This is a genomic window from Nocardia sp. NBC_01327 (assembly GCF_035958815.1).
In the GTDB taxonomy this organism is placed as follows: domain Bacteria; phylum Actinomycetota; class Actinomycetes; order Mycobacteriales; family Mycobacteriaceae; genus Nocardia.
Map to the genome: position 1 here is coordinate 8,438,127 of NZ_CP108383.1, position 57,671 is coordinate 8,495,797.

A 57,671-nucleotide genomic window follows, 5' to 3' on the forward strand; every position below is an offset into this window, starting at 1 on the left:
TGAACACCCGAACACCCCGCCTGATCGGACAGATTCGTGAGCACGAGGACCTCTCCCGATACCGACCGCACCTCATCCCGCCCCGAACCGGACCGGGATCAGCTGGTGATGCGCCGGCCTGACCCCAGCCCGCTACGCCCGTGGTGGGACACCGTCATGGGCCCGGCGATGCCCGCCCCGCTCGCCGCCCAGCGGTCCCCTGCCCCGCGTCATCCGCGTGCGCGGAACCCGCATGTGCGCCGGCGCAGACACGTCGGTATGAGCACACCCCGCTGACCCCACCTCGGCCGCAAGAGACGTTCACGCAGCGCGGCCACGCGGTACGACGCGAACGTCGTATCTGGTTGCCGCACAACACCTCACGAAGAGTGGAACAACGTACGGGCCCCGGCGCGAATGCCGGATTCCCTTAGTGCCCCCGGTCGGACTCGAACCGACACTTGGCGGATTTTAAGTCCGCTGCCTCTGCCAATTGGGCTACGGGGGCGTCTGGGTCAGAGTACCGAGCAGTACGGTCGGAGTGGAATCAGGATGGGGTGGGTTAGCGGGGTTTGTGGGGGGAGCGGCGGATTTGGGCGTCTTCGGCGACTGTGAGGAGGAGGGTGATGGTGTCGGGGGTGTGGGCCCACCAGCGGTGACGGGTGTTGGCGGGGCAGTAGTAGGAGTCGCCGGTGGTGAGGGTGGTGGGGGTGGAGTGGGCTTCCAGGGTGATGGCGCCGGTGACTACGTAGATGAGTTCGTCGTTGGGGTGGGTGAATTCGCGGGCGCCGTGGTGGGTGCCGCCGGTGAATTCGAGGGCGCGGAGGTTGCGGGGGCCGCGGGTGAGGGAGCGGACTGTGCCGTCGGCGTCGCGGTCGGATTGGTCTAGGCGGGTGTTGTCCGTGGCGCGGACCAGGACCTCGTCGGGGGTGGGGTCGGCGGCGGCGAGCAGTTCGGTGGCGGTGGTGGCGAGGGCGTCCGAGATGCGTTGCAGGGAGCGCAGACTCGCGTTGGTGCGGCCGTTCTCGAGTTGACTCAGGAACGATTGCGATAAGCCCGTGTGCTCGGACAGCTGGGCCAGGGTCAGCTTCACCGCCAGCCGCCGATTGTGGATCACATGGCCGAGCTGTTGCCGGCGCGGGGATTCCGCGTCCTCACCTTCCGCCTGCACGCAACCCGCCTCTCGTTCGCCTGGACCATTGTCGACGCCGCGGCGTTTCGCGGGACCGTTGTGATCATGCTGATTCGAAGTGTTCCGGCACAACCCACTCTACTGAATATTCAGTATCGCTGAATATTCAGGAGGATCGATGGAACAGAACACGCTCAAACGGCGCGGCACCGGCCTGATCGGGGCCGACCCGGAGCTCGCCTCACCCGGATACACGCTGTACGCGCCGCTGGCGGGGCGCGGCGTGGTCGACCTGGTCGATCTCGAGGGTGCACTCGCGCACCGGTGGGAGTTGCCGTATCGGCCGGGGCGGCACGCCCGCATACTCCCGGGCGGCGTGCTCGCGTACAGCGGTGCGACGCTGGAGATTCCGCCGCTGTTCGCCATGTGGCGCAAGTACAGCGGCGGGTCCATGGGCAAATACGATCCGAATGGCGTGCTGCTCACGGAGTTCCGCGACAACCTGCAGCACCACGACGCGCACCACTACGACGACGGCCGCATCCTCTACACCGCGGTCGAGCCGCAGACCGGCGCGGCGGCGGCGCGGATCCAGGGCGGCGTGCCGGGCACCGAGGCCGACGGCATCGTGTGGACCGACGTCATCCGGGAGGTCGCGGCAGACGGGACGCCGCTGTGGGAATGGCAGACGTTCGAACACCTCGATCCCGCGGATTTCGGTCTGCAACCGCACTATTGGCGCGAGCACTGGCCGCTCATCAACAGCGTGCACCCGCTCGACGAGCACACGGTGGTGGCGAGTCTGCGCAGTGTGTCCGCGGTCATCACCATCGACCGCCGCACGGGGAAGTACACCATCCTCGCCGATCGCAACACCCTCGCACAGCAGCATCACGCCACCCCGCTGGACAACGGCAGAATTCTGATCTTCGACAACGGCACCTTCCGCACGGGCGAATCGGTGACCTTCAGCAGAGTCATCGAAATCGACCCTGCCACAGGCGAAATCGGCTGGAAGTACCAGGATTCCCCGCGCGAGGCGTTCTTCACGCCGTTCATGGGCGGCGCGCAGCGACTGCCCAATGGCAATACCCTCATCACCGAGGCCGCATTCGGCAGGATCTTCGAAGTTACTGCAGCACACCAGATCTGCTGGGAGTACGTGGTGCCATCGTTCACCGAATACCCGGATCCCGATACCGCGCAGGTCTTTCCGGGAATCTCCAATGCCATCTTCCGCGCCTACCGCTACCAGGCGCAGGACATCCCCTGGCTGGCAACACGATGACACGCGTCGACACCGAAGTTCATCCGGTGGACGAGGTCCCGCGCCCGGCGCGCGCCCTCGTCGCCGCCGTCCAGCACCTGGTGGTGATGATCGCAACGCCCATCACCTCGGTGCTGCTGATCAGCCACAGCCTGCACCTGGACGACGGCACCGCCCGCGCCCTGCTCAGCGCGACCCTGCTGTGCAGCGGTATCGGGACGATCCTGCAGTCCGGCGGCCGCTTCGGGCTAGGCGCCGGCCTGCCGTTCGTCATGCTGCCCGGTGGTGCGGCGGTCGTACTGTTCATTCAGATTGCGCAGCAGTCGAATCCGGCCACCGCGAGCGGCGCGGTCATTCTCACCGCGGTCGCGGGCATACTGCTGGTTCCGGTGGCGCGCAGGCTCGTCACCCGGCTGCCCGCCGTGGTGATCGCGAGCATGGTGGTGGTCATCGGCGTGAATCTGGTGAAGGTGGCCGGAAATCTGATCACCGCGCCGGACGGTCATCCGGCGATCTCCGCGGTGCTGCTGGCCGTGATCACCATTGCGGCCACGGTGCTCGCGCATCGCTTCCTGCCACCAGGCTGGCGCAGACTGTCGGTGCTGCTGGGACTGCTGCTCGGCACCGCGGTGGCCGCGGCCATCGGGCAGTTCCACCTGCAATCGGGTTCCGGCCTGATCCAGACTCCGCAGCTGTTCCCTTTCGGCACACCGACTTTCGATCTGCTCGCGGCGGTGCCGCTGCTGGTCTTCGGCATCGGTTCGATGGCGGAGGCCGCCGGGCAGACGACACTCAATGCCGAAGTCGTCGGCAAGAAGATCGATACCGCGGCGACGGTGGGCCGCACCATTCGCGGCGATGCCGTGACCTCGCTGCTGTCCGGCGCACTCGGCGGCGCGACCATGGTGACCAGCGGCGAGAATATCGGGCTCATCCAGCTCACCGGGGTGCGCAGCCGGTACGTCACGGCGCTGACCGGCGTACTGCTGGCGATCGCGGCCTTCTTCGCGCCGATCGGCCGGCTGGTGAACTCACTGCCCGGCCCGGTGATCGGCGGTACCGCCGCCATCGCCTTCGCCATGATCGTCGCCTCCGGCATCGGCATGTTCGAACGCGTCGATATGCGCAATGACGGTGTCCTGATCACCGCGACGGCCGCGCTGACGGCAGGGCTGCTGCCGATCCTCACACCCGGTCTCTACCAGAGCTTTCCGGCCGATCTGCGGCTATTGCTCGGCAGTGGCGTGACCATGTCCGCGGTGGTCGGTGTGGTCGTGCACCTGCTCTTCGCCCGAATCAGTGCACGCCCTCCATATGACGGGTCACCCACGGAGCGATAGCCAGCACCCCGAAGCCCACCAGGACCGCCACCAGCCCGGTGATACCGAAGTACGCCAGTTCCCGGGACGGGTCGTAGAACTTGGAGAGCACACCCGACATCGAGGTGCCGATACCGACCGAGAAGAAATACAGGGCCATCATCTGGGCGCGAAAAGCATTGGGCGCCAGCTTGGTCGTGACCGCCAGGCCGATCGGCGAGAGCAGCAGTTCCGAGATGGCGAAGCCGCCGAGCACCGCGAAGACGAACAGAATCGGCACGGACTTGCCCTCGGTGCCGGAGAAGATCGCGAAAAGCATGAAGGCCGCACCCATTCCGAGCACGCCGAGCGCGAACTTGTGCGGGGTGCTCGGCGCGCGATTGCCCAGCCGGGTCCACATGATCGCGAACAGCGGCGAGAGCGCGATGATCCACACCGGTTCCATGGAGCCGATCCAGTTGGACGGCGCGGTCCAGCCGAAGACGTTCCAGTCGATCCGCTCATCGGAGTACACGGCCAGCACGGTGAAGATCTGCTGGAACAGCGACCAGAACACCGCGTTCGCGATGAACAGCGGAATGAAGGCGCGCACCCGGACGCGCTCGGTGGGTTCGACTTTCGAGCTGGTCAGCATGATGGCGAAGTACGCGATCGAGGCCACCACGATCAAGCCGGTGGTCGCGTTCGGCAGATTCGACAGCGTCAGCAGACCGGTCAGCGCTGCCACGGCGACCAGCGCCGCGAACACCACGACGGCGGCGATGGACTTCGGAATCGCGGTGCGCGGCAACGGGTTCGGCACATCCCGGCCGTGGTCGCCGAGATTGCGGCGGAACACCACATACTGCGTCAGGCCCAGCGCCATGCCGATCGCCGCCGCGCCGAAGCCGTAGTGGAAGCCCACATGATCCTGCAGTAGACCGGTGAGCAGCGGTCCCGCGAACGCACCGAGGTTGATGCCCAGATAGAACAGCGTGAAACCGCCGTCGGCGCGCGCATCACCCTTGTCGTACAGGGTGCCCAGCAGCGACGAGGCATTGGCCTTCAGCGCACCGGAACCCAGCGCCACCAGCACCAGGCCGACACCGACACCGGTCAACCCGGGCAGGACCGCCAGCGCGATATGACCCGCCATGACGACCACGCCGCCGTAGAACACGGTGCGCTCGGAGCCCAGCACCCGGTCGGCGATCCAGCCACCGAGCACCGTGGAGAGATAGACGAGACCACCGTAGGCGCCGACAATGCCGGTGGCCGTGCTCTTCTCCAGGCCCAGACCGCCGTCGGCGGTCGTGTAGTAGAGGTAGTAGCCCAGGATGGTGACCATGCCGTAGAACGAGAACCGTTCCCACAGCTCGACGCCGAACAGATTCGCCAGACCGATGGGATGACCGAACAGGGTCCGTTCGGAGACCGGTTTCGCGTGGTGAGCTACCTCTGACATGAACCAGACCCTCCCATATTGGGCAATCTGACAGCAACCTCAACTGTTGACCCGCGTCACAAACTCCAGAGCAAATGCACAGGTCAAAGCACTCTTGGCAAGGGCCTTCAGTTTGCCAGCCAATGGCCCCACCACGAGCCCTGACCAGCGGCGAGTCGCTCTCGAACGGGATATGCCCGGTTTACCTGGTTCGAATCGGAAGCTCGCACGGAAATGCCGTCAGCCCGAATCCGGAAGCGGGCCGCGGTGATACGACCAGCCACTCGGTACCCGCCGAGATCGCGCGGCCGCATACGCCGGCTTCCGTCGGCCGGACCGCCCGAGCACCGCGACCGAGGTTGGATGCGGTTCAGGCGATGGAGAGGGCGATGCCGTCCAGGATGTCGTGCTCACTGATGATCAGCTCGGAGATTCCGGCTCGGCGGGCCAGCTCGTCGGCCAGCACCTCGGCGATCACCGCACCGCCGCCGATCACATCGACCCGGCCGGGATGCATGGGACCCAGTGCGGCGCGCTCATCGTGACTCATGCCGATCAGCAGATCGCTCACCCGGCGCACCTCGCTCAGCGGCAGGCGGGTGAGATGCACCTTCTCCGAATCGTATTCGGGCAGGTCGAGTGCGACCGCGGCCAGCGTGGTCATGGTTCCGGCCACGCCCACCCAGGTGCGCGCCCGCTCCACCGGCACCACGCCGAAGGCCTGCGCCAAACGCTCGGAGGCGAAGAAGCGCGCCGACGCGACCTCCTCGCGCGTGGGCGGATTGCCGAGCAGGCAGCGTTCGGTGATCCGCACACAGCCGATATCGGCCGAATACGCGGACTGCACGCCGTCACTGTCGCCCAGCACCACCTCGGTGGATCCGCCGCCCAGATCGACGACCACGAAAGGGCCGTCTTCGCTGGACAATTCGCCGACCGCACCGGCGAAGGACAGCCGCGCCTCCTCGTCGCCGGTAATGACCTCGGCCTGCGCGCCCTCCACGACCCGGCCGAGTTCGACGCCCGTCATGGTGAAGAAGTCCTCGCGATTGCTCGCGTCCCGGGTCGCGGAGGTGGCGGTCATCCGCACCCGCGCGACACCGTGCTCGATCATGAGATCCACATAGTCGTGCAGTGCGACCCGGGTGCGCTCGATGGCTTCGGGATTCAGCGCACCGGTGGCGTCCACGCCCTGGCCGAGCCGGACGATCCGCATTTCCCGATGCACATCGGTGAGATGCGCGCCGCGCGTCTCATCCCGGGTGGCATCGGCGATCAGTAGTCGAATGGAGTTGGTGCCGCAATCGACGGCGGCGATCCGTTCACTCATTACGCACCTTCTGAGTTCGCCTCGTGGTCCGCACCGGCCGGGTACTTCGGCCAGTCTGCCGGAATCGCCTTGCCGCGCAACCCGTGTTCGGCGGCGGCGGCTACCGCCTCGTCACCGAGCGGGTTCACCCCCGGACCCTTGGCCAGCGAATGGGCGATGAGGACATGCAGGCATTTGACCCGATCCGGCATACCGCCACCGGCGAAATCCGTGCCGAGATCCTCGATGGCATTGCGCTCGGCCAGGTAGCTCTCGTACGCGGCGCGGTACCCGGCGGCCAATTCGGTGTCGTGGGTGAGCCGTTCGGTCATATCGCGCATGAGACCCGTGGTCTCCAACCGGCTGGCCTCGGCGGTGAGCCGCGGATCGGTCAGGTAGTACAGGGTCGGAAAGGGCGTGCCGTCGGGCAGTTTCGGCGCGGTCTTCACGACCGCGGGCAGCCCGTCCGGGGTGTGGTACGCGATGGCGAGTACGCCGCGCGGCTCCCGGCCCAGCTGCTTGGCGACGATCTCGAGATCCCGCTCGCTGGGCTGACCGGGGTTCTCGGATGTGGTCACCTGGGTTGTCCTTCCTCGACTGGGGCAGGCGGATTCGGCGGTGGTGGCGCCGGATCCGCGGGTGGGGCGGCGGCGGGTTGCGGCGCGGAAATACTGCGCCACAGCTCCGTGTACCAGGGGTCCGGTTCCCGTGCCTTCGCGGGCTGGGTCGGAATGGCCGGCTGGTCTATGCCGGGAATCTGCACGATATAGGGGGTTTCGCCGGGCATGACCAGCCGCAGCCGGTCGCGCGCCTCGGACTTGATGTAGGCCGGATCCTGTTGCTGCGCACGGCGATCACGCAGGCGCGCCACATCGTCCTGCAATTGCTCACGCTGCGAGGCGAGTTCGGCGGCATCGGCGCGCTGGGTGAAATACGTGCGCAGCGGCACCGCCAGGGTGAGTGCGAGCCCGCACAGCACCGCGGCCAGCAGCACGGCGCGACCGGTGGACATGCCGAGGATCTGGCGTTCGTGCCGTTCGGATTTCGCCCGCGCGGTGCGCTTCGAGGTGGCCGCCTTCGCGGCCGAACGACGCTTGGGAGCGCCGCCGCCGGAAGCGGAAGCGGCGGGTTCGGCCCGCTTGGCACTGGTTCGAGGCTTGGCGGTGCGCGACGGGCGGCGGTCACCGCGTCCTGCCGGACTGGTTCCGCGCGCCCGTCGCTCCGTCATTTCACACCCCGAAACTCAGCCGATTGTCCCAACCTTCGGGGATCGATTATTCAGCCTTCGAACGCGAAACGCGGGAAGGCGACATCTCCGGCGTAGCGCGCCGAGTCGCCGAGCGCGTCTTCGATGCGCAGCAGCTGGTTGTACTTGGCAACCCGCTCCGAGCGCGCCGGGGCGCCGGTCTTGATCTGACCGGAACCGACGGCGACGGCCAGATCGGCGATGGTGGTGTCCTCGGTCTCGCCGGACCGGTGGCTCATCATCGTCTTGTAGCCGTTGCGGTGCGCGAGATCGACCGCGTCCAGCGTCTCGGTCAGCGTGCCGATCTGGTTGACCTTCACCAGCAGCGCGTTGGCGGCGCCCTTGGCGATGCCCTCTTCCAGGCGCTCCGGATTGGTGACGAACAGGTCGTCGCCGACCAGCTGCACCTTGTCGCCGATGGAATCGGTGAGCGCGACCCAGCCGTCCCAGTCGTCCTCCGACAGCGGATCCTCGATGGAGACGATCGGGAACTGGGTGATGAGCTCGGCGTAGAACTCGTTCATCTCGGCGGCGGTGCGGACCGAGCCCTCGAACTTGTAACCCTCACCGGCGGTGTAGAACTCGGTGGCGGCCACATCGAGCGCGAGCGCGATATCGGTGCCCAGCTTGTAGCCGGCCTTGTCGATGGCGATGGCGATCAGATCCAGTGCGGCGCGGGTGCCCGCGACGTCCGGCGCGAAGCCGCCCTCATCGCCCAGACCGGTGGACAGGCCCTGCGCCTTGAGCACCGACTTGAGCGAGTGGTAGACCTCGGTACCCCAGCGCAGCGCCTCCTTGAAGGTGGGCGCGCCGATCGGGGCGATCATGAACTCCTGGACGTCGACGCCGGTATCGGCGTGCGCACCACCATTGAGGATGTTCATCATGGGAACGGGCAGCACATGGGCGTTCGGTCCGCCGATGTAGCGGAACAGCTCCAGGCCCGAGGATTCGGCGGCAGCGCGCGCCACGGCGAGCGAAACACCCAGCAGGGCATTCGCGCCCAGGCGCGACTTGTCCGGGGTGCCGTCCAGATCCAGCAGGGTCTGGTCGACGGTGCGCTGCTCGACGGCGTCCAGGCCGATCACGGCCGGCGCGATCTCGTCCAGCACGGCCTCGACGGCCTTCTGCACACCCTTGCCGTTGTAACGGTCACCGCCGTCACGGAGCTCCACGGCCTCGTGCTCGCCGGTGGACGCGCCGGACGGCACGGCCGCGCGAGTGAGGGTGCCGTCGTCGAGAGCGATCTCGACCTCGACAGTGGGGTTGCCACGCGAATCCAGGATCTCGCGAGCTCCGACCTGTTCGATGATGGCCACGAAACGACACTCCTTTGGCTGCTTACCCGGCAGGTCGCACGGCAGTCCCGTGCGATCCCGAGCCTAACGTGTAGATGCTGATGGGACACATCCCCCCGTCAGCCTCGCACCCCCACACGCGGCCTCGCACTCCCGGTGACCGCGTGTCGCGGTGTGAGCGACCCTAATTCGAGGTCAGGCCCGGCGGCCGACGCTGTACGCGGCGGCGCGGTAGCGGACCGTGCTCATGTAGGTCGTGGACTGGTTGTAGGTGAGCAGCGCCTGCTGCCAGCCGGGGGCGCCGGTGAGGTCGCCGCCGCTGGCGCACAGGTAGCGCGCCGCGGTCAGCGCCGCATCGTCGATATTGTCCGGATCGGCGATACCGTCGCCGTTCGCGTCCATGCCCCAGCGCTGCCAGGTCTCCGGGATGAACTGGAACGGGCCCATGGCTCGCACGGGATTGCCGTCGGCGTCCAAGATCTTGGCGACGCCGGGCGAACCGTCCAGGGCGCGGCCCCGGATCGGCGGCGTCACCTTGCCGTCGTCGGCGACATGCGCCCCGCTGTGCGTGCCGTGCTGACTCTCGACGCTGGCGATGGCGGCCACGGTGGTCCATCCGATTCCGCATTCCGGGCGCGAGCGCGCCATGAGCGCGGCGGCATATCCGTAGGCCTCCAGCGCAACCACGCCGATGCCGAGCGTGCCGGATTGCTCCTGCGCCCACGAGTGCAGCTGAATCGCACTGCGCCCCGGCGCATCCAGATCGATGAGCGGCAGCGGCGCGCCGGCACCGGGCGGCATGCTGTCCGGGACAGGCGTGAGATTGACTGTGCCGCAACCTGCCAGCAGCACGAGAGCGGCCGCCGTGACCATCAGGCCGGCGCGGTTCAGAGTGGCGCCGACACCGGCCTGTTTGGAACGCACTCCATACATCATCCAGGTAGTTCGGTTTTCCCTCCACGAACGTGAACGGACGCTCGTTCGAGTCGCCCTGATCGATACGGGTCGGTTACCCTCCCGGCTAGTCTTTGATACTTATCAGCTATCGCTAGACACGCCCATTAGGTAAGCCTTGCCAAATTTCTCGTTGCCGGATACCTTCCCTCGGGAAGCTGAAACCCGCATGTCACCCCTGAAGCCAGGAAGGCATCCCCTTGGTGAAAAGCGTTCTCTCTGAACGTAAGACGTTTCACCCTTCGGAACTCGAACGACGCGAACTCCCGGCCTCCGCCGGACAGGCGGTACGCGCGCTAGCTGATGAGATCGCCATCACACTGGGCCCTAGCCCGGCGATAGCCACCACGCTCACCGACCCGGACCTGCTGCACCACATCGACGCCCGCTACCTGGAACTCCCCGAGGCCGTGCACCAGGCCATGCGCCCGCCCGCCACCGATGCGGGCGTCACAGTTGTCGGCCGGCTACCACTGCGCGACGACGAACTCGGGCACACGCCCCTGGACTGGCGGCAGGCCGCGGCCTGGGCCGGAGACGCCGGGCGCCGGTCCTCCTCCTACGCTCTCGACATCACCATGCTGCTGCTGGCGCGCTGCGCGGGTGAACCCTTCGGCTGGCAGGGGCAGCAGGGCGGACGGCTGGTCAACAACATCGTGCCCTCCCCCGGACACGAGCACGAGCAGTCCGGCGCGAGCAGTACCGCGCTGCTGAGCCCGCACTCCGAGGACGCCTTCCATCCGCGGCGCGCCAATCTGCTGATGCTCGGCTGCCTGCGCAATCCGGATGATGTCGGCACCACCGTCTCCTCGGTGCGGCGGGTGGAACTGGATGCGGCACAACGGGAACGGCTCAGCCGGCGCGAGCTGCCCATCCTGCCGGACGTCTCCTACGGCGCCGACTTCCCGGACGAGCCCGCGCCCCCCATCGCCACCCTCGGCGACGAGGACGGACGGCTGACGCTGCGCTTCGATCCCGCGTACACGCCGCTCGGCGATGCCGATCCCGAATTCCGTTCCGCCTACGACCATTTGGCGGCGGAACTCGAAAGGGTTTGCATCACCGCCGCTTTGGCCCCCGGAGAACTGCTGCTGGTGGACAATGACGTTGTGGTGCACGGCCGGGTGCCGTTCACCCCCCGCTACAACGGCACCGACCGCTGGCTCAAGCGCGTGAACATCCGGCTGCCGCAGCGTCGCCGCGCTGCGGCCGAGACCGCCGAGAGCGGCTACGGCCAGCGGGTGGTGGCGCCATTCCGGACGATCCGAGGTAACCGCAGGTGAATACCCGACCGACCCCGCTGCGTGTACTCAGTCGCAGCGATCTCGCGGATGTGCCGATCAGTCCCGCCGAGGTGGTGCGCGCCGTCGAGGACGCGTATCTCGCCTTCGCGGCGGGAGATTCGGATAATCCGCGCAAGCTCAGCGTCGCTCATCCGGACGGCTGGTCCGTGGCCTACGCCATGCTCGGCCGGGACGGTCGCCGCCGGGTGGTCGCCATGAAGACCTCGTACAAGTTCGATCCGCACCACGACCGCAGCACCAAGCGGTACTACACCACCATCACGCTCTACGACGATGCCACCGGTATGCCACTGGCCATGATGGATTGCGCGCGCGTCGGTGCGCTGCGCACGCCGGCGGTATCGGCGCTGCTGGTGCGCGAGACGGCCCGGCCCGGGGCGCGCAGTGTGCTGCTCATCGGCACCGGAACCCAGGGGCGGAATGCGCTGCCGCATCTGCTGGCCGCCAATCCGCAGCTGAATCGGCTGATGCTGTACGGCACCCATCCCGAGGGGCTGGAATCGGTGTATCAGCAACTGCGGCAACATCATCCACAGGCCGAGCTGGAGCTGGTCAGCGATCCGCACGCCGCCGCCCGCACCGCCGATGTCGTGCTGGCGACCGCCGGGCCCGGTACACAGGTCAGCATCGAGGCCAAGGATCTCGCACCCGGCGCGACCGTGGTGCTCGTCGGTTACGGCCTGGCGCCGTCCACACTCACCGAGGCGGATCGCGTCATCGCCACCAGCGCTGAGCAGATGACGCTGACGGGCACCGATATGGCGGGCCCGGACGGGCGGCTGCGACACGTCGACGCCGAGCTACCGCAGATCCTCAATCACCGCGCCGTCGGCCGAAGAACCGACGACGAGCGCATTTTCGTCTACAACAGCGGTCTGGTGCTCACCGATATCGCGGTCGCGCACGCCCTGGCCACCCGCGCCATTGCCGAAGGCCGTGGAACGGAGGTGCCGCTGTGGGACTGACCGGCCTGCAGCCCGGCCTCTCCACCATCACGGCGGCGCCCATGCCCGCCTATCGCGACGATTGGGAACAGCGTTTGCTGGCGCACCCGACACTGCTGCGCGATATAGCGGAAAGTGTCGGCGGACCGTTCCACCTCATGTATCCGGCCCGGGTCGCCGCGAATATCGCGGCCTTTCAACAGGTATTCGCCGGCAAAGGCGTGGTGGGCGCCATCTACTACGGCAAGAAGGCCAATAAGTCGCCCGCCGTGGTGCGAGTCTGCGCGGAAAACGGTGCGGGCGTGGATGTCTCCAGTGCGGGGGAATTCCGTGCGGCGCTGGCCGGTGGCGTACTCGGTCGCGATCTCATGGTCACGGGCCCGGCGAAATCGACGGAATTGCTGGTATTGGCCGTGCGGCATCGCGCCCTGGTCGCCATCGACGATCTCGACGAACTCGCCCGGCTGAGCGCCCTCGGCAGTGGTGATAGCGCCCGCGGCGGTGCCCATGCGGGCGCCCGCGCGCTGTTGCGGGTGCTGCCGCCCGGGTCCGCCAGTCGCTTCGGCATGACCGGCGACGAACTCGATCTGGCACTGACCCTGATCGATGCCGACTCGATTCGCCTGGAGGGCTTCAGCTTTCATCTCCGCGGCTACGAGGTCGCCGATCGCGCCGCACTCGCCTCGATGCTGATCACCCGCTGCCGGGAGGCCCGCGGCCTGGGCCACCCCGTCACCACGCTGTCCATCGGCGGCGGTTTCGGCGTGGACTATGTGCCCGCCGCCGCATGGGATGCCTTCCGGGACGGGGTGAATCCGTACTGGTTCCACAGTGATCGTGCACCGCAGTCGGATTCGTACTACCCGTATCACTGCCCGGTGCCGGGTCCGGAAATGCTGGCGGCCATTCTCGATTACGAAGATCTCGGAGATCGGCTGCGCGCGGCCGGAATTCGAATCGCGATCGAGCCCGGCCGGGCGCTGCTGGACCGCGCCGGAAGCACCGTCTTCCAGGTGCAGGGCACGAAAACCCGTACGGCGCACGGTCACCCGTACCACGTCCTGACCGTGAACGGCACCAGCCTCAGCCTCTCCGAGCAGTGGTTCGACAGCGAATACCTGCCGGATCCGGTGCTGTGGCCGCAGCTCCCGGGCAGCGTGAGTCCGACCTGCGTCGGCGGCTCCTCCTGCCTGGAGGAGGACATGCTCAGCTGGCGGCGCATTCCGCTCCCCCGGCCCGCAGCAACGGACGATCTGCTCATTTACCCCAATACGGCCGGTTATCAGATGGACAGCAATGAATCGGCCTTTCACGATCAGCCGATTCCCCCTAAAGTCGTCTTGCATAACGACACCGGGGAACGGAATTTCGAATGGGAGCTCGACTCCCCGACCTGAATAAGCAGTGCTTTTCGGACATCGCTCAGCCGACCCGGAATCGGGTGGACTAATGTTGCGCTGAGCTTCGATCGACTGCGTTGAACAGCACCTATCCGCATAACACCGATCGCGAGGAGATACTTTCATGCCGGTTGTCACGACGCGCGTGACAGACCTTATCGGCCGCACCCCACTCTTCGAGCTGGCGGCCACGGACACCGGCACCCGGCTGTTCCTGAAGCTCGAGAACATGAACCCCACCGGTGCCGCGAAAATCCGAATGGCCAAGGCCATGATCGACGATGCGGAAGCGCGCGGATTGCTGCGCCCCGGTGGGCACATCATCGAATCCACCTCCGGGAATACGGGTCTGGGGCTGGCGGTTATCGCCGCCGAACGCGGGTACAGCTTCACCGCGGTGGTGGACCATCACGCCTGCCGCGACAAACTTCGCACAATGAAGGCCATGGGCACGGAACTGATTTTCGTCTCCGGGGGCGATGACGACAGCCTCTCCACCTCGGCGCGGGAGGATCTCGCCGAGCAAATGGCGCTGGACGAATGCGCGGCGGCCTTGCGGGCGGGGCGCGAGCCCAACACCTACTTCACCGAGCAGCACAACAACGATGCCAATCCGCTCGGGTACTACGTGCTCGCCGATGAATTGCTCGCCGATCTCGGACGGGTGGATGCGCTGATTTCCGCTGTCGGGACCGGTGGTTCGCTGTTCGGAACGGCGCGCCGGCTGCGGGATCTGGGGCTGGAGCCACTGCTGTACGGGGTCGAGCCGGTGGGCTCGATCGCCTTCGGCGGACAGGCCGGGCCGTACTGGCAGTCGGGGACCGGGACGCCGGAGGGCGCCGATCCGGGCAAGACCGTTGCCGAGGATCTGAGCATGCTGAAGGAGGGGGTGAAGGTCTCCGATGTGGAGGCGTTCGCCGCCACCCGGGTGCTGGCGACCAAGCTCGGGCTCATGATCGGCGGTTCGGCGGGCGGTTCGATCTACGCCGCGCTGGATCGGATGGACGAATTTCCGGCCGGGTCCACGGTGGTCAGCATTGTGGGCGACGGCGGGGAGAAGTATCTCGACACCGTCTTCGACGACTTCTGGATGAGCGAGCGGAATCTGCTCGATCCGGCCACCGAGGTCAAGGTCGCCGAGATGCTGGATCGCTACGCGCCGGCGCGCGGCTACCGGGCCGGGGCCGCCACGCCGCCCGCCGAGGTGACGCACACGATTCTGATGCCGGAGCAGGCCGAGGCGTTCGCGGGCGGGGCCACGGCCAAATGATTTACGGCCCTCGGCAATCCGATGGGAGGCAGCTGACATCGCTGGCCATGCCCATCGCCTTGACGCAGCTCGCCCAGGTCGCGGTATCGACCACGAATATCGCGCTCATGGGGACGCTCGGGGTGCGGCAGGTGGCGGCGGGCGGCCTGGCGCTGGTGCTGTTCAACCAGATTCGCACCATGTGCGTCGGATTGATCACCGGCACCGGCAATCAGGTCGCCACCGTGGTGAGTCATGCGGGCAAGCGCACCGGGGGCAGGGCCGCGGCCGCGGACGAGGTCCGGGAGGTGGTGCGGTCCAGCTTCCTGATCGCGACCATTGCCGGAATCCTCGGCGGCGCACTGCTGATCGGGCTCGGCTGGGCATTGCGCTGGCTCGGTCAGGACGCCTCGGTGCTGGCCGAGGCGCGACCCATGATGGTCGCGCTCGCACCGGGGTTGTTGCCCTGCCTGTGGTTTCAGGTGCTGCGGCAGTACACCGTCGGCATGCAGCGGCCGCAGGCCCTGCTGATGGTGACGCTCGGATCGGTGGCGCTGAATGTGGCGCTGGCACTGGCCTTCATGCACGGCTGGGCGTTCCTGCCGAATCTCGGACTGACCGGTGTCGGCGTCGCCACCTCACTGGTCTTCCTGATCACCTTCGGGGTGTTCTGGACCATGGTGCACCGGGATCCGAAACTCGGCGCCACGCTGCCGGTGCGCATGTGGCCGGTGCAGTGGGCGACGGTGCGGGACGAACTGCGGCTGGGTACGCCCATCGCGCTCACCTACGGTTCCGAGGCGGGCATGTTCTCGGTGCTGGCGCTGGTGATGGGCAGCCTCGGCGCGGCGGCGCTGGCGGCACACAATGTCGTCTACCAAATCGTCTACATCGTGTTCCAGGTGGCGATCGGGTTGTCGCACGGTGCTTCGATTCTGGTGAGCAAGGCCGTGGCACGCGACGAATTCGGGCATGCGCGCTCGGTGGCGTGGCTGGCGCTGCGCTATGCCGCGGTGGTCGCGGCGCTCACCGGAATCGTCTATGTGGCAGCACCGGACTGGGTGCTGTGGCCGTTCCTGGACGACACCGATGCCGCGACCGTCTCGCTGGCGCACGGGCTGCTGCTCATCGCCATCGTTTTGCAGTTCTTCGATGCCGCGCAGAACATCGGCGTGGGCCTGCTGCGCGGCCTCAAAGACACCCGGGCAGGTTTCCGGCTGTCGCTGGTGGGGTATTGGATTGTGGGATTGCCCACGGCATTGCTGCTCGCCTTCCCCTTGCATCTGGGCGCGGCGGGCGTGTGGTGGGGCCTGACCGCCGGTCTGGCCACCACAGCTGCTCTGATGCTGCGCCGGTACTTCACGCTGCTCCACGCGCGTGAGCAGGAGCATCCCCGAGTGCTGGCCGGTAGCCTCGGACACTGAGTTGACACATAAACCTCACCTCCCCGCAAGCATGCCGTCATTGACCGTGGGCACTCTGAAGTAAAAGGCTTCGCTATTCTGGCGGACGGAATCAGCAAGCTGAGGGCACACACCATCCGGGGAGGATGTCCGTGTACATCGCGAGAGTCGCTGAGCACCCGAGGGCAGACCATGTTCTGTTCCATTTCAGTGACACCCACCTGATCGCCGCCGACGCCGATCTCTACGGGGACGTCGACGCGGAAGCACGGCTACGCCAACTCCTCGACGAGGCCGAGGCCAGCCGCATCACCCCCACCGCCATCGTCTTCACCGGCGACCTCACCGATCAGGGTGAGGCCGGCGCCTACCGCAAGCTGCGCGCGCTGGCCGAACCCTGGGCCGCGCGCATCGGCGCACCGCTGATCTGGGTGGCCGGCAATCACGACAGCCGGGCCGTACTGCGCGAAGAACTGCTGGATGAAAAGGGTTCTGCCGCACCGCTTGACGCTGTGCACATGTTCGACGGGCTGCGCATCATCGCCCTCGACACCACCGTGCCCGGCCACCACTACGGCGAGATCACCGATGCGCAGCTGCAGTGGCTGCGCGACGTGCTGGCCGAGCCGGCGCCCTTCGGCACCATCCTGGCCATGCACCACCCGCCCATCCCCTGTGTGATGGATCTGGCGGTGACGGTGGAGCTGCGCGATCAGCGCCGCCTCGCCGATGTGCTGGACGGCACCGATGTGCGCACCATTCTGGCTGGGCACCTGCACTTCTCGACCAGTGCGACCTTCGCTGGGATTCCGGTGTCGGTGGCCTCGGCCACCTGCTACAGCCAGGATCTGGCAGTGCAGCAGGGCGGGCAGCGGGGCCGCGACGGGGCGCAGGCGTTCAACTACGTGCACGTCTACCCGGACACCGTGGTGCACTCGGTGGTACCGCTGGGCGCCGGGCCCACGGTCGGCGAACCGGCGACCCCGGAGCAGGCGGCCGCGCGACTCGCCGAGGCCGGGATCGTGATTCCGGAGGCCGCCCGCATCCCGCACGTCATGCGGCGGCGCGACAGTGCGACCGAGTCCGACGGGGTGCTCTGAGTCAGACGGGGTGCTCCGAGGGCGGTCGGTTCAGGTCGGTTCAGGCAGCGCCGGATTCGAACGCGGCAATGGTGTCCGTGATCGCTTCGGGCTTCTCCCAGGGCGCCGCTTCCGGGAAGTAGGTGTCCAGGAACTCCGATACCGCGCGCACCCGCTCCGTCTCCGGGACCTCCGGGAAACTGCCGTCATTGAGGCAGAAGAAGTCCACATTGCGGCGCTTGGCCAAACCGTCGAGCAGTGCGAGGCCGGTGTACATGGTGGTGTCCACGTAGCGGACCTTCGCCGCCTCCTGTGCGACGGCGCGCCCGGTGAGCAGCGCGTAGTAGTGGTAGAGCGAATTGGTCACCGAGATATCGGTGGCCGCGCGGAAGCGGCTGGTGCGGGTGCGGGCGAAATCCTCCGGGAAGGCCTGCTCTATCTCGTGAAGCACACTGCGGCGCAGCGGAACCGGGGTGTGCTCCAGGTGCCGGGTGATGATGTGACCGAAGCGCCTGGTCAGCAATTGCCGGTTCATTCGGGCGGCGTTCTCGAAACCGCTGCGGCGTTCATTGTTGGCGCCGGGGCCGATTCGGGTGCCCGCCTCGATATAGCGGCTGATCCCGGCCGGGGTGAAGAACATGGACGGGCGCACCGGGCGCGCGAAGAACATGTCGTCATTGGAGTACAGGAAGTGCTCCGAGAGACCCTCGATGTGCTGCAGCTGGCTTTCCACCGCATGCGAATTGAACACCGGCAGGCCGCTGGCATCGGCGAAGTGGTCGATCGCCCGCACGACGGTCACCTGCGGATCGTCGGCCAGCCAGTCCGGCACTCTGGAATCGGTGGCGATGAAGATGCGTCTGATCCACGGCGCGTTCTTGTGCACCGAGCGCAGTGCGTAGCGCAGTTCGTCGATCTGGCGGATGCGGGCATCGGCCTCGTCGCCCTCGCCGACCACCACCTGCGCCAGCATTCCCGCACGGCGAGCGCGGAATTCGGGATCGGTGCCGTCCACCCAGGAGAAGACGATATCGATGTCGAAGCCGACATCGGTGGAGTGCGGGGTGAACATGCCCTCGAGCGTCGGCCAGCTGGTGTCGTAGAGCAGCACGGTGGAGAACTCCACATCGGCAAGGTCGAACACATTGCGGGTCAAGGCATTCGGACGCGGGCACTCCACGGTGTCGCCGTGGTACTCCCACAGTTCGACATCCACGTGATGGGCGGTGTCCAGGTCCCGGCCGAGCCGGAAGACATTGTGTTGCTTCTCATTGAACTTGAATCCGGACACCATGGCGGCGCCGAGTACGCGCCGCAGCGCCGCCCGGTACTGGGTGTCGACCGCCAGGACCAGGCGGTGATCGGAGTCACGCACCAGCAGGTACGGGACTTCCGCCACTGTCAGTTCGCCACGCAGATAGCGCAGATCGTCGATCACCGCGTGGGACGCCACGAGGTTCGCCACCGTCGCGCCTCCGACCGTTGCCACCATGTCCGACTGCTGCTGCCCCGACCCGAAATCCACCATCACCGTCTCCGCTCTCTTCGTGCTCGCACCTCACACTGACTTTCACAACACGGCGACCCAACGCGTCTACGCGGCGCGCTGCCGACCTGACCTGCAGGTATCGGCGCGTGCCGCGAAAACTGTTGGGCGCATTCAGAAGAACGGGGCGGACAGCAGAATGCGCGGGATGCTCCACGGTCGTCTCGGGTACGGCCGGAACCCCATACGCACTCACCTCACTCGCTCGCCGGGACGCCTGAGCGTCATGTTTGACGCCTGGTGCGTCACGTTTTTCGATGCTGCTGCGTTCGTCGACGCCGAGGGGCGGACGGACTTCACCGGGCGTACATTGGCCGGTTACTCGCATGACCCCGAATGAACGGGGGACTGTAACGAATGATGCAACCGTTATCGCTTCTCGTCAATCCATTACCTCGCAGGTCCATAGGTGTTTTCACACCTGTAACCGACGAGCATCACGAGCCGGGCGCCGCGGACGCCCGTCACGGACGCCAGCGCACCAGGGGGGCAACGGCATACACTTGCGGGCAACACAGTCCAGCCCGCTGTGTTGGTACCCGATCGTGAGGTGACGCAGATGGTAGCCGAAGCGCGGGAACGTCAGGAGCCCTCGACGGAAGGCCCGGAGACGGAACACCCCGAACTGAGCGTACTGCCGGAGTGGCCGCTGGACACCATCGCGGTGTTGGTGACCACAGATCCCACCCCGCACGCCATCCCGGTCTCGTGGCCGGTGCGTGCCGGAGATCGGCGGATTCTGCTCAGCCTCAAATCCGATCGCGGCTCGCTGGCGCGGCTGCGCGAGCGCCCCGATGTGGCGCTGCTGATCCTCGGCGGCGGCAATGTGGCGCTGTGCGCGCGGGGTCGCGCGCAGATTCTGGCCGATCCCATGCCCGGCGCCGACGACTACACGGCGGTGGCGATCGAGGTCGAGGTGATCGATGATCATCGGCAGTCGGCGTTCGCGGTGCTGTCGGGGATCCAGCGCAATGTGCTCGATCCCACGGAACTGCGGTATCTGGAGAAGCGGGTCGCGACGCTGAAATCGATGGCGGCCGAACGCAACTGAGCACCGTCCCCGTACGACGCATTCGGACATTTCAGACACGGTTTCGGTGGGTGCTCCCCGGCGCCGAAATGAATGCCCGCAGCCGGTCTCGACTTCGACCATAATCGGGAAGGGATGCGGTGTGGATGCACCGCGGGGAAGGAGAGATGTGAGCGTCAGTCTGGCCAAGGGCGGAAATGTATCGCTGTCCAAGCAGGCCCCGAACTTGACCAAGGTCGCCGTATGCCTCGGTTGGGACGTCCGGACCACCACGGGTGCGGACTACGACCTGGATGCGAGCGCCATGGCCACGGGGCCGAATCAGCGGGTGCTGTCGGATGCGCACTTCGTGTTCTACAACAACCTGCGTTCGCCGGAAGGCACCATCGAGCACACCGGTGACAACCTCACCGGCGCCGGCGACGGTGATGACGAGGTGATCAATGTCGACCTGGCAGCCATGCCCCCGACGATCACCAATATCTTCTTCCCGGTATCGATTCACGAGGCAGACATCCGCCGCCAGTCCTTCGGACAGGTGCGCAATGCCTACATTCGCGTGGTGGACGCGGTCACCAGCGCCGAGCTGGCCCGCTTCGACCTCACCGAGGACGCCTCCACCGAAACCGCCATGGTCTTCGGCGAGCTCTACCGCAACGGCGCCGAATGGAAATTCCGCGCCATCGGCCAGGGCTACGCCTCCGGCCTCGCCGGCATCGCCCGCGACTACGGCGTCAACGTGTAGGACGCAATCACCTCATGTCCTGATGTCCTCAGTTTAGAGACACTCCGTAGAAATGTGTCCTAAGATTGAAGACATCAGGACAGGAGGACGCGCGTGCTCTACTCCACGCCCGAGCTCGACGACACCGACACCGCGGTGCTGGCCGGCATCTACCGCCGCCGCGATGCCATCGCGTCCGAAATGCGCGTCCCCAAGCGCTGGCCGGGTCTGTTGCGACGCAATCTCATGGCCAGAGCCATTCGAGGGTCGAACAGCATCGAGGGCTATGTGGTCGAGACCGACGATGCCGCCGCGGCCGTGGACTACGAAGAGGCGCTCACCGCCGATGAACGGACCTTTGCCGAGATTCGAGGCTATCGGCAGGCCCTCGGCTACGTCCTGACGATGGCCCAGGACGCCGCAACGATCGACGAATCAACGCTCAAGGCACTGCATTTCATGATGCTCGGGCACGAGTTGACCAAGAACCCCGGTCAGTACCGCACCGGTCCGATCTATGTGCGCGACGACCACAGCGGCGACACCGTGTACGAGGGTCCGGGGTCGGCCATGATTCCGGCATTGATGGCGGAACTCGTGGCAGCGCTGGCCTCGGATGCCGATCCCATTGTCGCCGGGGCGATGGCACATCTGAATCTGGTCATGATTCATCCGTTCCGCGACGGCAACGGTCGAATGGCTCGCGCCCTGCAGACGCTCACGGTATCGCGCGGAGGTCTTGCGGAGCCGACCTTCTGCAGCATCGAAGAGTGGCTCGGAGTGAACACCGACGACTATTACCGGGTGCTGGCCCGCACCGGCGCGGGCACCTGGAGCCCGCGCCGGGATGCGCGGCTGTGGATGAAGTTCAACCTGCGGGCTCACGACATCCAGGCCCAAACCGTCGAGGGACGCCTGCGCCGCACGGCGCAGGCCTGGTCACGCCTGGATGATCTGGTTGCGGCACAGCGACTTCCGGACCGGGCCACCGATATCCTCTACGACGCCCTCATCGGATTCCGGATCCGGCGGCACGGCTATCTGACCCGCGCCGGCATCGACGAACGGACAGCGTCCCGAGACCTCAAGGCGCTCACCGATATCGGGCTACTGTCCGCGCGCGGTGAAACCCGCGCCCGGCACTACGTCGCCGGCAACCAGCTGCTCGACCTCAAAATGCATCTGCGCGAGGACGTCCCGCGAACCATCGTCGACCCGTACCCGCGCCTGCGCGCGGAACTCTTGGAACCCTGAGTCCGGCCGAATCAGTTCAGTTGGCGGATTTTGGCGGCTATGCGGTCGGTGATTACGGCTGAGGTGCGGGCGTCGGCGTAGGCGCAGCTGGAGACTTCGATGATGGCGTTGCCCTGGGTGCGCATGGTGTCGGAGCAGACCCAGGTGCTGCCGCTGGAGGAGACGGTCCAGTCGGCGGAGACGGCGGTGGGGTCGCTGTTGTGGGTTACGGCGTTGACGTGCAGGACGCTGGCTTTGTCCTTGGTGGCGTCTTTGGGGGTGTTGGTGACGTCCTGGTCTTTGCACTGGGCGAGCACGCCCTGGTACTGGTGCACGAGGGATTCGGCGACGAGGAAGTTCTTGAAGGTGGCCACCGTCTCGTAGATGGCGTGCTGATAGTTGTCGCCCGCCTCCTGCAGCGAACGCAGGCGGAAGCCGTTCCACTTGTCGCCGTAGGTGTCCGAATCGGCGGTGTACATCATGGGTGCGCACTGGGTCGGCGCATAGGTGAAGTTCGGGGCGGTCGGCACCGTGTTCTCGAACTTCTGGGTGAGGGTGGTGGAGGCGACGATCTTGCCGACCTCATCGGTGGTCAGCAGTACATCGGAGATCTTGTCGGGTGTCAGCCGCGGCATCTTGGCCACCACCGGATCCGGCGCGGGCACACCGCTGACCACTCGGCCACAGCCCGCGACCGCGAAAAGCACGGTCAAGCATATGGCGACAGTTCGCCCCCGCATTGGCCCTCCTCTGAACCCGAAACAGCAGAAGCATAACGGGCAGAGGCGGGGTACCGCCCGGCGTCGGTGCTGCGATCGGGTCACGACCACCGTGCCGGGACCCCTCGGTCAGTCGCCGGGCCAGTACCGCAGCCACTCCCCCGGCGCGAGCGCGCGACGTTCACCACGCTCGGATTCGGCGGTGTCCTCGGCGGTCCGGATGGCGGCGGCGAAGGCGAGGGTGGCTTTGCGCAGGCGCTCCTCGGCACTGTCGGCGCCGCCGAGGTGGATCACCCGCAGGTCCTGCGGGATCAGTTCATCGGGCAGTCCGGCCTTGGCGCTGCGCGAGCGCACCTTCTCGGCCAGGGCCAGGGCGGGCTGTGCCATGGCAATGCCGTCCAGGCAGGAGGGGCGGGACTTCTCGGCGGTCTTGCGCTCCTCCCAGGCGGCTTCCTGGGCGGCGATCTTGTCGGCGAGCGCGGCGGCGGGGTCGATGCCGTTGTCGATCAGGTGCGGGCTGCGGTGGGTCAGCTTGGCGACCAGGGCGGCGGCCACCTCGGCGACGGTGAATTCGCCTGCGGCCTCGGCGATTCGGGAGTGGAAGAGCACCTGCAGCAGGAGATCGCCGAGCTCCTCCCGAATGGTTTCGGCATCACCGGCCTGGATGGCGTCGAGCAGCTCGTAGGTCTCCTCGAGCAGATACGGGCGCAGCGAATCATGCGTCTGGGTGACCTCCCAGCCGCCGAAATTCCACAGCCGATCCATGACATCGACGGCCTCACCCAGCGCCTCGGTCATGCGCGCGGTATCGGCCGCCACATCGCGCCCGGTACCGCCCGCCGCCTCGGTCGTGTGCGCGGTATCGACCACCACATCGCGCCCGGCACTGCCGGCCGCCTCGGTCATGCGCGCGGTATCGGCCGCCACATCACGCCCGGTACCGCCCGCCACCTCGGCCGAGCGCGCAGTGGTACCCGCCGCCTCGGTCGAGCTTGCTGTATTACCCACCACTTCGGCCGAGCGCCCGGTGTCGGCGATGGCATTCCGCTCGCCCGCGGCCGGAGCTACGCCGCGCCCCGGATCTGCCACGCCATGGACCCCGGTCCCGCCCGAGGCCGGGCCGTGCGCGCTGATGTGGGGCCCGCTCATCGGGCGGCGGCCGCCTGTGGTGCGGGCCGCACATCCACTGCGCCGGGGGCTTTTCCGTCGAGGGCCAGGAGTAGATCGGCGACGAACTGCAGCACTTCGATATCGCGCACGCGGGCCGCGCCGACGCTGTCTTCGACGCGCGGTAGCGGCAGCTGCACGATGCCGGTGGCGGGGCGGTAGGTGGCGTTCGGGTACAGACGCTTGAGGCGCAACTGCTTCGAATCGGGCAGTTGCAGCGGCGCCACCTTGAGTGTGGTTCCGGTGACCGCGATTTCGGCGATCTTGTACTCGCGCGCCAGCAGGCGCAGCTTGGCGACCGATACCAGGCGCAGCACCTCCACCGGCAGCGGGCCGTACCGGTCGACCAGCTCCTCGACCACCGCGGCCAGACCCGAATCATCCTGGGCGGCAGCCAGTTTGCGGTAACCCTCCAGCCGGAGTCGATCGGAGGCGATGTAGTCCGGCGGAATGTGCGCGTCCACCGGGAGATCGATGCGGACCTCGCGCACCTCCTCGTCCACGGTGATGGGCCGGCCGTCCGCGGCGGCGCGGTACGCCTCCACCGCCTCGCCGACCAGACGCACGTACAGATCGAACCCGACGCCCGCGACATGCCCGGACTGCTCCGCGCCGAGCACATTGCCCGCACCGCGAATCTCCAGGTCCTTCATGGCCACCGCCATACCCGCACCCAGATCCGAGTTCTGCGAAATGGTGGCCAGGCGGTCGTAGGCCGTCTCGGTGAGCGGCTTCTCCGGCGGGTACAGGAAGTAGGCGTACCCGCGCTCGCGACTGCGGCCGACCCGGCCACGCAGCTGGTGCAGCTGCGAAAGACCCAGGGCGTCAGCACGTTCCACGATCAGCGTATTGGCATTGGAGATATCGAGGCCGGTTTCGATAATGGTGGTGGAAACCAGCACATCGTATTCGCGCTCCCAGAAGCCCTGCACGGTCTTCTCGAGCACATCCTCGTTCATCTGGCCGTGTGCGATGGCGACCCGCGCCTCCGGCACCAGATCGCGAATCCGCTTGGCGGACTTCTCGATCGAGGACACCCGGTTGTGCACGTAGAACACCTGGCCGTCGCGCAGCAGCTCCCGGCGGATGGCGGCGGCGACCTGCTTGTCGTTGTACGAACCGACATAGGTGAGCACCGGATGCCGCTCCTCCGGCGGGGTGAGAATGGTCGACATCTCACGAATGCCGGCCAGGCTCATCTCCAGGGTGCGCGGAATCGGGGTGGCGGACATGGTGAGCATGTCCACGTGCGTGCGCAGCGCCTTGATGTGCTCCTTGTGCTCGACGCCGAACCGCTGCTCCTCGTCGATAATGGTGAGGCCCAGGTCTTTCCAGCGAATGCCGGTCTGCAGCAGGCGGTGCGTGCCGATGACGATATCCACCTCGCCGGTGGTCATGCCCTCCATGGTTTCCCGCGATTCGCCCGGATCGGTGAAGCGGGACAGACCCTTCACGGTGACCGGGAAGCCGGCGAGCCGCTCGGTGAAGGTCTGCAGATGCTGTTGTGCCAGTAGCGTTGTCGGCACCAGCACCGCGACCTGCTTACCGTCCTGCACCGCCTTGAACGCGGCGCGCACCGCGATCTCGGTCTTGCCGTAGCCGACATCACCGCAGATGACGCGGTCCATCGGGACCGCCTTCTCCATATCGGACTTCACCTCGGCAATGGCGGTGAGCTGATCGATGGTCTCGGTGAAGGCGAAGGCGTCCTCCATCTCCACCTGCCACGGTGTGTCCGGGCCGAAGGCGTGACCGGGCGCGGCCTGCCGGGCGGCATAGAGCTGCACCAGCTCGGTGGCGATCTCGCGAACTGCCTTGCGCGCCTTGCGTTTGGTGTTCTGCCAGTCGGAACCGCCGAGCTTGGACAGGCTCGGCAGCTCGCCGCCCACATACCGGGAGAGCTGATCGAGCGAATCCATGGGCACGAAGAGGCGGTCGCCGGGCTGCCCGCGCTTACTGGGCGCGTATTCGATGACCAGGTACTCGCGCCGGGCGCCGCCGATGGTGCGCTCGATCATCTCCACGAACCGGCCGATGCCGTGCTGATCGTGCACGACCATGTCACCGGCGCGCAGCGCCAGCGGATCGACCTGGTTGCGGCGCCGGGCCGCCATCTTCTTGCCGTCGCCGGCGGTGACGCGGTTACCGGTGAGATCGGATTCGGCGATCACCACCAGTTTCGCGTCGTCGAAGACAATGCCGTCGTGCAGTGACCCGCAGAGCACGCCGACCAGCCCGCGCACCGGTTCGGCGCCCGGTTCCAGGGTGGCGGCGGGCACCTCGGCATCGGCGAGACGTTCCAGAATGCGTTGCGCCGTACCGTGTCCCGCGACCACGATGACCGCGCGGCCACCGGTGGTGACATGCGCGCGCAGCGACGCGAAGATGGTGGCGACCAGCTCCTCGGAACCGCGGGCCGACGGCGCGGACAGCACCGGCAGCACGATCTCGTCCGGATGGTCGGCCACCAGCGGGCTCAGCGTCCACCAGGGCAGGCCGCGCTTGCGGGCATCGGCGTGCACCACATCCAGACCTCGATAGCCCGACGCCGCGAGATCGAGCCCGTGCGCGCCCAGCGGCGCGGCCCCGCCGAAGGAGGCCGCCGTCCAGGACGCCTCCAGGAACTCCTCACCGGTGCGCACCAGATCGGCGGCACGGGTGCGGACCTTCTCCGGATCACACAGCAGCACATGCGATCCCGCGGGCAGCAGCTCGGTGAGCAGCTGCAGCGAACCCGGTTGCAAGACCGGCAGCAGGGCCTCCATACCGTCCACCGGAATGCCTTCGGCGAGCTTCGCCAGCATTTCCAGCAGTGACGCGTCGGCCGGATTCTCCTCGGCCACCTCTACCGCCCGCGCGCGCAGCGCCGGGGTGAGCAGCAGTTCGCGGCAGGGCTGGGCCACCGCCAGTTCGATCGGCACCTCGTTGATCGAGCGCTGATCGGCGACCGAGAAGGCGCGCAGCTCGCTCACCTCATCGCCCCAGAACTCCACGCGCACCGGATGATCCGCGGTGGGCGGGAAGAGGTCGAGAATGCCGCCGCGCACCGCGAATTCGCCGCGCTTGCCGACCATATCGACCCGTTCGTAGGCGAATTCCACCAGCCGCTCGAGCAGTTCCTCGAACTCGAACTCGGCGCCGGCGCGCAGCACGATCGGCTCGATATCGCCGAGACCGCGCGCCATCGGCTGCATGAGCGAGCGCACCGTGGTCACCACCACCCGCAGCGGCTCCCCGTAGATCGGGTCCTCCGGATGCGCCAGCCGCCGCAGCACCTGCATGCGCTTGCCGACCGTATCCGCGCCGGGCGAGAGCCGCTCGTGCGGCAGCGTCTCCCAGGACGGGAACAGCGCGACACCCGGGCCCAGCATCTCGGTGAGTTCGGCGGCCAGATCGTCGGCCTCGCGACCGGTGGCCGTCACCACCACCAGCGGGCGCTGCCCGGCAATGGTCGCGGCCACGAACGGGCGCACCGCCGAGGGCGCCACCAGCATGGCCGAATCCCGCCCGATCAGCTTCTCGACCTGCTGTAGAGCTGTATCGGCACCGGCCACCGCGGCCAGTCCCGCTAGAGGTGGACGTTGGCTCGACATGAGGCGGACTCCTGGGCGCAGATCAGCGGTTCGGACAGCTCATCGAGTCTAATGGCCCGTGCCGACAGCCCAGCGCATGGACAGCCATTCCGCCGTGATCCCGCCACGATCACCCTTCCTCGTGCTTCGATGTCCTCATGTCCTTTGTGGCTGATCCGCGAGTGGATGCGTACATCGAGACCCTGCCGCCCTGGCAGCAGGCCGTCTGCCGCCAGGTGCGCGAGCTCGTGCACGAGGCGGATCCGGAGGTCACCGAAACCGTCAAACGGCGGGTGCGGCCGTACTTCGTGCTCGACGGGAACATCTGCGCACTGCTCGGCACCAAGCAGGCCGTCGACATCTTCCTCTACGACGGGGCGAGGGTTCCCGATCCCGAGGGCATCATCACCGGCGGCCACGACAACAAGACCGCCCGGATGATCGCGGTGCACGAGGGCGAAACTCTCAACGCGCCAGCGCTTCTCGCCATGTTCCGGCAGATCGTCGCCGACAATCGCGCGGGCGGCTGGCGAAAACTGCAGCGCGAGGGCTCGCAACCGTAGCGACGGCACGAGTGTGCCGTGGTAACAATGTTCCCCACGGGTACGGGTTCCGGGGAGCCGATCCGTGTGCTCCGAACCGGCCCCGGGTCTAGGGGATGTTTTGAGCACACAGCCGCCGACCTTTTCGCCCAACGGGTATCAGCCCGCTTCCGGGCAGTCCTACGGGCAGCCGAGCTACGCCGGGCAGCAGCCTTATGCGGGACAGCAGCCGGAGGGCCAACTGGGTTACGCGCCAGCGGGTTACGGGCCCGGCCGTGGACTCCCGTATCCGCAGCAGCAACCCGCGGCGCAGCCGTCCGTCTCGCAGCAGCAGTTTCTGCGGCAGTTCGGGCAGCGGGGGCGGCAGTTTCCCCCGCCGCCGACCGGCAGGGACCGGTGGAAGTTGGTGGGGCTGGCCGTACTTGTCGTGGTGCTCGCACTGGGTGCGGTCGTCGCGATCGTGGCCGGTAGCGCCGACGGCGAGAAGAGCCGGGCGAGCCCGTCCACCACACCGGCGGCCGTCCCCCTGGCACCGCCCGTGACCACGGTCGCGCCCACGACCACCGTCGCACTCCCGGCGGGGCCGACCGCGGCCGACCTCATGCCGCTCGTGCTGGCCGACTCCGATGTGCCGTTCTCCTGGCAGGAGGCCACCGATAAGGAGACCGACGACGACGGCATCACCGACGCCGACAAGGTCTCCGGTGAAACGCCGGAATGCACTGCGGCGCTGCGGCAATACGTGACCCCCTCGGCGGAGAAGGCGCTGGCGAAGGTGAAGACCGTCTTCGCCCGCACCGGCCCGCACGGCGGCCCCTCGGTGAAGACCGTGGCGGAGGCGGATTCGCTCACGAAGGCGACCACGGACTTCGCGGCGGAGATGTCCACCTACGACAGGTGCCCGACCGTCATCTACGACGGCACCCGCATCACCTACACCCCGATCTCCGGACTGCCCGTGGTCGGTGACGAGATCCTCGGCTACAAGGTCGTCGCGATCACGCCGGGCGGCGGGCAGGCCAAGGGGCTCGAGTATGTCGCCCGCTCCGGCGGCAAGGCATGGACGTTCGAGTACAACGCCAATGTCAACGACTACGTCGACAGCGAGGCGAACCTGCTCTACACCAAGGCGCTGGCGAAGTGGACCGCCGGCATCAAGTAGCCGAAATCGACTGCGGCCCCGTCATCCCGGCATGCTTTCGGGATGACGGAGAACTCCGTCAGACGTAGCGGCGCAGGCGGCGAGCCGCGAATTCGCGGAAGTACGCGACCTTTTCGTCCGGAACGATGGACGGAAGCAGGAAGTACCAGGCGCGTTCCATGCGGGTGGCCATCTGGTCGATGGACTCGGTGCTGACCGCGACCATATGGACGCCGGTCGTCATCTCCTGCAGCAGTAGGCCGATGGTCTCCGGATCCAGTTCCGGCTCCAGATCGCCCTGTGCGATGGCACGTTCGGCGAGCAGACGATGCGTCTCGCCCCACGTCTTGGCGATATTGTCGCCGCCCGCACCGCGATAGTCGCCGATCTGGTGGGTGAGCTTCAGCATCGCACCGACCATGGCGTCGTTCATGGTCAGATCGGCCACCACATAGGTGATTCCGATGCACGCCTCCAGCGCAGGCACCCGCGGATCGAAGAATCCCTGGCAGGCGCTGATCAGTCGCTCGTTGCCCTGATCGACCACCGCGCGCGCCAGCTCTTCCTTCGAGCCGAAGTGAAAGTACAAGGCGCCCTTGGTTACATTCGACTGCGCGATGATCTCGCTCAGGCTCGCGTTCGCATAGCCAAGTCGCAGAAAGACATCGGCAGCGCCCGCGAGCACGGAATCGCGAGTGATCTCCGCACGCGCTTGCCTAGCCATCAGATCCGCCTGTCATCAAACCAGCCATTCCTGAAGTAGACCGACATCCCGAAGTTGACCGACATCACAGTTCGAACACCACTCGAAGGATGGGTGAACCGTACCACCCGGCTGCCGGATGCCAGTCGATTCGAGCATTCAACCCGTCCTCCTTCGCAATTCGCTAGTTAACTGTCCAGTTCCACCCCTATACGACCAATATTTCAGACCGTAAGGTCTCAGACTCCTTTGCCGCTGGGCCATTCCGACGCCAGCTTGGGTTCCGCCTCCAGATGCGTGAGCCCGTTCCAGCACAGGTTCACCAGGTGCGCGGCGACCACTTCCTTGGACGGCTGACGCTCGTCCAGCCACCAGGTGGCCGCCGTCGCAACCATGCCCACCAGCGCTTGTGCGTACAGCGTCGCCAAACTCGTATCGAACCCGCGGCGCTCGAAATCCCCGGCGAGGATGTGCGCCACCTGATTCACCGCCTCGTTCAGCAGACTGGAGTAGGTACCCACCGCCGCGGACACCGGTTGGTCGCGCATCAGGATGCGGAACCCGTCCGTGCGCTCCTCCATATAGGTGAGCAACGCCAGCGCCACCTGCTCGAGACGCACCCGCGAACGGTTCTGCGCGAGCGATGCGGTGATCATCTCCAGCAGTGCGGACATCTCCCGATCGACCACAACGGCGTACAAACCCTCCTTGCCGCCGAAGTGTTCGTACACCACGGGTTTCGAGACCTGCGCCCGCTGCGCGATCTCCTCCACCGAGGTGGCGTCGTATCCGCGCTCCGCGAAAAGGGTGCGACCGATCTCGATGAGCTGCTGCCGCCGTTGGGTTCCCGTCATACGCGGACGCGACACCCGGCTGCCATCACCCGAAGTCATCGCTCCCGCCTTCCCCTGTATGCCGTACAACCGTCCTGTAACTCTTTCAGACCGGAGACCCACTGTGCTCGAGCGCCCCGCCGACACACGAGGTTCGATCACGTCCGGTTCACGGCATCCGCCAATGTGAAATGGAGAGGTGCAACATCAAGTTCCGGCATTCACTTGCAAAAATCGCGGAATGGCCACCCCATGTGCGAGTATCTACACGCGCATGCCATAACCAGCAGAGCGGCGTACCGTACGGTCCGCCGGGTTGCAATCCGCCGTAGTGTAATGGCAGCACCACTGATTTTGGTTCAGTTAGTTCAGGTTCGAGTCCTGGCGGCGGAGCTCGCGAACGGGGTCACTATGGTTGGCCCCGCACATCGCTGACGCAGCACAACTGTGGCCCAGCGCAACCAAAGAACTCAGCACGATGACGCGCAGCCGAGGGAGATCCATGCCACAGCAGACCGCCGTCGTCGTTCTCGCCGCCGGAGCCGGAACCCGAATGCGGTCCAAGACCCCCAAGGTGTTGCACCCACTTGCCGGCCGCAGCATGCTCGCTCACGCGTTGCATGCGGCGAACGAGATCGACCCAGCGTTCCTCATCACGGTGGTTGGCCACGACCGCGAACAGGTCGGTGCGGCCGTCGGCAAGGTCGCCGCCGACCTCGGCCGGGACATCACCCTGGCGGTCCAGGAGGAACAGCTCGGCACCGGGCACGCGGTGCAGTGCGCACTCACCGCCGTGCCCGAAGATTTCGACGGGGACCTATTGGTCACCTCCGCGGATGTGCCTCTGCTGGACGGGCATACGGTCTCCGCACTGCTCGACGAGCACCGCAGCTATCCGGAGCGATCCGCGGTCACGGTGCTGACCTTCGAGCCCGATGATCCGAACGGCTACGGCCGCATCATCCGCGATACGCACAATCACGTGCTCGAGATCGTCGAGCACGCCGACGCGACTCCGCTGCAGGCCGGCATCACCGAGGTCAACTCCGGTGTGTACGTCTTCGACGCGGCCGTGCTGCGAATCATGATCTCCCAGTTGACCACTGCCAACGCCCAGCACGAGCTGTACCTCACCGATGTGCTGAAGCTGGCCCGCGAGGCCGGGCATCCGGTGCACGGTGCGCGCCTGGTCGATTCCGCCAAGGTCACCGGCGTCAACGATCGGGTGCAGCTGGCCGGTGCGGCCGCCACGCTCAATCGCTACATCCTGGAGCGGCACATGCGCGCCGGGGTCACCATCATGGATCCGGGCACCACCTGGATCGACGGCGAGGTGCGCATCGGCCGCGACGCGATCATCCGGCCGGGCGTACAACTGTTGGGCGGCACCGTGATCGGCGAGGACGCCGAGGTCGGCCCGGACTGCACGCTCACCGATGTGCTGGTCGGCGACGGCGCCCACGTGGTGCGCACGCACGGCGAGCGGGCCACCATCGGACCCGGCTCCACCATCGGACCGTTCAGTTATCTGCGCCCGGGCACCGTGGTCGGCGACTCCGGCAAGCTCGGGGCGTTCGTCGAGACCAAGAACGCGAATATCGGCGCGCACTCCAAGGTCCCGCACCTCACCTACGTGGGTGACGCCACCATCGGCGAGCACAGCAATATTGGCGCGTCGAGTGTTTTCGTCAACTACGACGGCGTGAAGAAGCACCACACCGTAGTCGGTTCGCATGTGCGCACGGGCAGCGACACCATGTTCGTCGCCCCGCTCACCGTGGGTGACGGGGTGTATACGGCAGCAGGTACTGTACTGCGCAGAAACGTTCCGCCAGGTGCGCTTGCGGTGTCGGGCGGAGCGCAACGAAATCTCGAGGGCTGGGTGCAGCGCAATCGCCCCGGTACCGATGCCGCCCTGGCGGCCGAGGCTGCCATCGCGGCAAGTGAGAAAGCGGCCCTGGAGGCCGATGAGATATCCGACGAGCAAAAGGATGGCGAACGTCCGTGACCGCGTTCTCTACCGAAAACCACAAGAATCTGATGCTGTTCTCGGGACGCGCTCATCCTGAGCTCGCCGAGGCGGTGGCCAAGGAACTCAATGTCCATGTGACCCCGCAGACCGCGCGCGACTTCGCGAACGGCGAGACCTTCGTCCGGTTCGAGGAATCGGTCCGCGGCTCCGATGCCTTCGTGCTGCAGAGCTTCCCGGCCCCGCTGAACCAGTGGGTCATGGAGCACCTCATCATGATCGACGCACTCAAGCGCGGTTCGGCCAAGCGCATCACCTCGGTGCTGCCCTTCTACCCGTACGCCCGCCAGGACAAGAAGCACCGCGGTCGTGAGCCCATCTCGGCTCGCCTGATCGCGGATCTGCTCAAGACCGCGGGTGTCGATCGCATCATTACCGTCGATCTGCACACCGATCAGATCCAGGGCTTCTTCGACGGCCCGGTCGACCACATGCACGCACAGGTGCAGCTGGCCGAGCACATTCGCAATAACTACGCGCTCGACAATATCGCCGTGGTCTCGCCGGATGCCGGTCGTGTGAAGGTCGCCGAGAAGTGGGCCAACTCGCTGTCGGACGCGCCGCTGGCGTTCATCCACAAGACGCGGGATCCGCTGGTGGCCAACCAGGTTGTGGCCAATCGCGTGGTCGGTGAGGTCGAGGGTCGCACCTGCATCCTGATCGACGACATGATCGACACCGGTGGCACCATCGCCGGCGCCGTCAAGGTGCTCAAGGAGGCGGGCGCGGGCGATGTGGTCATCGCCGCCACCCACGGCATCCTCAGCGCCCCGGCCGCCGAGCGGCTGGCGAACTGCGGCGCCAAGGAAGTGGTGGTCACCAATACGCTGCCGATCGACGAGGCCAAGAAGTTCCCGTCGCTGACCGTGCTGTCGATCGCGCCGCTGCTGGCGCAGACCATTCGCGAGGTCTTCGAAAACGGTTCGGTCACCGGCCTTTTCAACGGCAACGCATAGCACTTCGACGCTTGCGCAACGCGCCCCTTCCGATTCGGGAGGGGCGCGTTCGTATATATGGGTGGCGCAATGGGTGCCCCCTCCCCGGCGCAGCGGTAGCGTTGACTCGAAGTCACGCGGGTTTGCTAAAGGTGCGCTGAAGCGCGGAGAGGTGTGGTTTCCGTATGGACGACCGGCGCAACGATGATGAAGACCAGCTCATCGACGAGGTGCTCGACACCGATGACGTCGAGGATCTCGACTACGACATGGGCGACGACGATCAGGCCGACGAGGTCCGCGAATACGAGCGGGCCATTGCCGACCCACCGGAGGACCTCATCATCCGCAACCGCGAGAACGACGACACCGGGCGCCTGGGCATCGGAGAGGAACTCGACCAGGAGTGGACCCGCCGCCGGCAGCGTGATGAATACAAGGCGGAGGACGACCGGCCCGCCGAAGTCGCCGCCATGGAAATCGTCGACGAACCCCGGGACTGACACGTTCCGCCGCGGACCGGTGCGTGTTTACGCATCGGCCCGCCATTGTGATACCCATGGGGACGGTCCGACACCACCCATCGAGAAGGGCGCGACATGAGCACGCCGCCGAACGAACCGCACGCCGGCGCCGACCCGGGCGACATGTTCAAGAAGAAGCCCGAGGGCACTTCCGGACAGGACGCCGCGGCAGCCGAGCAGCCGCAGGATCCGGCGGCCACCGAGTACAACCCCGGCGCCTGGGGGCAGGACGCCGCGACCACCCGGTACAACCCCGGCGCGCCCGCGCAGGATGCGCCGCCGATCACCCAGTACCACCCGGGCACAGCGGGTTCGGACGTGCCGCCGATGCAGTATCCGCCCGCGCAGGCCTATCCGCAGGGCGATGCCTACCCGGCCGGCGGGGTGCCCGGCTATCCGCCGATGGGCGGGCAGCCGCAAGGTGGTTATCCGACCGGTGACCAGGGCGGATACCCCGGTGGGCAGCCGCCTTACGGCCAGCAGCCCTATCCGCAGCAGCAGTACGGTCAGCAGCAGCCCTATGGCCAGCAGCCCTATGCGCAGCAGCCGTACGGCCAGCCCTACGGTCAGCCCGGATATCCGCCGATGGGATACGCACAGCCGGCGAGCACCAACGGTCTGGCCATCGGCGGGCTCATCACCTCGCTGGTCGGCTTCGTCACCTGCGGTATCGGCTCGGTCATCGGGATCATCCTGGGTGTGGTGGCGCTGAACCAGATCAAGCAGTCCGGGCAGCAGGGACGCGGTATGGCGCTGGCGGCCATCTGGGTCGGCGTCGGCGTGATCGTGCTCTACATCCTCTACTTCCTGATCATGGTCGTGGCCGTCGGCACATCATCGTCGTAGGAGCGCAACAGCAGTGCCACAGTTCACCGGATTCCCCCTGACCGGCCTCGACTTCTACGAAGATCTCGAGGCCGACAACTCCAAGGCGTTCTGGACCGCGCACAAGCGGGTCTGGGAGACCTCGGTCCGAGATCCCATGCAGGCCTTGATGTCCGAGCTGGAGCCCGACTTCGGGCCCGCCAAGATGTTCCGGCCGTATCGGGATGTCAGGTTCTCGAAAGACAAGACCCCCTACAAGAATCATCAGGGCGCGGTGGTGCACACCTCGGCCGGTGCCGGGTTCTATGTGCAGATCGGCGCGGCCGGACTGTTCATCGCCGTGGGGCTCTACGGACCGACGCCCGCGCAACTCGCCCAGTTGCGCACCGCCATCGACAACGAGGTGCGCGGGACCGAGTTGGAGAACCTGCTGGCCGGGCTGACCGCCGCCGGATACACCCTGGGCGGCGACCGGCTGGTCACACGGCCCAAGGGTTATCCGGCCGACCATCCGCGCATCGAACTGCTCCGGCACAAATCCCTCACCCTCAGTAGGGATTTCGGCGCACCGGCGTGGCTGGAGAAGCCGCGCGCGGCCGTGGAGATCCGCAAGGCGTGGGAAGAACTGCGGCCCGCAGCCGAGTGGCTTGCCGCCGTAACCGGTTGAGCGACTGTCAGTCCGGAGCAGATCTGCGCAGCGGCCGCCGCAGCGTGCGGCTGCTCAGCGCCAGGGTCATGAGAGCGGCGGCCGCGACCACGCCGATGGTCTCCAGGCGAGCGGTGGTATTGCGGTCGCAGTGAATGTGGAAATCGGGTGCGGTGCAACCGGGTTCGAAGCAGAGCTGGGAACCGGTCCATTCGTGGCGCGGGCTGATGACGGTGCCGCAGTCGACACTGCCGGCGGGGTGCGGTAGCGGCAGGAACAGCAGTGCCACCGCCCCGGTCAGCAGGAGCAGGCCGCCCAGAAACCACAGGCGGTCCCGGCTCCAGCCCAGCAATGGCGGCAGCACGATACAGAAGGCCGCGACGCCAAGGACGAGGCCGAAAATCTCCCACGGCTTCACTGGTTTCTGATCCTATGACGCGACTACCGCCGCTATTGCCGGAATTGACTGTTTATTGAGGTATCACAGCCTGACGTATCACAGCTGGAATATCGCGGCCCCGGACATCACTGTTAGCGGCGCTCTGCCAGCCAGAGGGCGAAGCGCTCCTGCGGGTCGGTCCACCTGCGCTCGGTCGCGAAACCCGCTGCGGCGAGCTCGTTCTCGAGACCGTCACGGCGGAACTTCGCGGAGATCTCGGTGCGCAATTGCTCACCGGCCGCGAAATCCACCGACAGATCCAGATCCGCGATGGTGACGGACACGGCCTCGGTGGCCTCCAGGCGCATTTCGATCCACTCGTTCTCGGCATCCCAGAGCGCCACATGCGCGAACTTCTCCGGGACGAAATCCGCGCCGAGGCGGGCGTTGAGCACATGCAGCACATTGCGATTGAATTCCGCGGTGACTCCGGCGGCATCGTCGTAGGCGGGCACCAGCACCGCCGGATCGATGACCAGACCGGCGCCGAGCAGCAGCTGCTCGCCCGGCTCCAGCACATCGTGCACATCGGCCAGGAACTGCGCGCGTTCCGCCGGAACCAGATTGCCGATGGTGCCGCCGAGGAAGGCGATCATGCGGCGGCCGCCGCGCGGCAGATTGTCCAGCGTGGCGGTGAAATCGCTGACCACCCCGTGCACGCTCAGGCCCGGGAACTCGGTGGCCACCTCGTTCGCCGAAGCGCTCAGTGCGGCCACCGACACATCCTGCGGCACATAGGTTTTCAGCGGCCCCTCGGCCGTGAGCGCCTCCAGCAGCAGCCGGGTCTTGGCGGCCGATCCGGCGCCGAGCTCCACCAGCACCTCGGCCTGGGCGATCTTGGCGATCTCCCCGACCACCTGCTCCAGCAGCGCGCGTTCGGTCCGCGTCGGGTAGTACTCGGGCAGCTGCGTGATCTGCTCGAACAGTTCACTGCCCCGCGCGTCGTAAAACCACTTGGGCGGCAACCATTTCGGTTCCGCCGTCAGCCCGCGGCGCACATCCGATCGCAAACCCGCGGTCAGATCGTCGTCGGTCAAATGGATCTCCAGCGTCGCCGAAGTCATCGAGAAGTCCTTCCATGTTCGAAATCCAGCGGTTTCACCGTCAGCCGCCCCGGCCGCACCACCACCAATTGCCGATCATCGATCGACTGCCAGCGCGGATCATCGTCGTACGGCTCCGAGGCGACCACCGCGAAGTCATCGGCCACCAGCACCGACAGCGCGTGCTGCCAGGTGGTGGCCCACACCGTTTCCCCGTCCCCCAGCAAAAGGTTCAACCGCGCCCGCGGCGAGCGCTCGAACACCGCCCGCACCACCGCGGTCAGCGCATCCTCCGGCCCGGTGAACGAGCCGGACGAGGGCGGCCCGTTCTCCAGCAGACCGCGCAGGATCACCCAGAGCAGGGCCGAGTCCGTGAGCGACTCGGCCTCCAGCAGGTCGCGTGAATCCAATTGGGCGGCAACGGCGGTGAGGGCGAATCGCCAGTCCGGGATCGCGCCGTTATGGCTGAAAGCCCAGCGGCCGTGGGTGAACGGCGCGCACGCCGCCTGCTCCACCGGCAGGCCCACCGTGGCGGAACGGACTGCGGCAAGGACCGCCGACGAATGCAGTTGCGGCAGCACCTCGTCCACCGCGGGATCGGTCCAGATCGGGGCCGCATTGCGGTAGCGCGACGCGACGGGGTGCGCGGCGGCGGGGGCGGGAATCCACCAGGCGACGCCGAAGCCGTCGGCATTGATGGTGCCGCCGCCGCGCATATCGCGCGGGGCCCAGGATTGGGTGCGGAGGGAGTGCGGACCGCGAGTGAGGATGTCTCCCACGGGAACCGGCGGGCCCAGGTAGGCGAGGTGGCGGCACATCAGAGGTCCTCCGGGCGGAGGTCTCTGGCCAGGCGGAAGCCGGCGAAGATCTGGCGGCGGATGGGGTGGTCCCAATTGCGGAAGGTGGCACGGCAGGCGACATCGTCCGCGCCGAAGGAACCGCCGCGCAGGACTCGATAGTCGCCGCCGAAGAAGACCTCGGAGTATTCCCGGTAGGGGAAGGGCCGGAAGCCCGGGTAGGGCGTGAAACCCGAGGAGGTCCACTCCCAGACATCGCCGATCAGCTGGTGCACACCCTGCGGTGACGCACCCGCCGGATACGCGCCCGCATCCGCCGGTTCCAGGTGCCGCTGACCGAGATTCGCGGTATCGGCGGCCGGATCGGCATCACCCCAGGGGTAGCGGCGGGAGCGGCCGGTGGCCGGATCGAAGCGGGCCGCCTTCTCCCATTCCGCCTCGGTCGGCAGGCGTTTGCCCGCCCAGGTGGCGTAGGCCTCGGCCTCGAACCAGCAGACGTGCACCACCGGCTGATGCGGGCGAACGGGCTGCATGACACCGAAAACCCGGCGCCACCAACGGCCGCCGCCGTCCCGCTCCCAGAATTGCGGGCAGATCAGACCGGCCTCGCGGCGGTGCGCCCAGCCCGCTTCGGACCAGAGCTCGGGACGGTCGTAGCCGCCGTCCGCCATGAATTCGAGGTACTGCTCATTGGTGACGGGAGCGGTATCGATGGCGAAGGCGGGCACCTCGACGGGGTGTGCGGGGCGCTCATTGTCCAGCGCCCACGGATCGCCGTCGGTGCCCATGGTGAATTCGCCTGCGGCAATGACGACTTCGCCGCGCACGGGGGTGCTCACCACCGGAGCGGCGGGCGCCGACAGCACCGCTTCGCCCTGCCGCAACTGATGGGTCGCGAGCATGGTTTCGTCATGCTGCTGCTCGTGCTGCGCGATCATGCCGAAGGCGAAACCGTCCGCCACCAGCGCATCACCGCGTAAGGGGCTGTGCTCCAGCACATCCCACACCTTGCCCCGCACCTGACCGACGTACCGCTTGGCCTGCGCCGGATTCAGCAGCGGCAGCGCGGGCCGATTCGCGCGTGCGTGTTTGAACGCGTCGTACAGCTCGTCGATATCGGCGCGCACGGCCTCGCGGCCGCCCACGTCCCGCACCAGCCAGAGTTCTTCCTGATTGCCGATATGCGCGAGATCCCACACCAGCGGGCTCATGATCCGCGAATGCTGCGCCACCAGTTCGGCCTCGTCCAGGCAATCGGTGAGCCCGGCCGTACGCCGCCGCGCCCGCTCCAGCACCTGCGCGATCCGCTCCCGCAGCCGATCCGTCTCGGCCCGGTCAGTACCCGATAGCTGAACAGTCATGAGAGAACTCCGAATTCGAGAAGTCGAGCAGGCGGTGGCTTTCCGCGAAACCGGCGGCAGGCTGCGAACTCATGCGCCACCCCCGGATTCGAGAAAGGCCGTGGGCGCGTGTCCCTCGCGGCAACGCGCCGCGGCGGCGGCCAATTCCGCTGCGGCAACCGGGGTTGCGGCATGCGCGGTGGCAAGCTCCAGGAGAGCCACTGCGGCCGTGCGGATTTCGGGATCGGCCAGTCCGTAGCGAGCGGCCTCGGACCAGCGGCCGGCCGTCGAACCCGCCAGCGCCGTCGCCTCCGCCACCACGGCGGGCGCGGAGACCAGGGCGTCGATGGCATGCACCGGGACCGTCCAGGTATTGCCCGGCTGGGCGTCCAGGTAGCGGACCTCCAGATGCCCCGAGGCGCGGACCGGCGGAAAGACCGTCGTCAGGTGATAGTCGAGATCGTCGCGAGTGGGCCGGCGGCCGATCTCTTCGTCGAGGGCGCCGCACAGCCAGTCCGCGAAGGTGGCGCCGGGCGGAGCCGTCCAGTCCACCACCCCCGCGCTTTCGGGTCGTACGCACAGCAGTGGCACATCGAGCGCCCAGCGGGCGTAACCGGTGATCGGGTCGGACCAGTCGTGCACGGGTGGCCGGGTGCGCAGATGGTCCAATCGGAGCCAGGTACGCATGCGCTGGGAGGCCCAGGTGCCGGGGGGCGCGCCACTGAGGTCCGGGGAGCAGGCGAAAGCGGCCAGCAGGGCCGGGCCGATGGCATAGAGGGCGGTCCAGCGGGCCGCGATATCGGCGGCATCCACCCCGGCATCCACGCTCACCTGGGCAGCGGCGGTATTGCACATCATCAGCGCACCGAACGGGCCGATACCGGCGAACGAGGATTCCATGGCGCGATAGCGCGGCAGTTGGAGCAGGCGCTGCGGGCTGCGCACCGGATCGGCGGAAGCGGAGATGATGTGGATATCGCGGGTATCGAGCAGCTCCCGTAGGCGGCCGGTATCGGCCAGCAGGCGCTCACACAATTCGGCGGCGGTGCCGAACGGGGCGCTGGAGAGTTCGATCTGACCGCCGGGCTCGAGGGTGACCCGGCTGCCTCCCGGCAGCGGATCGGCCGGGGAATCAGGAGAAATGGACTGTGGCGCATAGGATCCCAGCGCGTCTGCCAGCACAGTCAGCTGCGGACGCGGGGCGGACGCCGACGGCTCTCCCTGCGCGGTAAGCCACTCGAGTTCGGCGCCGATGAGCATCGGCGGGCCCTGTTTGAAACAGACTTTTCCGATGTACGCCTCGGCCGCGGCCCGAGTGGAGAACTCATTTCCCGGCGCCAGTTCGGCGCGGCCCGTCTGCACGGCGCCGGGCTGAACCGCACGCCCGGCAACTCGCGGCAAATCGGTGCGGGACGTCGTAACCACCATGCCAACCTCCGCTCGCCCGATCCGGCACCGCCCGATGCGCAGGGCGATCAGACCAGAGTAGCGATGAATACCGACAACAAATCTGACGAAATGGAGAACACACCAACCGATATGGTCGTTCCCATGGTGAACATCGCCCGGTTACGCGCCGATACCCCCGGTTGCGAAGGTCAAATTTTTCTCGACAGCGCAGGCTCCTCACTGCCTCCGCGGATCGTCGTGGAGACCGCCATCGCGCATCTGCGGCGGGAGGCCGAGATCGGTGGCTATCGCGCCGCCAACGAGCGGCTCGACGATCTGCACGCCGTGAAGACCTCGATCGGGCAACTGCTCAATGCCGATGCGAGCTCCATCGCGCTCAGCGACAGCGCCAGCCGATCGTGGAGTGATTTCTTCTACTCGGTGCCACTGCGGCCCGGCGACCGGATTCTCATCTCGGGCGCCGACTACGCCAGCAATGCCATCGCCGCCCTGCAGCGCGCCCGGCAGACGGGGGCCGTCGTCGAGACGATTCCCAGCGACAGCAGCGGGCAACTCGATCTGGACGCGCTGGAATCCATGGTCGACGAACGGGTGAAACTCGTCTCGCTGGTACATGTTCCGACCAACGGCGGCCTGGTGAATCCGGTCGCCGAGGCCGCGCAGATCGCCCGGCGCGCGGGAGCGCTGGTATTGCTCGACGCCTGCCAGTCGGCGGGTCAGCTGCCCCTGGATGTCACGGAGCTCGGCGTGGACGCGCTGTCCGCGACCGGTCGCAAATGGCTGCGCGGGGCACGCGGCACCGGCTTCCTCTACGTGCGTCCCGAACTGGCCGCGACCACGGAACCCGGCCGCCTCGATCTGCACAGCGCGGTATGGACCGGGCCCGCCGAATACACCCTCGCCCCGGCCGCCGAGCGCTTCGAATTCTGGGAGTGCGATGTCGCCGGACGCCTCGGGCTGGGCGCGGCCGTGCGCTATCTGCTCGACGCCGGGCCCGCCGAGATCTACGCGGCGATCGCCGAGCGCGCGGAGTACCTGCGCAAACTGCTGCAGGCGATCCCCCGCGTCACCGTGCGCGACCGCGGCACCCAGCACGCGGGCATCGTCTCCTTCACCGTGGACGGTGTCGGCACCGCCGAGGTCCGCAATCGCCTCGCCGCCGAATCCATCATCGTGACGGTCAGCCAGGCCTCCTCCACGCTGCTGGATATGACCGCCCGCGAGCTCGACTCGGTGGTGCGCGCCTCACCCCACGCCTTCGTCAGCTTCGACGATCTCGATCGCTTCGCCGACGTCGTGACCGCACTTCACTGAGCAACATCGCGAAACGGTTAACAGGGCGGCGCGGCGGCGGGATAGTTGAGGTGTTGGCCAGCGTTTGAGGAGTCGATCGTGAGCCGCTTCACCGACGAAATGTATGCGACGGCGCGAACATCCGGGCACGGGCTGGTGACCGGGGAGCCGGACTCGCCACTGCGGCAGACGTGGGGCGAGATCCACACGATCGCCCGGCAGATGGCCGGCGGGCTGGCGGACGCCGGCATCGGGCACGGGGATGCGGTGGGCGTGCTCGCCGGAATGCCGGTGGATATCGCGCCCGCCTGCCAGGCCGTGTGGATGCGCGGCGCCTCGATCACCATGCTGCATCAGCCCACGCCGCGGACCGATCTGCTCATGTGGGCGCACGACACCGAAACCGTGCTGCGCATGATCGACGCGCAGGCCGTGGTGCTGGGCGCGCCCTTCGAGGCGGCGGCCCCGCTGCTGGCCGAGCGCGGTATCGCGGTGGTGACCATCGATCAGATGCGCGGCGGGCGCGATATCGCACCGCTGCCGACCGGCGAGGCCGATATCGCCCTGCAGCAGTTGACATCCGGGTCCACGGGATCGCCGAAGGCGGTGCGGATCACGCACGGCAATTTCTTCGTCAATGCCTACGCCATGTTCGATCGGGTGAAGTTCCAGCTCGACGACGATGTGATGATCAGCTGGCTGCCGCTCTTCCACGATATGGGCATGATCGGATTTCTGAGCGTGCCGATGCACCTCGGCGCGGAAGTGGTGTGCGTGACGCCGCTGGACTTCCTCGTGCGGCCGATCCTGTGGGCCGAACTCATTTCGAAGTATCGCGGAACCGTCACGGCCGCACCGAATTTCGCGTACTCGCTACTCGCCCGCAGGCTCCGCAACGCCGAGGAGGGCGCCCTCGATCTGAGCAGCGTCCGGTACATGTGGAACGGTGCGGAACCGGTCGACGCCGACACCATGGAGGCGCTCGCCGACGCCGGAAAACGCTTCGGGCTCAACCCGATGGCGCTCACGCCTGTCTACGGTATGGCCGAAACGACTCTGGCCGTGTCCATTCCGGATCCGGGGCTCGGGCAGATACTCGATGTGGTCGATGCCGATCTGCTCGAGGCGCTCGGCAAGGCGGTGCCGGTCAAGAATCCCGATCACCATCACGGCGCGGTGCGCCGCCTGCCCACGCTCGGCTATCTGGTCGACAATCTCGAGGGCCGGATCGTCGACGCCGACCGGCATCCGCTCCCGGTGCGCAGTGTCGGCGTGATCGAATTACGCGGCCCCGCAGTAACTTCCGGCTATGTGACGGTCGAGGGCTTCCGGCCCACGCTGGATGCCGAGGGCTGGCTCGACACCGGCGATATCGGCTACTTCACCGACGCCGGACTGGTGGTGGTGTGCGGCCGCATCAAGGACGTCATCATCATGGGCGGCCGCAATATCTACCCCACCGATATCGAGCGAGCCGCCTTGCGCATCAAGGGAGTTCGCCCCGGCAATGCTGTGGCCGTGCGCTTGGACGCGGGGCAGAAACGCGAAAGCTTCGCGGTCGTGGTGGAGAGCAACGACTTCCAGAACCCCGACGAGGTGCGGCGCATCGAACACGACATCGTCCACACCGTGTTCTCCGAGGTGGGTTTCCGCCCCCGCAGCGTCACCATCCTCGGCCCGGGCGCCCTGCCCAAGACCTCCTCGGGCAAACTCCGCCGATCAGCGACCCAGGCCACTCTCGGCTGAAAACGAACGAACCCCCGTCCGGAAATCCGAACGGGGGCACGATGTTTGCCTGTCAGTGCAGTTGGTTCTGCGCCGTCTCCAGACCGACTCGGAGCAGTAGCTCGACCGCGTCCGCGGCCTGCTCGACGATCACCGGAACCTCTTTGCGCTCCGGTGCGGAGAAGGGCTTCAGCACATAGTCGGCGGGGTCCTGGCGGCCGGGCGGACGCCCGATGCCGAACCGAACCCGCAGGTAATCCTTGGTGGTCAGCGCCTGCGACATGGAGCGCAGGCCATTGTGCCCACCCTCGCCGCCGCCCTGCTTCAACCGGATCACGCCGAACGGCAGATCCAACTCGTCGTGCACGGCGATCACCTCGGTCGGCGGGACCGAGAAGAATTTCGCCAGTGCGGCGACCGGGCGGCCGGACAGGTTCATGAAGCTGCGCGGCTTGGCGATCAGTACCTTGCGCCCGTCCAGGCGCGCCTCCAGCAGATCCGCACCGGACTTCTTGTGCACGGTGAAACGGCCGCCGACGCGCTCCGCGAGCACATCGGCGACCATGAAACCGACATTGTGCCGGGTGCGCTCGTATTCGGGTCCGGGGTTACCCAGTCCGACCACGAGCACGGGCCCGGCCGTTGCCTCGGTCATTGAAAACCGTTAGCAGGCAGTATTACTCGGCGGCTTCGGCGGTGCCGTTGGCCTCGGCGGCGGCATCCTCGGACTCCTGCGCGGAGGCCGGGGCGGCGATGATGTTGACGATCAGCGCCTCCGGGTCACCGGCAAGGGTGACGCCCGCGGGCAGCGTGATGTCGCCGGCGTTGATCTGGGTGCCGGCCTCGACGCCCTCGATGGAGACGTCGATGAATTCCGGCAGGCTCATGGCGTCGGCCTCGACGGACAGCACGGTGACGTCCGAGGTGACCAGGGTGGCCGAGGCGGCCTCGCCGACCAGGTTCACGCGGACATCGACGACGACGCGCTCGCCACGACGGACGATCAGCAGGTCGGCGTGCTCGATGTAGCGGCGGATCGGGTGCACGACCACGGACTTGGTCATGGCCAGCGCCGGGGTGCCCGCGATGTCCAGGTTCAGGATGGCGTTGGTGCCGTGCTCACGCAGCACCGCGGCGAACGCGCGGGCGTTGATGGACAGGTGCTGCGGCTCTTCGTTGTGGCCGTACAGCACGGCGGGCACATTGCCGTCGCGGCGGGTACGACGCGCGGCACCCTTACCGAACTCGGTGCGTACGGTGGCTTCCAGAAGGTTGGCGTCGGACATGACTGTCTACTCCTACGGCTCGTCCGGGCTGATGTCAGCGTGCTCGCCAGGGGAAAGTGCCGCCCTGGCGCGATTGGTCTGCTAGTCATAGGCGAAGACCGAACAGGGGACGACCGGAGGCCGAGCCGCGTCGATCACGGTGGACATTTTGGGGTGTCGCACCCTCGCCGAGACAACCCGAAGACTCTAACACGCGGACCTAACCGCTTTACACAGCCCCCACCTCGAGCTATGCGGCTTCGGCATGTCTTTCGAATGTGGCTGCGTAGCAATCCACATACTGGCGGCCGGAGCGGCGAACCAGGTCGGCCATGAGTTCATCGGTCGCCTGCCGGACAGCGTACCGATCGGCCGGCGGGAAGTAGCGCGGGCGGCCGATCGAAATGCGCACCTTGGCCGGACGCAGGAAACGGCGATCACGCGGATTCACCCGATCGGTTCCGGACAGCACGACCGGCACCACGGGCGCGCCGGTCTGCATGGCCACGCGGATCACGCCGGTGCGGCCGCGATAGATGCGGCCGTCCGGGGATCGGGTGCCCTCCGGGTGGATTCCCCAGATGCCGCCCTGCTCCAGAATCCGCGCCGCCGCCGTGAGCGAATCGCCGCCGGCCTTGCCCGGGGTGCGATCCACCGCCACCTGACCGGTCGCGTTCATGACCCAGCGGTTCACCCGGCCGCGCCACCCGCCGGTGGTGAAGTACTCCTGCTTGGCGATGAAGGTGACCTTCCGGGGCAGCACCAGGCACAGGTACAGCGAATCCACCACGGCCAGATGGTTGGCCGCGATGATGACCGGCCCCTCCGCTGGAACATGTTGCAGCCCTTCCACTTTCGGTCGGCCGAGCAACCACAGCAGCGGGCCGACCAGCACATGCTTCAACAGCCAGTACGACATGACCTACCTCCCCGAAAAGATTCGTAGACACTGTCTACACCACGCGGGTAGACAGTGTCTATGACGAATCGCGGGTGATCTGTTGGAGGATGTGCGGCATGAGTGTCGTTGAGCCGCTGCGTGAGCGGTTGGTGAGCGCCGGCGTGGACATGCTGGAACAGGTCGGGGCCGAACAGCTCGGCTTGCGCGCCATCGCCCGGGAAGCGGGGGTGTCGCACGGCGCGCCCCGGCGCTGGTTTCCGACCCACAATGCCCTGCTCGCGGCCATCGCCGCCCGCGGATACGTCGATCTCGGCGCCAGACTCGAAGCGGCACAGGGCGATACACCCCGGGCACGCATCGAGAACAGCTGCCTGACCTACGTCGAATTCGCCGCTCGGCGCCCGGAGATGTTCGCGCTCATGTTCCGCCACGACCTGCTGGAGGGCGCCGGCGAGAACCTGCGGGCGACCATCACCCTCCCCATGTTCCGGCGCTGGCGCGACCTGGTCGCCACGGGTCTCGCCTCCGGCAGCGCCACGAGCGCGGACGAATTGGCCCTGGGCCTGTGGACCAACCTGCACGGCATCGCCTCGGTCGTGGCCAACCGCAGCATCGAAGCCATCGCCCCCGGCACCGACATCCCCCGCCTGGTAGCGCAGGCCATCGCCCGCCACCTCCCCGAATCCCGCTGACCCGACGGGCGCTCGGCGGGGAACCGGCTGGTCGGGCGCAGGAGGGCTTCGCGTAGCCTGGACAGGTTGCCTCGTCTGCTAAGGAGTCCCCCGTTGAGTTCCCCGACCGCCAGCGCGACCAACGCACCCAGTTCCGGGCGGTTGGCCGGCGAGGTAGCCCGGCGGCGCACCTTCGCGGTGATCTCCCATCCGGATGCCGGTAAGTCGACGCTGACCGAGGCGCTCGCACTGCATGCGAAGGTCATTTCCGAGGCCGGAGCCATTCACGGCAAGGCGGGACGCAAGTCGACCGTCTCCGACTGGATGGAGATGGAGAAGGCGCGCGGTATCTCCGTCAGCTCCACGGCGCTGCAGTTCGAGTACGGCGACTGCGTGATCAACCTCGTCGATACGCCGGGCCACTCCGACTTCTCGGAGGACACCTATCGGGTGCTGACCGCCGTCGACGCGGCCGTCATGCTCATCGATGCGGCCAAGGGCCTGGAACCGCAGACGCTCAAGCTCTTTCAGGTCGCGCGCGATCGCGGCATTCCGGTGATCACCGTCATCAACAAGTGGGACCGGCCGGGCCAGGCGCCCCTGGAACTGCTGGACGAGATCACCGATCGCATCGGCCTCACCCCCACCCCGCTGTTCCTGCCCGTCGGCATCGCCGGTGATTTCCGCGGTCTGCTGCGGCGCGGTCCGGAGGGCGCACCGGTCGAATACATCCACTTCACCCGTACCGCGGGCGGCGCGACCATCGCCCCCGAGGAGCACCTCACCCCCGAGCAGGCCGCCGAGCGCGAGGGCGCGGAGTGGGTGACCGCCGTCGAGGAGAGCGAACTGCTCTCCGCCGCCGGACAGGATCACGATGAGGAACTGTTCCTGGCCGGGCACACCTCACCGGTGATCTACGGGTCCGCCATGCTGAATTTCGGTGTGCGGCAGATACTCGAGACCCTCATCGAGATCGCCCCGCCGCCGCGCGCCCGCATCGATATCAACGAGAAGCCGCGCGAGACCTCCGATCCGTTCAGCGCCGTCATCTTCAAGGTGCAGGCCGGTATGGACACCGCGCACCGCGACCGGCTGGCGTTCATGCGCATCGTGTCCGGCGAATTCGAACGCGGCATGGTCGTGACGCACGCGCAGACCGGGCGCCCGTTCGCCACCAAGTACGCGCTCACCATTTTCGGCCGCGAGCGTTCCACCGTGGACACCGCGTACCCCGGTGATGTGGTGGGCCTGGTCAATGCGACCGCCCTGGCCCCCGGTCACACCCTGTACGCGGACAAGAAGGTGCAGTTCCCGCCGATCCCGTCCTTCGCCCCGGAGCACTTCGCCACCCTGCGCGCCCAGAGCGCCGGCAAGTACAAGCAGTTCCGCAAGGCCATCGACCAGCTCGACTCCGAGGGCGTAGTCCAGGTGCTGCGCAATGACATTCGCGGCGACGCCTCCCCCGTCCTCGCCGCCGTCGGCCCCATGCAGTTCGAGGTCGTCACCGCCCGCATGCTCGGCGAGTACAACGTCGAGACCAATCTCGACAACCTCCCGTACCAGCTGGCCCGGCGCACCGACGCCGAATCGGCCGTGGAACTGAGCCGCCAGCGCGGCGTGGAAGTCTTCACCCGCACCGACGGCGTCATGCTCGCCCTCTTCGGCGACAAGTGGAAACTGGCCTACGTCCAGAAGGAACACCCGGGCCTGACCCTGGAACCGCTCGTCGCCACCACCGACTGACCAGCAGAAATCAGCCCATGGTTCCCGTGGAATCGGGGGGCATGGGTTCGGTGCGGGGGGCGTCGGCCGGGTCGCGGGCTATCAGGCCCCAGCGGCTCGAGGTGAGGCGCAGGCTCGGCAGGTCGGAGAGGGACATGACGACCTCGTAGGTGCGCTCGTAGCCGGTGTGGGCGATGCGCCACTTGCCGTCGTCGCATTTGACGTACTGGTCGGAGTAGAAGGCCGCGCCGCGCAGCAGCATATTGTGGCCGGGGATCAGGACCGTATCGGCGAGGTACCAGGTGCCGACGGCGGTATCGCCGGTGACGTCGATCTCGGGGTGGTCGCAGCGGTGTTCGGTGATGACGTGCGGGCCGAGGGTATTGCGCATGAACGCCAGGAAGGCATCGCGCGATTCGAATTGGAGGTACTCGCTGTAGGTGGCGGTCGCCTCCGGAATCATGGTGTCGGCGAACTCCTCCCACGACTTGGTGTCGAGGGCACGCAGATACCGGAACTTCAACCGGCTGATCGCGGTGACCGCATCGGAATCCATACCTCCCACAATCCCATCAGGACTGCGGGATACCGCACCATTGGCGCAGATTTGTACCGGATCGCTATCAGTCGGACACACCCCCGCCCCCTGCGCGCCGCGGCGCGGGAGGCGCTCAGCCCTGGATGCTGAAGCAGGTGGTGCAGAAGTCCTCGCCGAATTCGGTCAGTCGCAGGCTCTTTCGCACGATCTTGGGCGCCCGGCCGGCCTTCTTGAGCGCGGTCTCCACCACCGGCTGCACCTCCAGCACCATGTAGCGCGACAGCACCACCGGATCATCGGAGGTGGTGGTGAGCCCGAGCCGGTTCAGATTGATCAGATAGTGCCGGGCGCGGTCCGGGTAGCGCACGCCCGCCTGCTCCGGCACCGAGGTGAGATCACCCTGCACGAGTTCCGAACCGATGCCCAGCGGGCGGTTGGTGCGCACATCGACGGTCGGCTGCGGGCCGTTCAGCGCCATGAAGCGCAGGATGCGGGCCTCGTCGGGCGCGAGCTGATCGAGAATGCGGTCGTAGGCCGGATGCACGTCCTCGGTGAAATAGACGTCCGCCGAGCGCGCCAGCAGTGAGTCGCCGCGGCGGCGCAGCTCTTCGCTGCTGGCCGAACGCAGCAGGCTGCCCGCCCCGATGGCATGCTGATTCGGGCCACCGACCGGTGTCGGGACATAGCTGACGATCTCGCGCACCGAACCCTCGGTGACGCCGAGCGCGCTGCGCGCGATGGACCGCAGCGCCGCACCCGTGCGCTCGGCGATATCGGCCGACGATTCGCCGTCCAGCGCGGCCTGGGTCAACTGCTTGGTGATCTCGAAGCTGGTGCCGACCGCCCACTGGCCGCTGCGGGCCGCGGTGCCGACCGCCAGCCCGGCTGCCCGGAACACGCCGCGAATCAGCCGGGCCTCATTGCTGATCTGCCGCTGCTCGACTTCCGAGCTGCGTTCCACGGCACGAGAACCCGGACGGACCACCTCCGCCGCACCCCCCGGCGCCTGCACGGTCCTGTCCTCTGCCACGTCCATCTCCGAATATCGCCAGGTGAACTAATCGTCCACGATTATTGCCGCCGACTGACCCACGGGCACGTCGAACTCGGAAAGCCATGCGAAGGTTACCCCGTTCACGCGGAACGACACGCGTCCAACATGATCCCCAACGCCCCCGCACCGCATGCAAGTTGGATGTGCTTCCCGCCATTCTCGTGGTCCCCTCGTGACAGGGGAACAGTGGGGCAGAGCAGTGTGACCGAGATCTCCGACCCAGACACTCCTTCGCTGGACTCGATTCCTGGGCGCACAGTAAGGTCCGAGACGCCGAGGGGTTCTGTGCCGGCGGCGGTTCCGGTATGGGTCGGCAGGAGGGTGAACGTGCTAGAGAGTCTTTTCGGAGTCCACCCGACAATATTGCTGGAACTGATCACGATTCCGTTGTTCACGGGTGTCATCGGCTACATCACCAACTGGACCGGCGTGCTCATGCTGTTCAAGCCGATCAGTTTTCACGGCATCCGGGTTCCGGGGCTCGCGGCCTTGTTTCCGTTCCTGCCCAAGCGGATTCAGGTGCTGCCGCTGCTGCAGTACGACGGCCGGATGGGCTGGCAGGGGATTGTGCCGTCGCGTGCGGACAAGATGGCGAGTATCGCGGTCGACAAAGGACTGGCGAAACTCGGGAGCGTCTCGGACTTCTATCGGGAACTCGAACCCGACAAGCTCGCCGAACATCTCACCGAAATAGCGGAACTCCAGATTCGCGACATCGTGGAAGACATCCTGAAACGCGAACATCCGCAACTTTGGTACAACCTGCCCAATGGCGTTCGCGAGATGGTGCACTCGCGCGTGGCCGAACAGCTCCCCACAATTCTGCGTGAACTCACCGATGAACTCGGCAACAACATCGATCAACTGCTCGACGTCAAGCAGATGGTGATTCGCTACTTCCAGGCGCGACCGCAGTTGCTCAACAGCCTGTTCCAGGTGCTGGGCGCCAAGGAACTCCGGTTCATGCAGAACTTCGGTTTCTACTTCGGCGCGCCCATGGGCCTGGTGCTGGTCGGCATCCTGCACTGGACCGGATGGTCGGCGCTGGCGGTGCTGCCGATCGGCGGCATCGTCATCGGCTGGGTGGTCAACTGGGTCGGCATCAATATGATCTTCGCGCCCGCCTACCCGAAGTGGTGGGTGCCGTGGCGGCAGGGGCTGCTCGTCAAGCGGCAGCCCGAGATCACCGAGGGCTATGCGGACATGGTGGCCAGTCAGATCATGACGGTCGCCAATATCGGCGACGAACTGCTCAACGGGCCGCGCTCGGACCGCACCATGCAGATGCTGGCCGACACCCTCAAGCCGGCGGCGGACCAGGCGCTCGGGCCCGCCCGCGGGGCGGTGAAGTTCCTGCTCGGCAATCGTGAATACGACGAGCTACAGGACAGTTTCACCGCCGAGTCCATGAAGATCGCGCCGATCGCCTTCGCGGACCCGGCGTTCAACGTGCAGCAGGGCAAGCAGGTCCAGGAGTACATCGCCAAACAAATGTCGGCGCTGCCGCCGCCGGACTTCGTGGACATGCTGCGATCGGCCATCAAACAAGATGAATGGCTCTTGTTTGTCCATGGCGGTGTGCTGGGGCTCATCGCCGGTTACGCTCACCTCCTGATCTTCGGAACAGGAGTGGCTACCTCATGGATATGACCGAAACCGACTCGGGCGAAGGGGAACCCGCAGATACCTCCACCGAGCTGGTGGTGCGGCCCGCCGCGCCGCTGCCGGTTCCGGTACCCGGGTCCGCCTACCCCGCCGGACCGGTGCGCACCGCGACCGGCGTTGTCCGGGTTGCCATGTCGGCGGCCGTGGAGGCCGGAGTCTGGAGCCTCAGCACCGCGCTCGGCGTCACCTCGGTGGTGCTGCGGGGCAGTATGGCCGGTCATCCGCCGCGCGATATCCTCTCCGAAGCCGGTGCCCAGGTGCGGCATTCGGTGCGGCAGGTACTGGGGGTCGCCGCCACCGATGTGGCCGAGACCGACGCACCCGCGCCCTCCCCCACCACCGTCCTGCGGGCGCGCGGCGCCGAATTACTGCGCCGCTCAGCCGATTTCCACACCGAGGACGATAATCACCACCCCGCCTACGCCCGCATTCTCGGTGAGCTCGCTCCCGACGAAGCACGCATAGTGCGCCACCTCTATCTGGACGGCCCGCAGCCCGCCCTCGAAGTGCGCGGCGGGCGCGCCGCCGCCGGTGGCCAATTCAACCTGCTGGGTGACGATGCCGGTCTGCGCTATCCGAATCGGGTCGAGGAATACCTCATCAACCTCGACCGCCTCGGCCTCATCGACGTCACCCGCGAGCCGCTCGGCAATCCCAATCGCTACCAGTTGCTCGAGGCCCTCCCCGAAGTCCGCCGCCTCCTCAAGCGCACCAGCTTCGGCACCAAAGTCCTCTACCGCACAGTCGAACTGACGTCCTTCGGCGCCGGTTTCGTCCGCACCTGCCTCCCGGTCCCGTCCCTCGACCACCCTCCCCTAGAACACCACGGCTGACCTCTCCGCATACGAAACAGCCCGCACCCGAACAGCACTCACACAGCCTGTGCCATCCGGATGCGGGCTGAGTGGTACCGAACAGCCCGCGTTCACACCGAACAGCGCTGGTAACGCCTGTGCGGTGCGAACAAGGGCTGCGCGGAAACACGGGCTGTGCCGTGCGGAGCTGGGCTGAGTGGTACCGAACAGCCGGTGTCCGGACCGAACAGCTCTTGTAGAGGCTGTGTGGTCCGGACACCGGCTGTTCGGTCGAGAGGGCGGGCGGGGCCGTTAGTAGTCGGCGAGTTCGAGCCAGCGCTCTTCGGTGGATTCCTTTTCGGCCTGGACCTGTTTGAGTTCGGTGCCGAGGGCGATGAGCTTGTCGGGGGTGGTCGCGGCGTCGGCGAGGGCGGCGTGCAGTTTCGCCTCGCGTTCGTCCAGCTTTTGGATGGCACGCTCCAGCTTGGAGAGTTCCTTGCGGGCGGCGCGGTGGGCGGCGGCGTCGGTGACGGGTGCGGTGGCGTTCGAGGAGCTCTGGCCGCCGACCTTGGCGGCCGACATGGCGGCGCGCTTCTTCAGGTATTCGGTGATGCCGCCGGGCAGGTTGGTGAGTTTGCCGTCGCCGAACAGCGCCCAGGTGGAATCACAGATGCGTTCCACCAGGTACCGGTCGTGGGAGATGACGACCATGGTGCCGGCCCAGTTGTCGAGCAGGTCCTCCAACTGCTGGAGGGTGTCGATATCCAGGTCGTTGGTCGGCTCGTCCAGCAGCAGGACATTGGGCTCGGCCATGAGGATTCGGGTCAGCTGCAGGCGGCGGCGCTCACCACCGGAGAGATCGCGGATCGGCGTGCGCTGTTTGGCAGGCGTGAAGCCCAGGCGCTCGGCCAGCTGGCTGGCGCTGATCTCCTTGCCGCCCAGCATGGTTCGCATGGCGACATCCTGAACCGCTTCCAGCGCACGCATATCCAGCGGCAGGTCGTCGAGTTCCTGTCGCAGCCAGCCGATCTTGACGGTCTGGCCTTCGATGCGCTTGCCGACCTTCAATTCCGAATCACCGGCGAGGGCGCGCAGCAGCGTGGTCTTGCCGGAGCCGTTCACGCCGACCAGGCCGACGCGCTCACCGGGGGCGAGTCGCCAGGTCAAGTCCTGCACCAGTTCCCGGCCGTCCGGGGTCGCGAGGGTGGCGTCCTCGAGCTCGATCACCACGCGGCCCAGGCGTTTACGGGCGAACGACGCCAGCGCGACACTGTCGCGGGGCGCGGGCACATCGGCGATCAGCGCCTCGGCGGCCTCGATGCGGTACTTCGGCTTGGAGGTGCGGGCGGGCGCGCCGCGGCGCAGCCAGGCGAGTTCCTTGCGGGCCAGGTTCTGGCGGCGCGCCTCGGTGGCGTCGGCCTGCCGGGTGCGCTCGGCACGCGCGAAGATCCAGTCGTTGTAGCCGCCCTCGTAGGTCTCCACCTTGCCGCCCTGCACCTCCCAGGTGCGGGTGGCGACGGTATCGAGGAACCAGCGATCGTGGGTGACCACGACCAGTGCGCTGCGCCGCGCGACCAGATGTTCGGCCAGCCACTGCACACCCTCGACATCCAGGTGGTTGGTGGGCTCGTCCAGTACCAGCAGGTCCAGATCGCGCACCAGCGCGGCGGCCAGCGCGGTACGGCGGCGCTCACCACCGGAGAGATTGGAGACCAGGGCGTCCATGCCGAGGTCGGCGATGCCGATGCCCTCGACCACCGTGCGGATGCGGGTATTGGCGGCCCATTCGTGCTCGGCGACGCCATCGGTCATCTGATCCTCGGCCAGGCCCGCGAGCACCACCTCACCGACGGTCGCGCCGTCCGGCAGCACACCGCGCTGGGTGACCACGGCGATGCGCAGGCCGCCGACCCGGCTGACCCGTCCGCTGTCGGCCGGTTCGAGCCCGGTCAGCACCTCCAGCAGCGTCGTCTTACCACCGCCGTTGAGCCCCACCACCCCGATACGTTCCCCGGCATGCACCCCGAGCGAGACATTGTCCAGCAGCGGCGTGATCCCGAAGCTCTTCGAGACCTGTTCCAGATTGATGAGGTTGGACATGAATCCTTCTGTATCGCGTCGACGGCGCAAACGGTGATCGCCCCCTGCAAGCCTACCGAGCCCGCCGCGACAGCCCCTGGCCAGTGCGGTGGGGCTCACAGGCAGTTGCCCTCGATGGCGCGCCCTGACGCAGCGATCGGCGCGGAAGAGACGACTCTTGTGCCGCCAAACATGTTGTGGTTGAGTCGAAAACACTTCGGTTAGTGGTTCCCTAGAAGTACGTCGCAGAACGGGAGCCCCTCATCTCGCCTGAACGAGATGACGAAGGGGCGGCAGTGTATTTGCTCACCCCTTTTACGGAGGTCTTCTCATGCAGTTCGGTATCGGCCTGCCCATTTCCGCTCCCGCCACCCTGCTCGACTGGGCGCGGCGCGCCGAAGCGGGTCCATTCGCCAGTCTGGGCCTGCTCGATCGCCTGGTCTGGGACAACCCCGAGCCGCTCGTCGCGCTCGCCATGATCGCGGGCGCCACCAGCCGCATCCGGGTGCAGACCGAGGTGCTGATCGCCCCGCTGCGCGATCCGGCGCTGCTGGCCAAGCAGGCCGCGACGCTCGATGTCATGTCCGGCGGCCGCCTGGTGCTCGGGCTCGGCGTCGGCGGGCGCGAGGACGACCACATCGCCTCCGGCACCGATCTGCGCACCCGCGGCAAACGCCTCGACGAGCAGTTGGAGATCATGCGCCGGCTGTGGTCGGGCAAATCCTTCAACGACGATTGCGGACCCATCGGCCCCGCACCGCTGCGCCCCGAAGGCCCGGAGATCCTGTTCGGCGGCTTCAGCCCCGCCGCCGTCGACCGGGTCGGCCGCTGGGGCGGCGGTTTCCTCGCCGCCGCCGCGCCGAGCTGGGCCGGCGGCCTGTTCGACACCGCCCGCAAGTCCTGGACCACGCACGGCCGCACCGGTTCCCCGCGCATAGTCGCCCAGGTCAATGCCGCACTCGGCGCCCAGGACGTGATCGACGACGCCCGCGCCTCCCTCGGCGCCTACTACGAATTCTCGGGCCGCGCCGACTACATGCTCGACGGAATCCTCACCACCCCCGACCAAATCCGCACGGCCATAACCCAATTCGCAGACCTGGGCGCGGACGAGGTCATGTTCTACTGCTACGGCCGCGACGCCGACCAGATAGACCGCATCGCCGATGTAGTCGGTCCCGCCTCTCCGGAACTTCAGCGCCCGGCCTAGTGCCGTCGACGGTTCTCGACGCGTAGCGGCGGCAGGGTCCGAAACCGATTCCGGTCGTACCCGGCGAGTTACCCCGATCTCACGAAATCAGTTGTCGCTCTTACCAGATCAGATGTCACGTGTCGCTGAAGTCTGGGGAGGCCGATCAGGAGACGGAGGTGATTCGGGCGCCGGGGACGGGGCCGTAGGCGGTGCGGACGCTGCGGCAGACGCCTGCGCCGGAGAGTTCGGCCGCTACGGCCACGGCCGCGTCTTCGCTTTCGCAGAGGAAGGCGCAGGTCGGGCCGGAACCGGAGACTATGCCCGCCAGGGCCCCGGCCGTCACGCCCGCGCGCAGGGTGCGGCGGAGTTCGGGGGCGAGGGACAGCGCCGCTGCTTGCAGATCGTTGCCGAGTAGCGGTGCGAGCTGCTGCGGGTCGCCCGAGGCGAGGGCCTGCAGCAGCGCCTCGGGGCTGCCGAGGCGCGGCGGGTCGCCGACCTCGCGCAGCCGGTCGAGTTCGTGGAATACCGACGGGGTGGACAGGCCGCCCTTGGCCAGCGCCAGCACGAAGTGGAAGGTGTTGCGGCACAGCACCGGGAGCAGTTCCTCGCCGCGACCGCGACCCAGGGCCGTCGCGCCGTGCAGGGCGAAGGGCACATCACTGCCGAGTTCGGCTGCGATATCGGACAATTCAGCGCGGCCGAGGCCGAGCTCCCACAGATCGTTCAGGCCGACCAGGGCGGCGGCGGCATCGGCGCTGCCGCCCGCCATACCGCCCGCCACCGGAATGCCTTTGGCGATCGCGATTTCCACCAGCGGCGCCCGGCCGCCGAGGTGGGCGAGGCGGACCGCCGCCTGCCACACCAGATTGCCGCGGTCGGTGGGGACCTGGTCGGCGCCCTCTCCGCTCACCTTCACCGTGAGGGCGGCGGCCGGTGCGATCTGCAGATCGTCACCGAGCGAGAGCGCCTGGAAGACCGTGGTGAGGTCGTGATATCCGTCGTCGCGAAGATCGCCCACCCCCAGGTGCAGATTCACCTTGGAGGGCGCGCGCACGACGAGGGGACTAGGCACAACAGACAGCACGGTGTCAGAGTAGTTGGCCCTACAGGAGTGCGCCCCCGGTGGCATCGATCCACTGGCCCGTCACCCAGCGGGAGTCGTTGGAGGCGAGGAAGGCAACGATGTCTGCGACCTCGGCGGCGCCGGCGACCCGGTTCAGCGGCGACAGGGCGGAGACCGCCGCCCAGGCCTGGTCATTGCGCAGCCAGTCGGCGTTCATATCGGTGTCGATCACGCCGGGAGCCACCGCATTGACCGTAATACCGCGTGCGCCAACCTCTTTGGCGAGTACGCCGGTCAGCGAGTCGATGGCGGCCTTGGTCATGGTGTACGCGATGAGCTCCGGCATCCGCGCACCCCGGGTCAAACCGGTGGAGATGTTCACAATCCGGCCGCCGTCACGCAGCCGCTCCAGGCCGAGCTTGGTGACGAAGAACGGAGCCTTGGCATTGACGGCGAAGACGCGGTCGAAGGATTCCTCGTCGGTGCCGCCGATGGGTTCGCGGATGCCGTCGGTCCCGGCATTGTTGACCAGGATGTCGAGGCCGTCGGCGTGCGCGTCGAAGGCGGTCCACAGGGCCTGCGCATCGCCGGGAACGCCGAGCGGCGCCGCGAGGGCGAAGGCCGAGCCGCCCGCCGCCTCGATGGCCGCGACCGTCTCCTTCGCGGCGGCGGTATTGCCGTTGTAGTGCACGGCCACTCGGGCACCGTCGCGGCCGAGGCGTTCGGCAATGGCCCGTCCGATACCGCGGCCACCACCGGTGACCAGGGCGGTCTTGCCTGCGAGTGCGCTCATGAGTCAGCTCCCTTTATCTAGCGATCGTTACAGAAAGGGACCGTAGCACATTATCTAGCGAGCGCTATAAAATGGCGGGCATGGCCACACCCACCCGGGGACGACCCCGGAAATTCGACCGAGATGCCGCACTGGACAAGGCATTACGCCTGTTCTGGCAGCAGGGCTACGAGGCCACCTCCATCAGCGACCTGACCACCGCACTCGGCATCGGCGCGCCCAGCCTCTACGCCGCCTTCGGCGACAAGCAGACGATGTTCAACGAATCCATCGCGGTCTACGGGGCCAATTACGCGGGCTTCGCCGAGCGCGCGCTCGCCGAGGAGCCGACGGCCCGGGCCGCCGTGGCCCGCACGCTGCGGGAGGCGGCAGTCGAATACACCAAGCCCGGACAACCCGGCGGCTGCATGGT

At 67.1% G+C, this 57,671-nt stretch carries 53 protein-coding genes and 2 tRNA genes (1 of these 55 only partly in view); 28 read left to right on the forward strand and 27 right to left on the reverse strand.

Translation table 11 applies throughout. From position 1 onward, the window contains the following. Positions 1-36: 36 nt before the first annotated feature. The gene (locus tag OG326_RS38945) at positions 37-276 is read left to right on the forward strand and encodes a hypothetical protein (RefSeq protein ID WP_327142103.1); all 240 of its coding nucleotides are present in this window, start codon (positions 37-39) and stop codon (positions 274-276) included. A 137-nt stretch (positions 277-413) separates the two neighbouring features. On the opposite strand, the gene OG326_RS38950 is transcribed toward OG326_RS38945, so the two are convergent. Then, positions 414-487: transfer RNA gene (locus tag OG326_RS38950), tRNA-Leu, on the reverse strand. Positions 488-541: 54 nt separating this feature from the next. After that, a complete protein-coding gene (locus OG326_RS38955; RefSeq protein ID WP_327142104.1) occupies positions 542-1,150 on the reverse strand; it encodes a helix-turn-helix domain-containing protein in 609 nt (202 codons plus the stop codon). A gap of 139 nt (positions 1,151-1,289) precedes the next feature. Here OG326_RS38955 and OG326_RS38960 point away from each other — a divergent pair, with 139 nt between their 5' ends. Both OG326_RS38960 and OG326_RS38965 read left to right on the forward strand, forming a co-directional pair. Continuing rightward, entirely contained in the window at positions 1,290-2,399 is a 1,110-nt protein-coding gene (locus OG326_RS38960; protein WP_327142105.1) for an arylsulfotransferase family protein, read from the forward strand. Further along, positions 2,396-3,718: a uracil-xanthine permease family protein gene (locus OG326_RS38965; protein WP_327142106.1), complete on the forward strand. Its 1,323-nt coding sequence runs from the start codon at positions 2,396-2,398 to the stop codon at positions 3,716-3,718. Before OG326_RS38960 ends, OG326_RS38965 begins: the two co-directional genes overlap by 4 nt. Here OG326_RS38965 and OG326_RS38970 read toward each other — a convergent pair. The 6 genes from OG326_RS38970 to OG326_RS38995 all read right to left on the reverse strand — a co-directional run bounded on the left by OG326_RS38970 (position 3,675) and on the right by OG326_RS38995 (position 9,906). Continuing rightward, entirely contained in the window at positions 3,675-5,141 is a 1,467-nt protein-coding gene (locus tag OG326_RS38970; RefSeq protein ID WP_327142107.1) for a peptide MFS transporter, read from the reverse strand. The genes OG326_RS38965 and OG326_RS38970 overlap by 44 nt on opposite strands. A 349-nt stretch (positions 5,142-5,490) precedes the next feature. Further along, a complete protein-coding gene (locus tag OG326_RS38975) occupies positions 5,491-6,450 on the reverse strand; it encodes a Ppx/GppA phosphatase family protein (RefSeq protein ID WP_327142108.1) in 960 nt (319 codons plus the stop codon). Further along, on the reverse strand, positions 6,450-7,007 hold the full coding sequence (locus OG326_RS38980; RefSeq protein ID WP_327142109.1) for a DUF501 domain-containing protein: 558 nt from the start codon (positions 7,005-7,007) through the stop codon (positions 6,450-6,452). Before OG326_RS38980 ends, OG326_RS38975 begins: the two co-directional genes overlap by 1 nt. Continuing rightward, positions 7,004-7,657 carry an FtsB family cell division protein gene (locus OG326_RS38985; RefSeq protein WP_327142110.1) on the reverse strand — a complete coding sequence of 218 codons (654 nt, stop codon included), beginning with the start codon at positions 7,655-7,657 and terminating at the stop codon, positions 7,004-7,006. The genes OG326_RS38980 and OG326_RS38985 overlap by 4 nt, the downstream gene beginning before the upstream one ends. 50 nt (positions 7,658-7,707) lie before the next feature. Next, on the reverse strand, positions 7,708-8,994 hold the full coding sequence (eno, locus tag OG326_RS38990; RefSeq protein WP_327142111.1) for a phosphopyruvate hydratase: 1,287 nt from the start codon (positions 8,992-8,994) through the stop codon (positions 7,708-7,710). Positions 8,995-9,168: 174 nt separating this feature from the next. Further along, complete coding sequence (locus OG326_RS38995; protein ID WP_442791093.1) at positions 9,169-9,906, reverse strand: lytic transglycosylase domain-containing protein; 738 nt, start codon at positions 9,904-9,906, stop codon at positions 9,169-9,171. 224 nt (positions 9,907-10,130) lie between these two features. On the opposite strand from OG326_RS38995, the gene OG326_RS39000 reads away from it, so the two are divergent. From OG326_RS39000 to OG326_RS39025, 6 genes are all read left to right on the forward strand, one after another. After that, a complete protein-coding gene (locus OG326_RS39000; RefSeq protein ID WP_327142112.1) occupies positions 10,131-11,210 on the forward strand; it encodes a TauD/TfdA family dioxygenase in 1,080 nt (359 codons plus the stop codon). Further along, on the forward strand, positions 11,207-12,196 hold the full coding sequence (locus OG326_RS39005) for an ornithine cyclodeaminase family protein (protein WP_327142113.1): 990 nt from the start codon (positions 11,207-11,209) through the stop codon (positions 12,194-12,196). Before OG326_RS39000 ends, OG326_RS39005 begins: the two co-directional genes overlap by 4 nt. Beyond that, on the forward strand, positions 12,187-13,572 hold the full coding sequence (locus OG326_RS39010; protein WP_327142114.1) for a Y4yA family PLP-dependent enzyme: 1,386 nt from the start codon (positions 12,187-12,189) through the stop codon (positions 13,570-13,572). The genes OG326_RS39005 and OG326_RS39010 overlap by 10 nt, the downstream gene beginning before the upstream one ends. A 127-nt stretch (positions 13,573-13,699) precedes the next feature. Beyond that, positions 13,700-14,845 carry a PLP-dependent cysteine synthase family protein gene (locus OG326_RS39015; RefSeq protein ID WP_327142115.1) on the forward strand — a complete coding sequence of 382 codons (1,146 nt, stop codon included), beginning with the start codon at positions 13,700-13,702 and terminating at the stop codon, positions 14,843-14,845. Positions 14,846-14,892: 47 nt separating this feature from the next. Then, the gene (locus OG326_RS39020; RefSeq protein WP_327142116.1) at positions 14,893-16,248 is read left to right on the forward strand and encodes an MATE family efflux transporter; all 1,356 of its coding nucleotides are present in this window, start codon (positions 14,893-14,895) and stop codon (positions 16,246-16,248) included. Between the two features lie 131 nt (positions 16,249-16,379). Continuing rightward, on the forward strand, positions 16,380-17,327 hold the full coding sequence (locus OG326_RS39025) for a phosphodiesterase (RefSeq protein WP_327142117.1): 948 nt from the start codon (positions 16,380-16,382) through the stop codon (positions 17,325-17,327). A gap of 40 nt (positions 17,328-17,367) precedes the next feature. Here OG326_RS39025 and OG326_RS39030 read toward each other — a convergent pair whose 3' ends face one another. Further along, positions 17,368-18,798, reverse strand: a complete 1,431-nt coding sequence (locus tag OG326_RS39030; RefSeq protein ID WP_327146727.1) for a stealth family protein — start codon at positions 18,796-18,798, stop codon at positions 17,368-17,370. A 613-nt stretch (positions 18,799-19,411) separates the two neighbouring features. Here OG326_RS39030 and OG326_RS39035 point away from each other — a divergent pair. The 3 genes from OG326_RS39035 (at position 19,412) to OG326_RS39045 (ending at position 21,860) form a co-directional block, all read left to right on the forward strand. Further along, complete coding sequence (locus OG326_RS39035) at positions 19,412-19,903, forward strand: hypothetical protein (protein ID WP_327142118.1); 492 nt, start codon at positions 19,412-19,414, stop codon at positions 19,901-19,903. Positions 19,904-20,051: 148 nt separating this feature from the next. Further along, on the forward strand, positions 20,052-20,627 hold the full coding sequence (locus OG326_RS39040; protein WP_297616081.1) for a TerD family protein: 576 nt from the start codon (positions 20,052-20,054) through the stop codon (positions 20,625-20,627). Between the two features lie 93 nt (positions 20,628-20,720). Then, on the forward strand, positions 20,721-21,860 hold the full coding sequence (locus OG326_RS39045) for a Fic family protein (RefSeq protein WP_327142119.1): 1,140 nt from the start codon (positions 20,721-20,723) through the stop codon (positions 21,858-21,860). Positions 21,861-21,871: 11 nt separating this feature from the next. Here the strand turns inward: OG326_RS39045 and OG326_RS39050 are convergent, their stop codons facing one another. The 3 genes from OG326_RS39050 to mfd form a co-directional block, all read right to left on the reverse strand. Beyond that, positions 21,872-22,579, reverse strand: a complete 708-nt coding sequence (locus OG326_RS39050; RefSeq protein ID WP_327142120.1) for a sensor domain-containing protein — start codon at positions 22,577-22,579, stop codon at positions 21,872-21,874. Between the two features lie 108 nt (positions 22,580-22,687). After that, entirely contained in the window at positions 22,688-23,356 is a 669-nt protein-coding gene (locus OG326_RS39055; RefSeq protein WP_327146728.1) for a MazG family protein, read from the reverse strand. Positions 23,357-23,703: 347 nt separating this feature from the next. Next, positions 23,704-27,318: a transcription-repair coupling factor gene (gene mfd, locus OG326_RS39060; protein ID WP_327142121.1), complete on the reverse strand. Its 3,615-nt coding sequence runs from the start codon at positions 27,316-27,318 to the stop codon at positions 23,704-23,706. 137 nt (positions 27,319-27,455) lie between these two features. On the opposite strand from mfd, the gene OG326_RS39065 reads away from it, so the two are divergent. Both OG326_RS39065 and OG326_RS39070 read left to right on the forward strand, forming a co-directional pair. Beyond that, positions 27,456-27,860: a DUF1801 domain-containing protein gene (locus tag OG326_RS39065; RefSeq protein ID WP_327142122.1), complete on the forward strand. Its 405-nt coding sequence runs from the start codon at positions 27,456-27,458 to the stop codon at positions 27,858-27,860. 100 nt (positions 27,861-27,960) lie between these two features. Then, positions 27,961-29,001, forward strand: a complete 1,041-nt coding sequence (locus OG326_RS39070) for a hypothetical protein (RefSeq protein WP_327142123.1) — start codon at positions 27,961-27,963, stop codon at positions 28,999-29,001. A gap of 58 nt (positions 29,002-29,059) precedes the next feature. Here OG326_RS39070 and OG326_RS39075 read toward each other — a convergent pair whose 3' ends face one another. Both OG326_RS39075 and OG326_RS39080 read right to left on the reverse strand, forming a co-directional pair. Next, the gene (locus OG326_RS39075) at positions 29,060-29,704 is read right to left on the reverse strand and encodes a TetR/AcrR family transcriptional regulator (protein ID WP_327142124.1); all 645 of its coding nucleotides are present in this window, start codon (positions 29,702-29,704) and stop codon (positions 29,060-29,062) included. A 218-nt stretch (positions 29,705-29,922) separates the two neighbouring features. Continuing rightward, the gene (locus tag OG326_RS39080) at positions 29,923-30,537 is read right to left on the reverse strand and encodes a TetR/AcrR family transcriptional regulator (protein ID WP_327146729.1); all 615 of its coding nucleotides are present in this window, start codon (positions 30,535-30,537) and stop codon (positions 29,923-29,925) included. Between the two features lie 301 nt (positions 30,538-30,838). Between OG326_RS39080 and OG326_RS39085 the strand changes: the two genes are divergently transcribed. The 6 genes from OG326_RS39085 (at position 30,839) to OG326_RS39110 (ending at position 35,496) form a co-directional block, all read left to right on the forward strand. Next, positions 30,839-30,909 (forward strand) — tRNA-Gln (locus tag OG326_RS39085). A gap of 109 nt (positions 30,910-31,018) precedes the next feature. Beyond that, entirely contained in the window at positions 31,019-32,524 is a 1,506-nt protein-coding gene (gene glmU, locus OG326_RS39090) for a bifunctional UDP-N-acetylglucosamine diphosphorylase/glucosamine-1-phosphate N-acetyltransferase GlmU (protein ID WP_327142125.1), read from the forward strand. Next, positions 32,521-33,501: a ribose-phosphate diphosphokinase gene (locus OG326_RS39095; protein WP_327142126.1), complete on the forward strand. Its 981-nt coding sequence runs from the start codon at positions 32,521-32,523 to the stop codon at positions 33,499-33,501. Before glmU ends, OG326_RS39095 begins: the two co-directional genes overlap by 4 nt. Positions 33,502-33,665: 164 nt before the next feature. After that, positions 33,666-33,983 (forward strand): hypothetical protein, encoded by a 318-nt coding sequence (locus OG326_RS39100; RefSeq protein ID WP_327142127.1) that lies wholly within the window; start codon positions 33,666-33,668, stop codon positions 33,981-33,983. Between the two features lie 96 nt (positions 33,984-34,079). Then, positions 34,080-34,850, forward strand: a complete 771-nt coding sequence (locus tag OG326_RS39105; RefSeq protein WP_327142128.1) for a DUF4190 domain-containing protein — start codon at positions 34,080-34,082, stop codon at positions 34,848-34,850. A 13-nt stretch (positions 34,851-34,863) separates the two neighbouring features. Next, on the forward strand, positions 34,864-35,496 hold the full coding sequence (locus OG326_RS39110; protein WP_327142129.1) for a DUF2461 domain-containing protein: 633 nt from the start codon (positions 34,864-34,866) through the stop codon (positions 35,494-35,496). Positions 35,497-35,503: 7 nt separating this feature from the next. Here OG326_RS39110 and OG326_RS39115 read toward each other — a convergent pair whose 3' ends face one another. From OG326_RS39115 to egtA, 5 genes are all read right to left on the reverse strand, one after another. Continuing rightward, the gene (locus OG326_RS39115; protein ID WP_327142130.1) at positions 35,504-35,893 is read right to left on the reverse strand and encodes a hypothetical protein; all 390 of its coding nucleotides are present in this window, start codon (positions 35,891-35,893) and stop codon (positions 35,504-35,506) included. Positions 35,894-36,006: 113 nt separating this feature from the next. Next, on the reverse strand, positions 36,007-36,978 hold the full coding sequence (gene egtD, locus OG326_RS39120; protein WP_327142131.1) for an L-histidine N(alpha)-methyltransferase: 972 nt from the start codon (positions 36,976-36,978) through the stop codon (positions 36,007-36,009). Next, positions 36,975-37,775, reverse strand: coding sequence for an ergothioneine biosynthesis protein EgtC (gene egtC, locus OG326_RS39125; RefSeq protein WP_327142132.1), 801 nt, complete (start codon positions 37,773-37,775; stop codon positions 36,975-36,977). The genes egtD and egtC overlap by 4 nt, the downstream gene beginning before the upstream one ends. Beyond that, positions 37,775-39,115 carry an ergothioneine biosynthesis protein EgtB gene (gene egtB / locus OG326_RS39130; protein ID WP_327142133.1) on the reverse strand — a complete coding sequence of 447 codons (1,341 nt, stop codon included), beginning with the start codon at positions 39,113-39,115 and terminating at the stop codon, positions 37,775-37,777. The genes egtC and egtB overlap by 1 nt, the downstream gene beginning before the upstream one ends. Before the next feature lie 69 nt (positions 39,116-39,184). Continuing rightward, complete coding sequence (egtA, locus tag OG326_RS39135) at positions 39,185-40,456, reverse strand: ergothioneine biosynthesis glutamate--cysteine ligase EgtA (RefSeq protein ID WP_442791094.1); 1,272 nt, start codon at positions 40,454-40,456, stop codon at positions 39,185-39,187. 189 nt (positions 40,457-40,645) lie between these two features. Between egtA and OG326_RS39140 the strand changes: the two genes are divergently transcribed. Together OG326_RS39140 and OG326_RS39145 are read left to right on the forward strand one after the other, a co-directional pair. Continuing rightward, positions 40,646-41,818, forward strand: a complete 1,173-nt coding sequence (locus OG326_RS39140) for an aminotransferase class V-fold PLP-dependent enzyme (protein ID WP_327146730.1) — start codon at positions 40,646-40,648, stop codon at positions 41,816-41,818. 78 nt (positions 41,819-41,896) lie between these two features. Continuing rightward, a complete protein-coding gene (locus OG326_RS39145; RefSeq protein WP_327142135.1) occupies positions 41,897-43,543 on the forward strand; it encodes a fatty acyl-AMP ligase in 1,647 nt (548 codons plus the stop codon). Between the two features lie 52 nt (positions 43,544-43,595). Here OG326_RS39145 and pth read toward each other — a convergent pair whose 3' ends face one another. From pth to OG326_RS39160, 3 genes are all read right to left on the reverse strand, one after another. Continuing rightward, positions 43,596-44,177 (reverse strand): aminoacyl-tRNA hydrolase, encoded by a 582-nt coding sequence (pth, locus tag OG326_RS39150; RefSeq protein WP_327142136.1) that lies wholly within the window; start codon positions 44,175-44,177, stop codon positions 43,596-43,598. A 22-nt stretch (positions 44,178-44,199) separates the two neighbouring features. After that, positions 44,200-44,808, reverse strand: coding sequence for a 50S ribosomal protein L25/general stress protein Ctc (locus tag OG326_RS39155; protein ID WP_327142137.1), 609 nt, complete (start codon positions 44,806-44,808; stop codon positions 44,200-44,202). Positions 44,809-45,037: 229 nt separating this feature from the next. Then, positions 45,038-45,706: a lysophospholipid acyltransferase family protein gene (locus OG326_RS39160; RefSeq protein ID WP_327142138.1), complete on the reverse strand. Its 669-nt coding sequence runs from the start codon at positions 45,704-45,706 to the stop codon at positions 45,038-45,040. A gap of 98 nt (positions 45,707-45,804) precedes the next feature. Between OG326_RS39160 and OG326_RS39165 the strand changes: the two genes are divergently transcribed. Together OG326_RS39165 and OG326_RS39170 are read left to right on the forward strand one after the other, a co-directional pair. Continuing rightward, positions 45,805-46,380, forward strand: coding sequence for a TetR/AcrR family transcriptional regulator (locus OG326_RS39165; protein WP_327142139.1), 576 nt, complete (start codon positions 45,805-45,807; stop codon positions 46,378-46,380). A gap of 93 nt (positions 46,381-46,473) precedes the next feature. Continuing rightward, complete coding sequence (locus tag OG326_RS39170; RefSeq protein WP_442790881.1) at positions 46,474-48,102, forward strand: peptide chain release factor 3; 1,629 nt, start codon at positions 46,474-46,476, stop codon at positions 48,100-48,102. Positions 48,103-48,112: 10 nt separating this feature from the next. On the opposite strand, the gene OG326_RS39175 is transcribed toward OG326_RS39170, so the two are convergent. Together OG326_RS39175 and OG326_RS39180 are read right to left on the reverse strand one after the other, a co-directional pair. Next, a complete protein-coding gene (locus OG326_RS39175) occupies positions 48,113-48,637 on the reverse strand; it encodes a nuclear transport factor 2 family protein (RefSeq protein ID WP_297628458.1) in 525 nt (174 codons plus the stop codon). 115 nt (positions 48,638-48,752) lie between these two features. Further along, complete coding sequence (locus OG326_RS39180; protein ID WP_327142140.1) at positions 48,753-49,655, reverse strand: DUF4393 domain-containing protein; 903 nt, start codon at positions 49,653-49,655, stop codon at positions 48,753-48,755. A 345-nt stretch (positions 49,656-50,000) separates the two neighbouring features. Here OG326_RS39180 and OG326_RS39185 point away from each other — a divergent pair, with 345 nt between their 5' ends. Beyond that, positions 50,001-51,323 carry a hypothetical protein gene (locus OG326_RS39185; protein ID WP_442791095.1) on the forward strand — a complete coding sequence of 441 codons (1,323 nt, stop codon included), beginning with the start codon at positions 50,001-50,003 and terminating at the stop codon, positions 51,321-51,323. Continuing rightward, complete coding sequence (locus OG326_RS39190; RefSeq protein WP_327142142.1) at positions 51,314-52,171, forward strand: Abi-alpha family protein; 858 nt, start codon at positions 51,314-51,316, stop codon at positions 52,169-52,171. The genes OG326_RS39185 and OG326_RS39190 overlap by 10 nt, the downstream gene beginning before the upstream one ends. Positions 52,172-52,444: 273 nt before the next feature. On the opposite strand, the gene OG326_RS39195 is transcribed toward OG326_RS39190, so the two are convergent. Then, on the reverse strand, positions 52,445-54,232 hold the full coding sequence (locus OG326_RS39195) for an ABC-F family ATP-binding cassette domain-containing protein (protein WP_327142143.1): 1,788 nt from the start codon (positions 54,230-54,232) through the stop codon (positions 52,445-52,447). A 310-nt stretch (positions 54,233-54,542) separates the two neighbouring features. Between OG326_RS39195 and OG326_RS39200 the strand changes: the two genes are divergently transcribed. Further along, positions 54,543-55,421, forward strand: coding sequence for an LLM class flavin-dependent oxidoreductase (locus OG326_RS39200; protein WP_327142144.1), 879 nt, complete (start codon positions 54,543-54,545; stop codon positions 55,419-55,421). 145 nt (positions 55,422-55,566) lie between these two features. Here the strand turns inward: OG326_RS39200 and OG326_RS39205 are convergent, their stop codons facing one another. Both OG326_RS39205 and OG326_RS39210 read right to left on the reverse strand, forming a co-directional pair. Then, positions 55,567-56,487: a 4-(cytidine 5'-diphospho)-2-C-methyl-D-erythritol kinase gene (locus tag OG326_RS39205; protein WP_327142145.1), complete on the reverse strand. Its 921-nt coding sequence runs from the start codon at positions 56,485-56,487 to the stop codon at positions 55,567-55,569. Between the two features lie 19 nt (positions 56,488-56,506). Then, a complete protein-coding gene (locus OG326_RS39210; RefSeq protein ID WP_327142146.1) occupies positions 56,507-57,259 on the reverse strand; it encodes an SDR family oxidoreductase in 753 nt (250 codons plus the stop codon). An 80-nt stretch (positions 57,260-57,339) separates the two neighbouring features. Between OG326_RS39210 and OG326_RS39215 the strand changes: the two genes are divergently transcribed. Then, positions 57,340-57,671, forward strand: the 5' portion of a protein-coding gene (locus tag OG326_RS39215) for a TetR/AcrR family transcriptional regulator (protein ID WP_327142147.1). Its footprint extends 280 nt past the window's final position; only the first 332 of its 612 coding nucleotides appear in the window; the start codon lies at positions 57,340-57,342; its stop codon lies beyond the right edge, outside the window.

Coding starts and splice junctions, on each gene's coding strand:
- glmU (WP_327142125.1), top strand. CDS start 31,019: ATGCCACAGCAGACCGCCGTCGTCGTTCTCGCCGCCGGAGCCGGAACC.
- pth (WP_327142136.1), bottom strand. CDS start 44,177: ATGACCGAGGCAACGGCCGGGCCCGTGCTCGTGGTCGGACTGGGTAAC.
- OG326_RS39080 (WP_327146729.1), bottom strand. CDS start 30,537: ATGACGGGAACCCAACGGCGGCAGCAGCTCATCGAGATCGGTCGCACC.
- OG326_RS38995 (WP_442791093.1), bottom strand. CDS start 9,906: ATGTATGGAGTGCGTTCCAAACAGGCCGGTGTCGGCGCCACTCTGAAC.
- OG326_RS39035 (WP_327142118.1), top strand. CDS start 19,412: ATGGTAGCCGAAGCGCGGGAACGTCAGGAGCCCTCGACGGAAGGCCCG.
- egtB (WP_327142133.1), bottom strand. CDS start 39,115: ATGACTGTTCAGCTATCGGGTACTGACCGGGCCGAGACGGATCGGCTG.
- OG326_RS39140 (WP_327146730.1), top strand. CDS start 40,646: ATGGTGAACATCGCCCGGTTACGCGCCGATACCCCCGGTTGCGAAGGT.
- OG326_RS39030 (WP_327146727.1), bottom strand. CDS start 18,798: ATGGTGGCAACGGTCGGAGGCGCGACGGTGGCGAACCTCGTGGCGTCC.
- OG326_RS39155 (WP_327142137.1), bottom strand. CDS start 44,808: ATGTCCGACGCCAACCTTCTGGAAGCCACCGTACGCACCGAGTTCGGT.
- OG326_RS39050 (WP_327142120.1), bottom strand. CDS start 22,579: ATGCGGGGGCGAACTGTCGCCATATGCTTGACCGTGCTTTTCGCGGTC.
- OG326_RS39015 (WP_327142115.1), top strand. CDS start 13,700: ATGCCGGTTGTCACGACGCGCGTGACAGACCTTATCGGCCGCACCCCA.
- mfd (WP_327142121.1), bottom strand. CDS start 27,318: ATGTCGAGCCAACGTCCACCTCTAGCGGGACTGGCCGCGGTGGCCGGT.
- OG326_RS39190 (WP_327142142.1), top strand. CDS start 51,314: ATGGATATGACCGAAACCGACTCGGGCGAAGGGGAACCCGCAGATACC.
- egtC (WP_327142132.1), bottom strand. CDS start 37,775: ATGTGCCGCCACCTCGCCTACCTGGGCCCGCCGGTTCCCGTGGGAGAC.
- OG326_RS39055 (WP_327146728.1), bottom strand. CDS start 23,356: ATGACCGAGGCGCTGGGTGAGGCCGTCGATGTCATGGATCGGCTGTGG.
- OG326_RS39195 (WP_327142143.1), bottom strand. CDS start 54,232: ATGTCCAACCTCATCAATCTGGAACAGGTCTCGAAGAGCTTCGGGATC.
- OG326_RS39020 (WP_327142116.1), top strand. CDS start 14,893: ATGCCCATCGCCTTGACGCAGCTCGCCCAGGTCGCGGTATCGACCACG.
- OG326_RS39105 (WP_327142128.1), top strand. CDS start 34,080: ATGAGCACGCCGCCGAACGAACCGCACGCCGGCGCCGACCCGGGCGAC.
- egtD (WP_327142131.1), bottom strand. CDS start 36,978: ATGACTTCGGCGACGCTGGAGATCCATTTGACCGACGACGATCTGACC.
- OG326_RS39200 (WP_327142144.1), top strand. CDS start 54,543: ATGCAGTTCGGTATCGGCCTGCCCATTTCCGCTCCCGCCACCCTGCTC.
- OG326_RS39065 (WP_327142122.1), top strand. CDS start 27,456: ATGTCCTTTGTGGCTGATCCGCGAGTGGATGCGTACATCGAGACCCTG.
- OG326_RS39100 (WP_327142127.1), top strand. CDS start 33,666: ATGGACGACCGGCGCAACGATGATGAAGACCAGCTCATCGACGAGGTG.
- OG326_RS38960 (WP_327142105.1), top strand. CDS start 1,290: ATGGAACAGAACACGCTCAAACGGCGCGGCACCGGCCTGATCGGGGCC.
- OG326_RS38965 (WP_327142106.1), top strand. CDS start 2,396: ATGACACGCGTCGACACCGAAGTTCATCCGGTGGACGAGGTCCCGCGC.
- OG326_RS38970 (WP_327142107.1), bottom strand. CDS start 5,141: ATGTCAGAGGTAGCTCACCACGCGAAACCGGTCTCCGAACGGACCCTG.
- OG326_RS39180 (WP_327142140.1), bottom strand. CDS start 49,655: ATGGACGTGGCAGAGGACAGGACCGTGCAGGCGCCGGGGGGTGCGGCG.
- OG326_RS39160 (WP_327142138.1), bottom strand. CDS start 45,706: ATGTCGTACTGGCTGTTGAAGCATGTGCTGGTCGGCCCGCTGCTGTGG.
- OG326_RS39175 (WP_297628458.1), bottom strand. CDS start 48,637: ATGGATTCCGATGCGGTCACCGCGATCAGCCGGTTGAAGTTCCGGTAT.
- OG326_RS39210 (WP_327142146.1), bottom strand. CDS start 57,259: ATGAGCGCACTCGCAGGCAAGACCGCCCTGGTCACCGGTGGTGGCCGC.
- OG326_RS38985 (WP_327142110.1), bottom strand. CDS start 7,657: ATGACGGAGCGACGGGCGCGCGGAACCAGTCCGGCAGGACGCGGTGAC.
- OG326_RS39075 (WP_327142124.1), bottom strand. CDS start 29,704: ATGGCTAGGCAAGCGCGTGCGGAGATCACTCGCGATTCCGTGCTCGCG.
- OG326_RS39165 (WP_327142139.1), top strand. CDS start 45,805: ATGAGTGTCGTTGAGCCGCTGCGTGAGCGGTTGGTGAGCGCCGGCGTG.
- OG326_RS38975 (WP_327142108.1), bottom strand. CDS start 6,450: ATGAGTGAACGGATCGCCGCCGTCGATTGCGGCACCAACTCCATTCGA.